At 71.4% G+C, this 57,671-nt stretch carries 50 protein-coding genes and 3 tRNA genes (1 of these 53 only partly in view); 22 read left to right on the top strand and 31 right to left on the bottom strand.

The genetic code is table 11. From position 1 onward, the window contains the following. Nucleotides 1-550: 550 nt before the first annotated feature. Nucleotides 551-2,755, top strand: coding sequence for a phospholipase A2 (locus tag ACH0A8_RS08500; protein ID WP_066653949.1), 2,205 nt, complete (start codon nucleotides 551-553; stop codon nucleotides 2,753-2,755). A 489-nt stretch (nucleotides 2,756-3,244) separates the two neighbouring features. Further along, entirely contained in the window at nucleotides 3,245-3,889 is a 645-nt protein-coding gene (locus ACH0A8_RS08495) for a hypothetical protein (RefSeq protein WP_144411285.1), read from the top strand. An 867-nt stretch (nucleotides 3,890-4,756) separates the two neighbouring features. On the opposite strand, the gene ACH0A8_RS08490 is transcribed toward ACH0A8_RS08495, so the two are convergent. Together ACH0A8_RS08490 and ACH0A8_RS08485 are read right to left on the bottom strand one after the other, a co-directional pair. Further along, a tRNA-Val gene (locus ACH0A8_RS08490) sits at nucleotides 4,757-4,832 on the bottom strand. A 221-nt stretch (nucleotides 4,833-5,053) separates the two neighbouring features. Continuing rightward, a complete protein-coding gene (locus tag ACH0A8_RS08485) occupies nucleotides 5,054-6,649 on the bottom strand; it encodes a long-chain-fatty-acid--CoA ligase (RefSeq protein WP_406906981.1) in 1,596 nt (531 codons plus the stop codon). Nucleotides 6,650-7,135: 486 nt separating this feature from the next. Here ACH0A8_RS08485 and ACH0A8_RS08480 point away from each other — a divergent pair, with 486 nt between their 5' ends. The 3 genes from ACH0A8_RS08480 to ACH0A8_RS08470 all read left to right on the top strand — a co-directional run bounded on the left by ACH0A8_RS08480 (nucleotide 7,136) and on the right by ACH0A8_RS08470 (nucleotide 8,095). After that, nucleotides 7,136-7,699, top strand: a complete 564-nt coding sequence (locus ACH0A8_RS08480) for a MarR family winged helix-turn-helix transcriptional regulator (RefSeq protein ID WP_066653947.1) — start codon at nucleotides 7,136-7,138, stop codon at nucleotides 7,697-7,699. Nucleotides 7,700-7,778: 79 nt separating this feature from the next. Next, nucleotides 7,779-7,928, top strand: a complete 150-nt coding sequence (locus ACH0A8_RS08475; protein WP_158407746.1) for a hypothetical protein — start codon at nucleotides 7,779-7,781, stop codon at nucleotides 7,926-7,928. Continuing rightward, nucleotides 7,925-8,095, top strand: a complete 171-nt coding sequence (locus ACH0A8_RS08470) for a hypothetical protein (RefSeq protein WP_158407745.1) — start codon at nucleotides 7,925-7,927, stop codon at nucleotides 8,093-8,095. Before ACH0A8_RS08475 ends, ACH0A8_RS08470 begins: the two co-directional genes overlap by 4 nt. On the opposite strand, the gene ACH0A8_RS08465 is transcribed toward ACH0A8_RS08470, so the two are convergent. After that, nucleotides 8,068-9,831, bottom strand: coding sequence for an AMP-binding protein (locus ACH0A8_RS08465; protein ID WP_406906980.1), 1,764 nt, complete (start codon nucleotides 9,829-9,831; stop codon nucleotides 8,068-8,070). The genes ACH0A8_RS08470 and ACH0A8_RS08465 overlap by 28 nt on opposite strands. A 74-nt stretch (nucleotides 9,832-9,905) precedes the next feature. Here ACH0A8_RS08465 and ACH0A8_RS08460 point away from each other — a divergent pair, with 74 nt between their 5' ends. The 8 genes from ACH0A8_RS08460 to ACH0A8_RS08425 all read left to right on the top strand — a co-directional run bounded on the left by ACH0A8_RS08460 (nucleotide 9,906) and on the right by ACH0A8_RS08425 (nucleotide 16,711). Next, entirely contained in the window at nucleotides 9,906-10,463 is a 558-nt protein-coding gene (locus ACH0A8_RS08460) for a hypothetical protein (RefSeq protein WP_406906979.1), read from the top strand. 64 nt (nucleotides 10,464-10,527) lie between these two features. Further along, complete coding sequence (locus ACH0A8_RS08455; protein WP_209682957.1) at nucleotides 10,528-11,523, top strand: aldo/keto reductase; 996 nt, start codon at nucleotides 10,528-10,530, stop codon at nucleotides 11,521-11,523. 92 nt (nucleotides 11,524-11,615) lie between these two features. Next, nucleotides 11,616-12,137, top strand: a complete 522-nt coding sequence (locus tag ACH0A8_RS08450) for a hypothetical protein (RefSeq protein ID WP_326496140.1) — start codon at nucleotides 11,616-11,618, stop codon at nucleotides 12,135-12,137. A gap of 89 nt (nucleotides 12,138-12,226) precedes the next feature. Continuing rightward, nucleotides 12,227-12,604 (top strand): holo-ACP synthase, encoded by a 378-nt coding sequence (locus ACH0A8_RS08445; RefSeq protein ID WP_081984813.1) that lies wholly within the window; start codon nucleotides 12,227-12,229, stop codon nucleotides 12,602-12,604. A 93-nt stretch (nucleotides 12,605-12,697) separates the two neighbouring features. Further along, nucleotides 12,698-12,985, top strand: coding sequence for an acyl carrier protein (locus ACH0A8_RS08440; protein ID WP_209682965.1), 288 nt, complete (start codon nucleotides 12,698-12,700; stop codon nucleotides 12,983-12,985). Further along, nucleotides 12,982-14,196, top strand: coding sequence for an acyl-CoA dehydrogenase family protein (locus ACH0A8_RS08435; RefSeq protein ID WP_271825415.1), 1,215 nt, complete (start codon nucleotides 12,982-12,984; stop codon nucleotides 14,194-14,196). The genes ACH0A8_RS08440 and ACH0A8_RS08435 overlap by 4 nt, the downstream gene beginning before the upstream one ends. Then, the gene (locus ACH0A8_RS08430) at nucleotides 14,193-15,134 is read left to right on the top strand and encodes an amino acid--[acyl-carrier-protein] ligase (RefSeq protein ID WP_209682971.1); all 942 of its coding nucleotides are present in this window, start codon (nucleotides 14,193-14,195) and stop codon (nucleotides 15,132-15,134) included. Before ACH0A8_RS08435 ends, ACH0A8_RS08430 begins: the two co-directional genes overlap by 4 nt. Further along, nucleotides 15,131-16,711: an alpha/beta hydrolase gene (locus ACH0A8_RS08425; protein WP_251154968.1), complete on the top strand. Its 1,581-nt coding sequence runs from the start codon at nucleotides 15,131-15,133 to the stop codon at nucleotides 16,709-16,711. Before ACH0A8_RS08430 ends, ACH0A8_RS08425 begins: the two co-directional genes overlap by 4 nt. Nucleotides 16,712-16,784: 73 nt before the next feature. On the opposite strand, the gene ACH0A8_RS08420 is transcribed toward ACH0A8_RS08425, so the two are convergent. Together ACH0A8_RS08420 and ACH0A8_RS08415 are read right to left on the bottom strand one after the other, a co-directional pair. Beyond that, nucleotides 16,785-17,657: an alpha/beta fold hydrolase gene (locus ACH0A8_RS08420; protein ID WP_406906978.1), complete on the bottom strand. Its 873-nt coding sequence runs from the start codon at nucleotides 17,655-17,657 to the stop codon at nucleotides 16,785-16,787. Nucleotides 17,658-17,689: 32 nt separating this feature from the next. Then, complete coding sequence (locus ACH0A8_RS08415; protein ID WP_066653934.1) at nucleotides 17,690-18,178, bottom strand: peroxiredoxin; 489 nt, start codon at nucleotides 18,176-18,178, stop codon at nucleotides 17,690-17,692. A gap of 237 nt (nucleotides 18,179-18,415) precedes the next feature. Between ACH0A8_RS08415 and aceE the strand changes: the two genes are divergently transcribed. From aceE to ACH0A8_RS08385, 6 genes are all read left to right on the top strand, one after another. Continuing rightward, nucleotides 18,416-21,160 (top strand): pyruvate dehydrogenase (acetyl-transferring), homodimeric type, encoded by a 2,745-nt coding sequence (gene aceE / locus ACH0A8_RS08410; RefSeq protein ID WP_209682980.1) that lies wholly within the window; start codon nucleotides 18,416-18,418, stop codon nucleotides 21,158-21,160. Nucleotides 21,161-21,194: 34 nt separating this feature from the next. Next, on the top strand, nucleotides 21,195-22,397 hold the full coding sequence (locus ACH0A8_RS08405; protein ID WP_200884165.1) for a CdaR family transcriptional regulator: 1,203 nt from the start codon (nucleotides 21,195-21,197) through the stop codon (nucleotides 22,395-22,397). Between the two features lie 89 nt (nucleotides 22,398-22,486). Continuing rightward, entirely contained in the window at nucleotides 22,487-23,479 is a 993-nt protein-coding gene (locus tag ACH0A8_RS08400; RefSeq protein WP_251154965.1) for an ACP S-malonyltransferase, read from the top strand. Further along, nucleotides 23,476-24,531, top strand: coding sequence for a beta-ketoacyl-ACP synthase III (locus ACH0A8_RS08395; protein ID WP_200884140.1), 1,056 nt, complete (start codon nucleotides 23,476-23,478; stop codon nucleotides 24,529-24,531). Before ACH0A8_RS08400 ends, ACH0A8_RS08395 begins: the two co-directional genes overlap by 4 nt. 91 nt (nucleotides 24,532-24,622) lie before the next feature. Next, complete coding sequence (locus ACH0A8_RS08390) at nucleotides 24,623-24,871, top strand: acyl carrier protein (RefSeq protein ID WP_058729431.1); 249 nt, start codon at nucleotides 24,623-24,625, stop codon at nucleotides 24,869-24,871. 181 nt (nucleotides 24,872-25,052) lie between these two features. After that, nucleotides 25,053-26,297 carry a beta-ketoacyl synthase gene (locus tag ACH0A8_RS08385; RefSeq protein WP_066653928.1) on the top strand — a complete coding sequence of 415 codons (1,245 nt, stop codon included), beginning with the start codon at nucleotides 25,053-25,055 and terminating at the stop codon, nucleotides 26,295-26,297. A gap of 315 nt (nucleotides 26,298-26,612) precedes the next feature. Here ACH0A8_RS08385 and ACH0A8_RS08380 read toward each other — a convergent pair whose 3' ends face one another. The 6 genes from ACH0A8_RS08380 to ACH0A8_RS08355 all read right to left on the bottom strand — a co-directional run bounded on the left by ACH0A8_RS08380 (nucleotide 26,613) and on the right by ACH0A8_RS08355 (nucleotide 31,604). Next, nucleotides 26,613-27,092, bottom strand: coding sequence for a DUF3145 domain-containing protein (locus ACH0A8_RS08380; RefSeq protein WP_081984811.1), 480 nt, complete (start codon nucleotides 27,090-27,092; stop codon nucleotides 26,613-26,615). 193 nt (nucleotides 27,093-27,285) lie between these two features. After that, nucleotides 27,286-28,104, bottom strand: a complete 819-nt coding sequence (locus ACH0A8_RS08375; RefSeq protein ID WP_209682983.1) for a DUF1684 domain-containing protein — start codon at nucleotides 28,102-28,104, stop codon at nucleotides 27,286-27,288. Next, nucleotides 28,101-29,222 carry an AI-2E family transporter gene (locus tag ACH0A8_RS08370; RefSeq protein ID WP_200884164.1) on the bottom strand — a complete coding sequence of 374 codons (1,122 nt, stop codon included), beginning with the start codon at nucleotides 29,220-29,222 and terminating at the stop codon, nucleotides 28,101-28,103. Before ACH0A8_RS08370 ends, ACH0A8_RS08375 begins: the two co-directional genes overlap by 4 nt. Nucleotides 29,223-29,229: 7 nt before the next feature. Beyond that, nucleotides 29,230-29,303, bottom strand: a tRNA-Ile gene (locus ACH0A8_RS08365). Between the two features lie 13 nt (nucleotides 29,304-29,316). Beyond that, nucleotides 29,317-30,537, bottom strand: coding sequence for a glycosyltransferase (locus ACH0A8_RS08360; RefSeq protein ID WP_285841192.1), 1,221 nt, complete (start codon nucleotides 30,535-30,537; stop codon nucleotides 29,317-29,319). 155 nt (nucleotides 30,538-30,692) lie between these two features. Further along, entirely contained in the window at nucleotides 30,693-31,604 is a 912-nt protein-coding gene (locus tag ACH0A8_RS08355; RefSeq protein WP_406906977.1) for a DMT family transporter, read from the bottom strand. A gap of 39 nt (nucleotides 31,605-31,643) precedes the next feature. Between ACH0A8_RS08355 and def the strand changes: the two genes are divergently transcribed. Beyond that, complete coding sequence (gene def, locus ACH0A8_RS08350) at nucleotides 31,644-32,219, top strand: peptide deformylase (RefSeq protein ID WP_066653925.1); 576 nt, start codon at nucleotides 31,644-31,646, stop codon at nucleotides 32,217-32,219. Nucleotides 32,220-32,281: 62 nt separating this feature from the next. Here the strand turns inward: def and ACH0A8_RS08345 are convergent, their stop codons facing one another. The 11 genes from ACH0A8_RS08345 to dusB all read right to left on the bottom strand — a co-directional run bounded on the left by ACH0A8_RS08345 (nucleotide 32,282) and on the right by dusB (nucleotide 46,452). After that, entirely contained in the window at nucleotides 32,282-32,812 is a 531-nt protein-coding gene (locus ACH0A8_RS08345) for a hypothetical protein (RefSeq protein WP_209682988.1), read from the bottom strand. A gap of 224 nt (nucleotides 32,813-33,036) precedes the next feature. After that, nucleotides 33,037-33,109 (bottom strand) — tRNA-Asn (locus ACH0A8_RS08340). A gap of 137 nt (nucleotides 33,110-33,246) precedes the next feature. Beyond that, the gene (locus ACH0A8_RS08335; RefSeq protein WP_209682991.1) at nucleotides 33,247-34,269 is read right to left on the bottom strand and encodes a D-isomer specific 2-hydroxyacid dehydrogenase family protein; all 1,023 of its coding nucleotides are present in this window, start codon (nucleotides 34,267-34,269) and stop codon (nucleotides 33,247-33,249) included. Continuing rightward, on the bottom strand, nucleotides 34,266-35,204 hold the full coding sequence (locus ACH0A8_RS08330; RefSeq protein WP_251154962.1) for an ATP-binding cassette domain-containing protein: 939 nt from the start codon (nucleotides 35,202-35,204) through the stop codon (nucleotides 34,266-34,268). The genes ACH0A8_RS08335 and ACH0A8_RS08330 overlap by 4 nt, the downstream gene beginning before the upstream one ends. 143 nt (nucleotides 35,205-35,347) lie before the next feature. Beyond that, nucleotides 35,348-37,033 carry an ABC transporter ATP-binding protein gene (locus ACH0A8_RS08325; RefSeq protein ID WP_251160100.1) on the bottom strand — a complete coding sequence of 562 codons (1,686 nt, stop codon included), beginning with the start codon at nucleotides 37,031-37,033 and terminating at the stop codon, nucleotides 35,348-35,350. After that, a complete protein-coding gene (locus tag ACH0A8_RS08320; protein ID WP_066653922.1) occupies nucleotides 37,030-38,025 on the bottom strand; it encodes an ABC transporter permease in 996 nt (331 codons plus the stop codon). The genes ACH0A8_RS08325 and ACH0A8_RS08320 overlap by 4 nt, the downstream gene beginning before the upstream one ends. Nucleotides 38,026-38,027: 2 nt before the next feature. Continuing rightward, nucleotides 38,028-39,134, bottom strand: a complete 1,107-nt coding sequence (locus ACH0A8_RS08315) for an ABC transporter permease (RefSeq protein WP_209682997.1) — start codon at nucleotides 39,132-39,134, stop codon at nucleotides 38,028-38,030. A gap of 84 nt (nucleotides 39,135-39,218) precedes the next feature. After that, nucleotides 39,219-40,835: an ABC transporter substrate-binding protein gene (locus tag ACH0A8_RS08310; RefSeq protein WP_066653919.1), complete on the bottom strand. Its 1,617-nt coding sequence runs from the start codon at nucleotides 40,833-40,835 to the stop codon at nucleotides 39,219-39,221. Nucleotides 40,836-41,788: 953 nt separating this feature from the next. Beyond that, nucleotides 41,789-43,714, bottom strand: coding sequence for a DNA primase (dnaG, locus tag ACH0A8_RS08305; RefSeq protein WP_209683000.1), 1,926 nt, complete (start codon nucleotides 43,712-43,714; stop codon nucleotides 41,789-41,791). Between the two features lie 279 nt (nucleotides 43,715-43,993). Next, the gene (locus tag ACH0A8_RS08300) at nucleotides 43,994-45,283 is read right to left on the bottom strand and encodes a deoxyguanosinetriphosphate triphosphohydrolase (RefSeq protein WP_311205316.1); all 1,290 of its coding nucleotides are present in this window, start codon (nucleotides 45,281-45,283) and stop codon (nucleotides 43,994-43,996) included. Continuing rightward, nucleotides 45,280-46,452 (bottom strand): tRNA dihydrouridine synthase DusB, encoded by a 1,173-nt coding sequence (dusB, locus tag ACH0A8_RS08295; protein ID WP_066653911.1) that lies wholly within the window; start codon nucleotides 46,450-46,452, stop codon nucleotides 45,280-45,282. The genes ACH0A8_RS08300 and dusB overlap by 4 nt, the downstream gene beginning before the upstream one ends. Nucleotides 46,453-46,499: 47 nt before the next feature. Here dusB and ACH0A8_RS08290 point away from each other — a divergent pair, with 47 nt between their 5' ends. After that, the gene (locus tag ACH0A8_RS08290; RefSeq protein ID WP_066653909.1) at nucleotides 46,500-46,982 is read left to right on the top strand and encodes an aminoacyl-tRNA deacylase; all 483 of its coding nucleotides are present in this window, start codon (nucleotides 46,500-46,502) and stop codon (nucleotides 46,980-46,982) included. Between the two features lie 8 nt (nucleotides 46,983-46,990). On the opposite strand, the gene ACH0A8_RS08285 is transcribed toward ACH0A8_RS08290, so the two are convergent. The 4 genes from ACH0A8_RS08285 to ACH0A8_RS08270 form a co-directional block, all read right to left on the bottom strand. Continuing rightward, entirely contained in the window at nucleotides 46,991-47,161 is a 171-nt protein-coding gene (locus ACH0A8_RS08285; protein ID WP_158407743.1) for a hypothetical protein, read from the bottom strand. After that, nucleotides 47,158-47,892 carry a DsbA family protein gene (locus tag ACH0A8_RS08280; protein ID WP_066653907.1) on the bottom strand — a complete coding sequence of 245 codons (735 nt, stop codon included), beginning with the start codon at nucleotides 47,890-47,892 and terminating at the stop codon, nucleotides 47,158-47,160. The genes ACH0A8_RS08285 and ACH0A8_RS08280 overlap by 4 nt, the downstream gene beginning before the upstream one ends. A 226-nt stretch (nucleotides 47,893-48,118) precedes the next feature. Then, nucleotides 48,119-49,504, bottom strand: coding sequence for a glycine--tRNA ligase (locus tag ACH0A8_RS08275; RefSeq protein WP_311205315.1), 1,386 nt, complete (start codon nucleotides 49,502-49,504; stop codon nucleotides 48,119-48,121). A gap of 113 nt (nucleotides 49,505-49,617) precedes the next feature. Further along, nucleotides 49,618-50,667 (bottom strand): aminotransferase class V-fold PLP-dependent enzyme, encoded by a 1,050-nt coding sequence (locus tag ACH0A8_RS08270; RefSeq protein ID WP_406906976.1) that lies wholly within the window; start codon nucleotides 50,665-50,667, stop codon nucleotides 49,618-49,620. 70 nt (nucleotides 50,668-50,737) lie between these two features. Here ACH0A8_RS08270 and ACH0A8_RS08265 point away from each other — a divergent pair, with 70 nt between their 5' ends. Continuing rightward, a complete protein-coding gene (locus ACH0A8_RS08265; protein WP_209683006.1) occupies nucleotides 50,738-51,649 on the top strand; it encodes a LysR family transcriptional regulator in 912 nt (303 codons plus the stop codon). Nucleotides 51,650-51,756: 107 nt separating this feature from the next. On the opposite strand, the gene ACH0A8_RS08260 is transcribed toward ACH0A8_RS08265, so the two are convergent. The 5 genes from ACH0A8_RS08260 to ACH0A8_RS08240 form a co-directional block, all read right to left on the bottom strand. After that, nucleotides 51,757-52,563, bottom strand: coding sequence for an isoprenyl transferase (locus ACH0A8_RS08260; protein WP_066653897.1), 807 nt, complete (start codon nucleotides 52,561-52,563; stop codon nucleotides 51,757-51,759). Continuing rightward, complete coding sequence (gene recO / locus ACH0A8_RS08255; RefSeq protein WP_066653894.1) at nucleotides 52,560-53,393, bottom strand: DNA repair protein RecO; 834 nt, start codon at nucleotides 53,391-53,393, stop codon at nucleotides 52,560-52,562. The genes ACH0A8_RS08260 and recO overlap by 4 nt, the downstream gene beginning before the upstream one ends. Nucleotides 53,394-53,895: 502 nt before the next feature. Next, nucleotides 53,896-55,665 carry a 2-isopropylmalate synthase gene (gene leuA, locus ACH0A8_RS08250; protein ID WP_406906975.1) on the bottom strand — a complete coding sequence of 590 codons (1,770 nt, stop codon included), beginning with the start codon at nucleotides 55,663-55,665 and terminating at the stop codon, nucleotides 53,896-53,898. A 199-nt stretch (nucleotides 55,666-55,864) separates the two neighbouring features. Further along, entirely contained in the window at nucleotides 55,865-57,265 is a 1,401-nt protein-coding gene (locus ACH0A8_RS08245; RefSeq protein WP_406906974.1) for an FtsX-like permease family protein, read from the bottom strand. Then, nucleotides 57,262-57,671 carry the 3' portion of an ABC transporter ATP-binding protein gene (locus ACH0A8_RS08240; protein WP_251154955.1) on the bottom strand. Its footprint extends 343 nt past the window's final position, so 410 of the gene's 753 nt are visible here — the last part of the coding sequence; its start codon lies beyond the right edge, outside the window — the gene reads right to left on this strand; it ends in the stop codon at nucleotides 57,262-57,264. Before ACH0A8_RS08240 ends, ACH0A8_RS08245 begins: the two co-directional genes overlap by 4 nt.

Here is a 57,671-nt window from a genome sequence, read left to right as displayed (position 1 = left end):
GCCGGCTGTGACCCGGACACGATGGGTCGTCACTCCTTGCGGGCTCGTGGGTCTTGAATCTGGAACCCACTGGTACCGGGTCAGGCCTTGCGATGGTGCGCGTCCTTGTGCCCTTGATCCGCGTCGTTCCGCGGTTCTGGCTGGTGTGGAGCATCGTAGCGTTCGCGTCGCTACGCCCTTGATGTGCCCTTCCTGCGCATCGTTTTAGGACCCAAAACGGACCCTGCGGCCCCCCGGCGCGTCGCGGCGTTGTGGCTGTTCACGCTGACTTGCGTGAGAATGCCCCACCCTCTCTTGCGTTCGATCAGCCCAGAGCTCCAACTGGACAGCTGTTCGGCGCTAGCCATTTGGCGCTAGCCGACTGGCTGGGATCATCAGCTCGCAGGTTGACATAGACTGAGAGAACGCTCAGCCCATTCCGGAACTATTACCTCTGAACTGGGATTTTTCTGGCGAGCCCCTCTTCGGGGGACCTGTGCCGGTATTCAGACTTCTTCTAGCCTTCGCGAACTGACGGCAACCCGTGCTGTCAGCTGACCTAGGGGGTCTCGTGCGCACGCTGCTGCACAGGCCGCGCCAGAGGAAGCGCAGCATCGCTGCCGCAACCCTGAGCGCGCTCGCAATCCTTGGCTCGCTGCTGGTCGCAACGCCAGCGCAAGCCCTCAACGACACCGGAACCGGCGGCGTATTCGTCCCGGCAACCGGACGCTTCCTCGACACGGGGAGAAACATCGGCGGCTTCGACACCCCGATGCCTGCCAAGGGCTGGCGCACCGTCCAGGTGACCGGCAAGAACGGCGTCCCGGACGACGGTTCCGTTGGAGCTGTATCCGTCGTTGCGACCGCGGCGAGCATCTCGCATCAGGGCATCCTCTACGGGCGCCCGAACGCAGCCGCGAAGACGACGCTCATGGGTATCTACGGTGGTGAGAGCGAGCAAAACACCTCGTTCTCCGCTGTCCTCGCGGTGAATCCCGACGGCACGATTCAGGTGCAGGCCGAGACCAGCATCCGGCTCATCCTCGACGTGCAGGGCTACTACACCGCCAGCGACGACGGTACTGCCGCCGGCGGCTTCGTCCCGCTGAACGGCTCGCGCATCGCTGACACCCGCTCCGGGCTCGGCTTCCCACAGCAGACCATCGGCGCCGGCGAGCGTGTCGACCTGCAGGTCTCCGGACGCGGCGGCATCCCGAAGGGTGCTTCCGGCGCGATCATCAACATGATCGCCGTCAACCGCACCGCCTCCGTCGGGTACCTCACCCCGTACGCCACGGGCGACACCCGTCCGTCGAACTCCTTCAACTACGCCGGCAACGTGCCGACCTCGATGCAGGCGCAGGTCAAGCTCTCCGCTGACGGCAAGATCACCATCTACAACAACAACAGCACCACCGACCTCGTCGTCGACACCCAGGGTTACTTCACCGCCGCTGGGAAGGGAGGCGCCGTCTTCACTCCCGGTGCTGGCCGTGCGTACGACACCCGCTCCAGCGGCAACACAGTCATGGGAAAGAACGAAACCCGTTCCATCCAGATCGCCGGCAAAGCAGGCGTCCCCGTCATGGGCTCTGGTATCAAGGCCGTTGTCCTCTCGCTCACCTCGCTGAAGTCGACCGCTGGTGCCGGCAATGCGACGGTGTGGGCAGACGGCACAACCCGCCCGAACACGACGTCGATCAATTTCGACGAGACTACGATCCGCACGAACACCATTACGGTACCGCTCGGCGCGAACGGCAAGGTCGCAATCAACAGTGTCGCTGACCCGACCGACTACGTTTTCGACGTCCAAGGCTGGTACAGCAATCCTCAAGCCCCTCGTCTGACTTGCGCCGCTCCGTTCGGGGCTGGAACATGGACCGCTACCACGGGAAGCGATGATATTGCGGCGTCTTGCACTGTAAGCGCGCCTGCTGCAGTCGAGGCTGGGCAAACGGTCGACGTGTACCTGAACGACCTTCCGCTCGAGTCTTATTCACTGAATGACACTACGACGTCCTCGTTCACCTTCACGACTCCACCCTTGTCTGGGCTAGTGAAGCTGCGTGCAGAACTGTCCAGCAGCACGGGGTTGGCGCCCTCCGTGGCCTACGAATTTGGGGTTGGTCAGTGGCAGAACGAGGCATTACAGCCAAGTCTTGCGAACGGGGCAGTGGTGAACCCGGAAGTGGTTTCCCTTTACCCGCTTCCCCAGTCAGGGCTCCTACCTGGCGATGCTGCGATCGCTTATGAGCTCCGCGACCTGACAACCGGCGTCACGCAGGCGACCACTACTGGTAACGTCCCGCTCGGCCTTTACGACCTTCCCCGAGGGCACTCCTACTCATGGAAGGCGAAAGTTTCGGCTGCCACCGCATGGGACGAACGAGGCGATATTCAGACCGCAGATTGGTCGTTCCGAGTCGCGAACGAGGGGGAGGACGTTCCTGACGCCACCGACCCCGAGCCGACCGCGAGTGGGGAGATGACCACTTTCGCTGCACCCAACGGTTGTAGCTATTCGCCCGACACGTGGGGTAAGGCGAAGTTCAGGCCCGCTTGCGACGCCCACGACATCTGCTATGGCAATAAGAAGAAGATTAACCGCCTGACCTGCGACGTCGCGTTCCTCGGTAACCTTACGTATGCTTGCAACAAGGCTTACCCCAAGGGTGCTACGCGAAACTCTTGTGCTGGTGTCGCTGGTGGCTACTACACCGCTGTTCGTGGCGCTGGCTGGGCCTTCTATAAGGGAAACGGACGTAATAACTGATGAGAATGCCAGGGGTAGTCGTTGCTGCAATCGTTCTTCTTGCGGTCGGTTTCGTTGCAACTGCAATCGGCTCTGTATGGACCATACTGAGTCCTCCCGGTGGGGGCGTTAACTTCGCTGCAGGATTGATTTACAACGGAGGAATGCTGGTCGGTCTAGCTGGCCTCGGTTTTGGAGTTGCCGCTGCTGTTACTGCACGTCGTAGGTGAGGTCGTAGGCGCTGATCCGGACGGCGACTAACGACAGGTACGCGTAGATCCTCGAGCATGCCCGATCTTTTCGTAAGTCCCCTCAATACAAGCACCCTCAGCCACTGGACTGAGGGTGCTTGCTTTGAGGGGTGTTCGGTGGACCTAGAGGCTCTTCTTCACTGGGGAAGACAGCGCGATGGCAAACCTGCTGCTGACCTGATCGACCAGAGGCCTACCGGCGCCCCGGACGGCGCGGTCGTGATGCCGATCGACGGCGGTCGATGCAAGACTCCCACGCATGACACTTCCTCTATGGCTGCAAATCGTCACCCTTGCCGTCCCCGTCGCCGTCGCCGTGATCTCCAGCATTCTGGCGTCGCGGGCCGCGGGCAGAGCGCAACACGCAGAGGCGGAGGCTGCACGTCTTAGAGCGCTTGAGGAGCGCACAGCGCAGAAAAAGTTCGAGCTGTATCAGCCCTTCCTCACAACGCTAAACGACCTTCTCACTCCGAATCGGAGCGCGGCCGCTCTGGCCGGTATGGAAGACGTCATTACGAACTTTCAGGGCTTCGTGACGGTTTGGGGTTCGGACGAAGTGATCGAGACATTTTACCGGTGGCGCACTTCAGCCAACTTGAATCCGCCGAACTTGGTGACGATGCGACTCATGGCTGATCTTCTCGTGGCAGTGCGTCGCGACATCGCTTGGCCTGATACCAAGGTGCCGACGCTTTACATGATCGGTCACCGAATCAAAGACATTCACGAACATCCCGAGATGGTAAAGGCGATGACACTGCCACTAGATCAGTTTTTGGCGAGCCAAGATTGGACGCCGCCGTTCACGGTCCCGACAGGCACGGCAGGAAGAAGCCAGCGGTCAGCAGCTAACCCCAAGCGTCTGACTGTTCACGAGTCCAGTAGTGGTCGGGACGAACAGTGAGCCGGCGCTGGCCAACGAAGGAGACGGGGCCTTGCGTCCAGCGGAACTGCACTCGCCAAGACGAACGAGCTGGCTCCGACGCTAACGCGGCGTACTCCTCTTCAGTAAGTGGCACCCTGTGGCCGACCTCACTCTTGGCATCCAAGACCGGAGCGAGGCTCGTCCAGGGCGTCCATCGGGCCTTGCCCTGTCGAGTTCGTACCTTGACGTGCCGCGCTGACCCTGCCCCGAGGTTACGGAAATACAGCGACCAGTAGGGCTTTCCGTACTCGGCCGACACATCGTTACGGATCACGTGCATAAGCGGCACTGGCTCTTTGAAGTAGTTGAACAGCAGCGCGAAGGTCGCAACCAAAGCCGCATAGATGGAGAGAACGAGGGAGAGCATGCCTAGATTCTGGAGGTTGTAGGGTCAACGCAAGGGGCGCCGCTCCGATGCATCATCTGTCGAACCTGACCTTAGCGCGGCTTGCACGGTGAAATTCGATAGGGCCGGGATTGGACCAAGGTCTAGCCAGTAGACCGCCTGTATGACGCGGCTCACCGTCATGGAACTCGATTGTCGACGTACTCGCCCGACTTACACTCCAAGTTCGGCGACTCTTCGCTACCCCTGGCTTGGCACAGCGTCGCTGCGAAGAGGCCATCAGCGTGCAGTCATTGGAGGGCACGATCGCGGCACAATCTCAGGCACCACTTCAAGCGGGCCGAGCGGCGTGCATGCTTCTCCCAGCGTCAACCGCGGCGCGCACACCTCAATCCCCCAGCTCCCAGGTTAGACACCGGCAGCTCACCGGCAGCTGCCCGGATTCTCCTCCCGTCGGCCACACATTATTTCCGCATGGTGGGGCCTGAACTGGGTTTTTCTGGTGGGCCCTGCCGGGATCGAACCGACGACATCCACGGTGTAAACGTGGCGCTCTACCAGCTGAGCTAAAGGCCCCTGGAGTCGATCCTAGACGCTCGGTGGGAACACCCTGTCCACGGTCCTGCGGTGATCGGGGCGGTGTTCCTCGTCGTGGCCACGGCTGACGAGCAACGCCGCCGCCGGGCGGCGCCCGGTCCACGCGCCCGCTGACGTCGGCGACGGTCGGCCGCGAGCACGATCGCGACCGGTCCGGAGCGCGAGCCGCGCTCCGGACCGACGACCCCGCCGCGGGGCGCTCAGCCGAACCGCTCGACGAGCTCCCGCTTGAGCACCTTCCCGCTCGGCCCCAGGGGCAGGGCGTCCACCACGTGCACGACCCGCGGGTACTTGTACACGGCGATCTCGTCGGCGACGAAGCGGATCAGCTCCTCCGAGGTCACCTCGGCGCCCTGACGGAGCACGACCGCCGCGGCGACCTCCTGCCCGTGCACCTCGTGCGGGATCCCGAACACGGCGGCCATCGTGACGTCCGGGTGGGCGGCGAGGACCTCCTCCACCTGCCGGGGGTACACGTTGTAGCCGTTGCGGATGATCATGTCCTTCGTGCGGTCGACGATGGTGAGGTACCCGTCGTCGTCCTTCCGCCCGAGGTCGCCCGTGCGGAACCACCCGTCGACGATCGCCTCGGCCGTGGCCTCGGGTCGGTTCAGGTAGCCGTTCATCAGGTTGTGGCCGCGGATCACCAGCTCGCCGATCTCGCCGCGCGGCAGCAGGACGGTGCGGTCCGTGACCTCGGGGTCGGCGATCTCGATGTCGACACCCCAGATCGGCGTCCCGATGGTGCCCGGGCGCGGGGTGGCCCCGACGTGGTTGAACGACGCCACCGGCGAGGTCTCGGTGAGCCCGTACCCCTCGTGGACCGGCGCGTCGAACACCTGCTGGAACCGTTCGAGCACGGCGAGCGGCAGCGATGCCCCGCCGGAGATCGCGTACCGCAGGTGCGGTCGGGCCTCGGACCGGGTCGCGGCGTCGAGCAGCGCGATGTACATCGTCGGGACGCCCATGAAGATCGCCGTGTCGTGCTCGACCATGGCCGCGAGTGCGGCGTCGCCGTCGAACCTCGGCAGCATGACGATCGTCGCGCCGGCGCGGAACCCGGTGTTCATGGTGCAGGTCTGCCCGAAGGTGTGGAAGAGCGGCAGCGCACCGAGCAGGACGTCACCCCGACGCATGTCGAAGGTCGTGAGCAGGCACGTGTTGACCTGTTCGAGCAGGGCGAAGTGGGAGCCCTCGGCGCCCTTGGGCTTCCCGGTCGTCCCGCTCGTGAACAGGATCGTGGCGGTGTCGAACGGGTGGCGCGGGACGTAGGTGTCGAGCGGTTCGCTCGTCGCGGCGACGGTCTCGAGTCGGTCCGGAGCTCCCTCGGCGTCCGCCGGGGCGAGCACGCTGAGCACGTCGACGCCGGCGGCTGCCGCCCCGGCGCCACCCTCGCCGAGCAGGGGGGCTGCGCAGACGAGCAGTCGGGCGTCGCTGTCGCGGAGCACGAACTCGATCTCCCCGCGCTTGAGCAGCGCGTGCACCGGCACGACCACCGCGCCGAGCGCGAGGACGGCGTAGTAGACGCGCGGGAAGTCGGCGACGTTCGGCACGAGCATCGCGACGCGGTCGCCCTCACGCACACCGCGCGCGCGGAGGCCGCCGGCGTAGGCGAGGGTCTGCTGCCACAGCTCGGCGTACGTGGTCCGCTGGTCCCCCACGACGACCGCGACGTCGTCCGGGAACCGCGCCGCGGACTCAGCGAGGATCGCGGCGACGGAGGCGGTGGCCTGGGTCGTCCGGGCGCCGTGTGCGGCGCCGGGTGCGGGGTGGCTGCTGGTGGTGGTGCTGGTCATGCCGGCCTTCCGTCTCCCGTGACGAGTTCTCCTCACGGAGCCTACGGCGCTCGGGCCTCCTCGGTCCGGACGCGCGATCTCCGGCGCGCCCCGGCGACCGCGTGTCTGGACGTCGGCTGCACGCACTGCGCGCAGCGGCTGTGGGCTTGCGCTCACAGCAGGATCGTGTTCAATCGAGACGTCGTGGTGCGGGTCAGGCACCACGGCACGGGCGGCCGGTCTGTGTTCGGGTCACGGATCGGCCGCCGCACCCGGTCCTCGTCCGCGCGTCGGGACGAGACCGCTGCGGGACGAGCCGCTCCGCGGCAGTGAGCCGGTGCGTGCCGGACGGGAGGCCCGCAGCCGACCCGCCTCGCGCCTCCCGTCCGCCGGGTGGTCCGCTCGAGACCGGTGTCGTGGGTCGCCGACCCTCGTCACGTACCCCGCTGCTCCCCGCGCGCCCGGACCGGCTCGGTACTGTCGGGCGGACGAGGTGAGGAGGCTGCGATGACCGAGGACGGCACGCACGGGACGTCCGGGTACTGGTACCCGGACCGGCCGGCGAGGACCGGTGTCGAACTGCTCACCGCGATGCGGCGCTACCGCGCCGCCGAGGTCGCGATGCGGGAGCGCAAGCGCCGGTCGATGGGGATGAACGCGACCGACATGGAGGCGGTCCGCTTCCTGCTGCGCGCCGCGGAGCAGGGCCGCGCGGTGCGGCCGGGCGACCTGACCGCGCACCTCGGGATCACGTCGGCGTCGACCACGGCCGTCGTCAAGCGACTCGTCGCCAGCGGGCACGCCGAGCGCCGGCCGGACCCGGCGGACGGCCGCGGCGCCCTGCTGGTCGCGACCGTGCACAGCGACGACGAGGTCCGGTCCGAACTCACCGACGTGCACGCCCGGATGATCGCCGCGGCGGACCGGCTGTCGCCGCAGACGGTGGTCGAGATGCAGGCGTTCTTCGCCGAGGTGATCGACGCGATGGGCGCCGACTCACCCGCGGACGAGGCCGACGGCGCCGCCCGCCCGGGTGCGATGGCCGATATGCGTACGCATCCACTTCGGTAGTTAGACAAACTAGAGAAATCGGAGCAAGCTGGCCCCAGTCGCCGATCGGCGGCGAGCCACAGCACGGGAAGGGCCGGCCATGAGCACCATCGACGCGACGCACTCGCAGTTCTCCGAGGTCCGGGAGGCAGCCCGTGGACGGGTCCTCGCCACCCTGGCGACCAGCCTCGGCATCGTCGCCGTGACCGTCGCCACCGCTGCCGTCACCGTCGTCACCCTCGGGGCGTGAGCACGGTGCGCACCGCGAACGACCTCCGCGAACTCCAGCGCCACCCCCACGAGTGGCACCGCCGCGGCCTGCGGCACCCCGACGAGATCGACGCCCTCGTGCACCACCGCACGCACGGCGACGTCCCGCCCGAGCCGACCTACGGCGACTTCTTCCGCGTCGCCTGAGCCCGTCCCACCGAACGGAGCTCCGGGAACTGGTCGTCCCGCCACTCCCCCTCGACCGACACACCGCCCGACGCCGCGGACTCCTCGCGCTCGCGGAGCTCGACCCGTCGGATCTTGCCCGAGATCGTCTTCGGCAGCTGCCCGAACTCGACCCGGCGGACCCGGGCGTACGCCGGGAGCGCGACCCGTGCGTGCTCGAGCACCGCACGAGCGGTCTCGGCCGTCGGCTCCCACCCGGCCGCGAGCGTGACGTAGGCCTTCACGACGTTCAGCCGTGCGTCGTCCGGTGCGGGGACGACGGCGCTCTCGGCCACGGCGTCGTGCTGCAGCAGGGCGCTCTCGACCTCGAACGGCGACACCTTGTAGTCGGAGGACTTGAAGACGTCGTCGGTCCGGCCGATGAAGGTCAACTGCCCGTCCGCGTCGCGGACCGCGATGTCGCCGGTGTGGAAGAAGCCGTCCCGCATCGCGTCGGCGGTGCGCTCCGGGTCGCCGAGGTACCCGGCCATCAGGTTCGTCGGCCGCTCGGTCAGGTCGAGGCAGACCTCGCCCTCGTCCCCGACGCGCCCGGACAGCGGGTCGAGCAGCGTCACGGCCACCCCGGGCAGCGGACGACCCATCGCCCCGGGTGTCACCGCCCCACCGGGCACGTTGCCGATGATCGCCGTCGTCTCGGTCTGGCCGTAGCCGTCGCGGATCGTCAGGCCCCAGGCCGCCTGGACACGGGCGATCACCTCGGGGTTGAGCGGCTCGCCCGCGGACACCACCTCGCGCAGCGCGCGCGGCCTCGGTCCGAGGTCGGACTGCAGGAGCATCCGCCAGGCCGTCGGCGGCGCGCAGAACGTGTCGACGCCGGCCTCGTCGAGCTGCGCGAGGAGCCCGGCCGGGTCGAAGCGCGGCGTGTCGTACACGAAGACGGTCGCCTCGGCGATCCACGGCGCGAAGAAGCAGCTCCAGGCGTGCTTGCCCCACCCGGGTGAACTGATGGCCAGGTGCACGTCGCCGGGCCGGAGTCCGAGCCAGTGCATCGTGCTGAGGTGGCCGACCGGGTACGACGCCTGCGTGTGCACGACCATCTTCGGCCGCGAGGTGGTGCCCGACGTGAAGTACACCAGGCAGGGGTCGTCGGTGCTCGTGGTGACCACGGGCCGCACCTCGTCCGCCGGCGCCGGGGTACCGAGGTCGTCCGGGTAGGACGTCCAGCCTTCGACCGCTCCCCCGACCACGATGCGCGACGGAGCACCCGTCACCCGGTCGAACTTCGGCGTCTCCCCGTGGTTCGTGACGACGTGCGCGACGCCGCCGCGGTCGATGCGGTCCTGCAGGTCGACGGTGTCGAGCATGGTCGAGGTCGGCAGGATGACCGCGCCGAGCTTCATCACCGCCAGCATCGTCTCCCACAGCTCGAGCTGGTTGCCGAGCATCAGGAGCACGTGGTCGCCCTTCCGGACCCCGAGCCGGTCCAGGCGGACCGCGAGCCGGTCGGAGCGGGCGGCCATCTCGGCGTACGTCGTGCGCGAGCCGCCGTCCTCGTCGACGATCCACAGCGCCACGCGGTCGTTGCCGCGGGCGACCACGTCGAACCAGTCGGTCGCCCAGTTGAAGGTCCGGCCGAGGTCGGGCCAGCGGAACGCACGTCGGGCGGCCTCGGCACGCTCGGTGTCGTGCTCGTCGAGGACCGCGAGCAGTTCGTCACGGGCGGCGCGGTACACGGCGGTCGGGTTCAGGGAGGACACCGGTCGATCATGCCCCACCGGGCACCCCGCGCGCTCGCAGCGGACGGTCGTCGGTCGCGGGTAGCGTCGTCCTCGTGGACGGTGTCGGTGTGGTGGACGAGTCCGGGCGGCTGCGGCTCCTCGGCAGCGCCGTGGCCGGCGCGGCCTTCGGCGTGGTGCTCGCGGTGCTCGTCGCGTCGTCCTGGCTCACGACCACGACGGCGCTGCTCGTCGGGGTCGGTGTGCCCGCGGGGATCGCCGGTGCGGCCATCGGCGTCCGGACGCAGCTGCGGGCCTGGCGAGCCGCCGGCGGCTACGAGCGATCGGCGGCCGTGCAGCGATGGGTCGCGGAACAGCGCGTGCCACCGGGGGTCACGGCCGACGAGTGGGTCCCGGCGCTGCAGGCGCAGGCCGACCGCGAGGGCGCCGGCTGGGGCAAGATCGTCCTCTGCGTGCTCTGGACCGCGATGACGCTCTCGATGGCGGACCAGCACGGCCCGCTCCTGACGGGGTTGCTCGTCGCGCTCTGGGTCGGGATCGGCGCGTGGTCCGCGCTCTGGGTCGTCCCCCGCGCCCGCGCAGCACGGGCACTGCTCCGTCGCGGGGTCGGGACCGAGCCGTACCCGACGGAGTCCCGACCGACCGAGTCCTGAGCCGGCCCTGCGCCCCGGGGACCGTCACGGGACGTCCGCGGCTGCCGTGACTACGCTCGTCCGCATGCAGAGTCGCACCCTCGGCCGCACCGGCCGCTCCGTGTCCGTCGTCGGCCTCGGCACCTGGCAGTTCGGCGGTGACTGGGGTCCCGTCAGCGAGCAGGACGCCGCCGCCGTGATGGACGCCTCGGTCGAGTCCGGCGTCACCCTCTTCGACACCGCCGACGTGTACGGCGACGGTCGCAGCGAGCAGCTCATCGGGGCATGGCGACAGGCCAACCCCGACGTGCCGCTCACCGTGACGACCAAGATGGGTCGACGCGCCGACCAGGTCCCCGCGAACTACGTCGCGGCCAACTTCCGCGAGTGGGTCGACCGCTCCCGGCGCAACCTCCGGCAGGACACCCTCGACCTCGTGCAGCTGCACTGCCCGCCGACCGCGGTCTTCGAGGACGACGCCGTGTACGACGCCCTCGACGCCCTCGTCGCCGACGGGTCGGTCGCCGCGTACGGCGTCTCCGTCGAGACCGCGGACCAGGCGCTCACCGCGATCGCCCGCCCGCACGTCGCGAGCGTGCAGGTCATCCTCAACGCGTTCCGGCTCAAGCCGCTGGACCGCGTGCTGCCGGCCGCACGGGAGGCAGGGGTCGGGATCCTCGCGCGCGTGCCGTTGGCATCGGGACTGCTCTCCGGGAAGTACACGACCGAGACCACGTTCAGCGAGGGCGACCACCGCAACTACAACCGTCACGGCGAGGCCTTCGACCAGGGCGAGACGTTCAGCGGCGTCGACTTCGCGGACGGCGTGCAGGCCGCCCGGGCGTTCGCGGCGGCGCTGCCCGAGGGCATCTCGGTCCCGCAGGCGGCGCTCGCGTGGATCGTCGCGCAGGACGGCGTCACCGCCGCCATCCCGGGCGCCAGGAACCCCGAGCAGGCCCGCTCGAACGCCGGAGCACCGGACCTGGTCGACGGCGGCGCGCTCGACCTCGGCGCCCTCGACAGCACGGTGCACGAGCTCTACGACCGGTGGTTCCGCGCCACCGTGCACGACCGGTGGTGAGCCGCCGGCCCGGCACGCGAACCGGCCGGGCCCCGCGGACGGGCGGTGCGCGGACGGCGCCCCGGAGCGTCGTCGTCACGCTCGTCGCGGCGGTGGCCGTCCTCCTGCTCGCCCTCTGCACGGCGCCGGCGGCGGGGACGACCCGCACCGCGCCTCCCTGGCCGGCACCGACCGACCTGCAGACGCGCGCCGAAGCGGCGGGCCTGCGGAACGTCTGGGGCGAACCGCTCGCCGAGCACGTGCACACGCACCTGACGATCCTGGACGGCTCGACACCGGTGACGGTCCCGGGCGACGTCGGGCACTCGTCGCGGGAGCGGTTCGCCGCCGAGCTCCACACCCACGACACCTCCGGCATCCTGCACGTCGAGTCGCCGACCCGGCAGACGTTCACACTCGGGCAGTTCTTCGACGAGTGGGACGTCTCGCTCGGCGCGGGGCACGTCGGCGGGCTGCACGGGGAGCTGACGACCTGGGTCGACGGACACCGGTACCTCGGCAACCCGCGGTCGATCGCGTTGACGAACCGTCGCGAGGTCGTGCTCGTCGTCACCACGATCGGCGAGGTGCCGCACCTGCCGGCGCCGTTCGACTGGCCGCCGCAGTACCGCTGACGGGGGTCGGCTCCGGGATCGGGGGCGGCTCGCGGCCACGCGGCGACGACGTGGTGCCACCGCGTGGCTGCGAGCCGTACGCTGCACCCGTGACGACGATCCGGACCGGTACCGACCTCGCGGCGGTCGAGGACGTCGTCGCGGGCATCGCCGCACACGGCGAGCGCTACCTGTCGCGGGTGTTCACCGACCGCGAGCGCGCCGACTGCGGTGACGACCCCGAGCGTCTGGCCGCCCGCTTCGCCGGCAAGGAGGCCGTGCTGAAGCTGCTGCGACCCGCGCCGGGCGACGCGGTCCCCCCGACGGACGTCGCGGTGGTGCTGGACGCCGCCGGCGCCCCGGTCGTCGAGCTCTCCGGCCGCGCCGCCGAGCTCGCCGCGGCGGTCGGCTGCGGACCGGTCGCGGTGTCGTTGTCACACGAACGGGGGCTGGCGCTGGCGACCGCCGTGGCGCTGTCCCGACGCTGACCGACCCGGTCCCGCGTTCCTTGCGGCGCACGTGCGGGATCACGCACGTGCACGGCGGTTTTCCGGGCCCGCATGCTCCCTATCGTTGCTCGCATGCACCAGGACCCGACCTCCGCACCCGCCCCCGTCGCCCTCGCCGCGCCCGGCGCCGAGCAGGCCGTCCGACGGGCCCTCGCCGACCACGGACACCTCACCGTCGACGCGTCCGACATCGCCTCGATCGCCGACCTGTACGCGCTCGGCCTGACCTCGCACGCCACCGTGAACGTGATGCTCGCGGTGGAGAACGAGCTCGACGTGGAGTTCCCCGACGCCGTGCTGCACCGCTCGACCTTCGCCACGATCGAGTCGATCGCGGCCGCCGCGGAGGCAGCAGCGTGAGCACCCCCGTCCTGGACGACCCGTCGGTCCCCGTCGGCCCGGACACGACCGGAGCGACCACGCCCGTCGACCGCTTCGCCCTCCGCGCCGCACTCGTCGCCGAGGTCGCCGCCCGGCACGCCGACGAGGTCGACCGCGACGCCCGTCCGCCCCGCGAGGCGATCGCGGCGATGAAGGAGCACGGCCTCCTGGCGGCCGCCGTCCCGACCGCACTCGGTGGCGAGGGAGCCACCCTCGCCGAGCTCTCGACGATCGCCACGGCCCTCGGGCGGGCGTGCGCCGCGACCGGGATGGTCTTCGCGATGCACCACGGACAGGCGATGGCGCTCTGGCGGCACGGCGGCGTCGGCCTCGGTGTCACCGCGATGACCGAGGCCGTCCTGGCCGGAGCGCTCGTGGCGTCCTCGACGACCGAGAAGGGCATCGGTGGCGACGCGCGCCGGAGCACCTGCGCCATCGAGGTCTCCACCGCTGGTCGCATCCACCTGCACAAGGAGGCGCCCGTCATCTCCTACGCGACCGAGGCCGACGCGGTGTTCGTCACCGCCCGTCGCGACCCCGACGCCGCGCCCTCGGACCAGCGTCTCGTCGTCTGCCTGCCCGAGGACACGACCCTCACGCAGACCTCGACCTGGGACACCCTCGGTCTCCGCGGCACCTGCAGCAACGGCTGGGTGCTCGACGCCGACACCCACGAGGACCGGGTGCTCCGCGACGACTACGCGACGATCTCGGCGCAGACGGGCCTGCCGGTCTCGCACGTGCTGTGGGCGTCGGTCTGGACCGGCATCGCCGCCGGCGCCGCCGAACGCGCCCGGCAGGCCGTGCGGAAGCAGGCGCGGGCCGCGGTCGGGACGACCCCGCCGGGAGCCCTCCGGCTCGCCGAGCTCCTGGTGGAGCTGCAGACCCTCGCGGACGCGGTCCGCCACGCCGCGGAGCGCTTCGACCGGTCCGCCGACGACGCGACGGTGCTCGGCTCCCCCGCGTACGCACTCGCCGCCAACGCCCTGAAGATCGCCGCATCGGAGCGGGTCGTCGACATCGTGACGACCGCGATGCGCATCGTCGGCATCGCCGGGTTCGCCGCGACCGGGCCGCTGAGCATCGCCCGACACCTCCGGGACGCCCACGGAGCCGCCGTCATGGTGAGCAACGACCGGCTCCTGCAGAACGACGCCGCACTGGCACTCATGAGCGGAGCACTCCTGTGACCATCACCGACCACACCACCACGTCCGACCTCGACGCCGCGCGCGCCGACCTGCGCGGACGTCTGCTCACCGACCGGGTCCTCGTCGACCTCGGCTCCCCCGGGCTCTACGGCCGCACCGGCGTCTTCGAGCGCGTGTACGGCGCGGTCGACGCCGCCGTCGTGCGGAGCCAGGCCGACCTCGACGCCGAGGTCCTGCGCTTCCCGCCGGTCGAGCCGCTCGCCGCGTTCGAGCGGACGGACTACATCGCGTCGTTCCCGGACCTCGCCGCGTCGATCTCCGGCTTCACCGGCGACGACCGGACGCACCGCGCACTGCTGGCCGCCCGGGGTCGCGGCGAGCGCTGGGAGTCGTTCCTCGAGCCCGCCGACCTCATGCTGACCCCGGCCGTCTGCCACCCGCTGTACGGGCTGATCGGCGACACGGTGCCGGCCGGTGGTCGGACGTTCGACATCGTCGGCGACTCGTTCCGCCGCGAGCCCTCGCTCGACCCGATGCGCCTGCAGGCCTTCCACATGCACGAGTTCGTGCACGTCGGCACCCCCGAGTCGGCGAAGGCGCACCGCGACGGCCGCACCCCGGGCATGCGCGCCCTGCTCGAGTCCTTCGGCCTGGCGATCGACGTCGTCCCGGCGAACGACCCGTTCTTCGGTCGTGTCGGCCAGATGCTCGCCCGGAACCAGGTCGAGCAGTCGCTGAAGTACGAGTTCGTCACCCCCGTGTACGGGCCCGAGCACGAGGCGACGGCGATCTCGTCGGCGAACCTGCACGAGGACCACTTCGGCACGTCGTTCGGTCTCCGCACCGCCGACGGCGAGGTGGCCCACAGCGCCTGCACCGCGTTCGGCCTCGAGCGCATCACGATCGCCCTGTTCGCCGCGCACGGCACCGACCCGGACCGCTGGACGACCGACGTCCGCGCCGCCCTGGCGCTGTGACCACCCACCACGGCTGGTCGGGGTCGCCCGCGCTGCGCCTCGCCGTGCAGCTCCCGCCGACCGCACGCGCCGGCGTGGTCCTCTGCCCGCCGCTCGGGCAGGAGGGCGTCATCGCCTACCGCACGCTGCGGCTGCTGGCGGACGGCCTGGAGGCCCGTGGCGTGGCCTCGGTGCGCTACGACCCGTCCGGACGTGGGGACTCCGCGGACGACGGCGACCCCGACGCGCAGGTGCGGTCCGCTCGCGCCGCCGCGGCGGTGCTGCGCCGGTCGGGGGTCGAGCGCATCGCGTTCGTGGGTCTCGCCTCGGCAGCCCTGGTCGCGGCCGCCGCCGTCGGTGACGACGACGCCCTGGTCGTCTGGGACGCCCCGGCGTCCGGACGTGCCTGGCTGCGACGGCAGCGGGCGCTCGCGACGATCACGATCGGCCCCGACCGGATCGTGGACGGGGTCGAGTCGCTCGTGGGCATCGACCTCGGACCCGCCGAGACCGCCGTCGTCGGCGCCCTGGCGTACGCGCCACGCTCCGCGACGACGGTCGCCGTCGTCCGCCCTGGTGCCGTCCCGCCGCGCGGACTCGGCCCGGTCGAGGTCCTCGAGGTGGACGGCACCGCCGAGCTCCTCGACGGCACGAGCATCGACGCCCGGATCCCGGCGGACGCCGTCGACGCCGTGGTCGGTCGGCTGGACGCCTGGGCACCCGCCACCGCTGCTCCGACGACCCCGCCCGCGCTCGACGAGGTGCTGGACGTCGACGACCGCGTGTCCGAGCGGGTGCTCCGCATCGGCCCGGACGGGCTCTTCGCCGTCGAGACCGTGTCCTCCGCCCAGGACGAGGACGCCCCGGTGGTGCTGCTCCACAACGGCGGCGCCGAGCACCGGACCGGCGCCGTCGACTACCAGGTCGCCCTCGCGCGGACGCTGGCCCGTGACGGCGCCCGCGTCGTGCGCGTCGACCGGCGGGGTACCGGGGAGAGCTCGGACGTGCGCGCCGACGAGGACGCCTTCCTGTTCGCGCAGGAGTGGGTCGACGACCAGCACGAGGTGGTCGCGGCGTTGCGGGTCCCCTCCGAGCGGCTCGCCATCGTCGGCATGTGCGCCGGTGCGTGGCTCGCCGGCCGCGCGGTCGACGAGCACCCGCGGCTCGTGGTGGAGATCAGTCCGAACGATTACCGCCGCACGCCCGCGGCTCCGGGCTCGTACGCCGGGTCCGCGCAGGCGGTGGCCGACGCGTCCCGGCTCCGTCGCGCGCTCCGCGCTCCCTACAACCGCCTCGTCCCGGCGCGGGTCCGCGACGCGATCGCCCGCCGCGGGGCGCTCGGCGGCGTCGTCGGCCACCTCGGCCCGATCGTCGAGCACGGCACTGACGTCGTCGTGGTCGCGGCGCCGGAGGACATCGAACGCTTCGAGCGGTACGGCGGCCGTCGCGCCGTCCGCCGCTGGGGTGCGAAGGTCTCGGTCGTGGAGGTCCCGGACGGCGACCACGCGCTGTTCTCGCCGGCGATGCGACGCGCGGTGGTGACCGAGGTGCGGTCCCGCATCGCGGAGACGTTCCCCGCCGGGGCAGTGGCGGGCTGAGCAGGGCCGCGCTCGCACGGCCGCGCTGGGGGCGCGGCGCCGTCGGACGACCGCTGCGGAACGGCCCGACCCGTCAGGCCGGTGCGGAGGTGAGTCCGAGGAACGCCGCCACGGCACCGGGGTGCTCGACGTGTGCGAAGTGCCCGCAGTCGTCGAGCACGGCCGTCCGGGCTCCCGGCACCAGGCCGCGCAGGTCGTCGAGGTCGGACACCCGGGCGAAGACGTCCCCGCGGCCGAGCACCGCAGTCACCGGGCAGCCGACCGAGCGCCAGCGGTCGACGTCGTAGCCGGCGGCGTCCCGGGCGGCAGCCGTGAAGCGCTCGGGCCGGAACTCGTCGACGAAGGCGTCGAGGACACTCGGGTCCAGTCGACGGACGTGCGCGAACACGGGTGCGGCGACGAGCGGCAGGAGTCCGACGCGGGCGGTGCCACGGAGGATCGCCCTCGCCCGACGACCCGTCACGAGGAGCCCGGCCCGCAGCAGCGTGAACGCGGGGAGCGACGCGAGCGCACGCCAGGGTCGGCCGGAGGCCCGCACGGTCGCGATCGTCGTGCCCGACACGAGCCCGAGCGACCCGACGCGCTCGGGAGCGACCACGGCGAGGTGGAGCGCGACGAACGCGCCCATCGAGTGCCCGACGACGTCGACCGACCCCACGGCGAGGGCGTCGAGGACCTCCAGCAGCACGCGGACGCCGTCGTCCACGGTGAACGGCCCCGCGGGCGCCGGCGAGGACCCCCACCCGGGCAGGTCGACGAGCACGAGACCCCGCGCGCCGACACCACCGGCGGCGGCCAGCAACGGCGTCCAGGTCGTCCACGACCCCGCCACGCCGTGGAGCAGCAGCACCGGGTCGGCACCGGGACGGTGGTGCACCACCACGGGCCCGCTGCTGGTGGGCACCGTGGTGCTCCGGAGCGACCACGCGGCGGCCGCGTCGGTCACCGGCCAGGGTGCGTAGGGGCTCGCGGGGACGGTCAGGCGACCGGGACCGGCGCGGTGCACGCGGCGAGACGGTCGAGCGCCTCGCGGTACTCGGCGACGTCGCGCTGCAGCCCGGGCTCGGTGATGATCGACGCCTTGATGCGACCGTGCACGTCGATGACGAACGTCGCGCGGGTCGCGAAGCCCTTCTTGTCGAGGAACACGCCGTACTCCTTCGACACCGCGCCGTGCGGCCAGAAGTCGGCGAGCAGCTCGAAGTCGTAGCCGTGCGTCTCGGCGAACGAGCGGAGCGTGGCCTTCGAGTCGACGGAGATGCCGATCAGCTCGACCCGCTGGTCCTCGAACATCGCGATGTTGTCCTGCAGGGTGCAGAGCTCGTTCGTGCAGCCGGACGAGAACGCCAGCGGGAAGAAGACGAGGGCGACCGGGCGGACGCCACGGAAGTCGCTGAGGCGGACGTGCTCGCCGAACTGGTTCGGGAGCTCGAAGTCCGGCGCGAGGGAGCCGATCTCCAGGGCCATCGGTGCGCTGCTTCTTCCTCGGGCGTGGGGTGTGCCCGTGTCGCGTGCGCACGTGCGGGTCGTCCGTGCACGATCGGCAATCGTACGCCGACCGCACCAGGACGCAAGTACCACCTGCACGACACCATCAGCGAAGGCGTCGGTCGTGGGGCCTAAGGTGGTGTGGGCTCCGACCGGTCGTGACCCGACCATCGGTGGCCCCCATGTCCACCACCACGAGAACGAACGAGGTCAAGGGTGACGGTGAACGACCAGGACCCGCGCAGCACCGCAGGGACCGACCAGGACCCGGAGGAGACCGCAGAGTGGCGTGAGTCGCTCGACGGACTCGTCGCGACGCACGGCCACCAGCGGGCCCGCGAGATCATGCAGAGCCTGCTGAAGCGCTCGAACGAGCTGCACCTCGGCGTGCCGATGGTCCCGACGACCGACTACGTCAACACGATCGCGCCCGAGGACGAGCCGGAGTTCCCCGGTGACGAGGAACTCGAGCGCCGCTACCGCCGGTGGATCCGGTGGAACGCCGCGATCACGGTGCACCGCGCCCAGCGCCCCGGCGTCGCGGTCGGTGGGCACATCTCGACGTACGCGTCGAGCGCCGCGATGTACGAGGTCGGCTACAACCACTTCTTCCGCGCGCAGGACCACCCGTCCGGCGGTGACCAGGTCTTCTTCCAGGGCCACGCCTCCCCCGGCATGTACGCCCGCGCCTACATGGAGGGCCGCCTCAGCGAGGACCAGCTCGACGGCTTCCGCCAGGAGAAGTCGCACGCGGGCGGTGGACTGTCGTCCTACCCGCACCCGCGCCTCATGCCGCACTTCTGGCAGTTCCCGACCGTGTCGATGGGCATCGGCCCGATCAACGCGATCTACCAGGCCCAGCAGGCCAAGTACCTGTCCAACCGCGGCATCAAGGACGCCTCCGACCAGCAGGTCTGGGCGTTCCTCGGCGACGGCGAGATGGACGAGGTCGAGTCGCGCGGGCAGCTGCAGGTCGCGGCGAACGACGGGCTCGACAACCTGAACTTCGTCATCAACTGCAACCTCCAGCGCCTCGACGGACCCGTCCGCGGCAACGGCAAGATCATCCAGGAGCTCGAGGCGTTCTTCCGCGGCGCGGGCTGGAACGTCATCAAGGTCGTCTGGGGCCGCGAGTGGGACGACCTGCTCGCCCGCGACACCGAGGGCGCGCTCCTCAACCTGATGAACGCGACGCCGGACGGCGACTACCAGACCTACAAGGCCGAGAACGGCGCCTACGTCCGCGAGAACTTCTTCGGGCGCGACCCGAAGGCGCTCGAGCTCGTCGAGGGCTACACGGACGACCAGATCTGGAACCTCAAGCGCGGCGGGCACGACTACCGCAAGGTCTACGCCGCGTTCAAGGCCGCGACCGAGCACAAGGGCCAGCCGACGGTCATCCTGGCGAAGACGGTCAAGGGCTACGGCCTCGGCCCGAGCTTCGAGGGGCGCAACGCGACCCACCAGATGAAGAAGCTCACGCTCGACAACCTCAAGCAGTTCCGCGACGAGATGCGCATCCCGATCTCCGACGCACAGCTCGACGAGGACCCCTACACCCCGCCGTACTACCACCCCGGTCACGACGACGAGGCGATCCAGTACATGCACGAGCGTCGCCGCGAGCTCGGCGGGTACGTGCCGGAGCGTCGGACGAAGTACACGCAGTTCACGCTGCCGGAGGAGTCGAAGTACCAGGTCGTGAAGAAGGGCTCCGGCAAGCAGGAGGTCGCCACGACGATGGCGTTCGCCCGCCTGCTGAAGGACCTGCTCCGCTCCCCGGACTTCGGCAACCGCGTGGTGCCGATCATCCCGGACGAGGCGCGCACGTTCGGCATGGACGCGTACTTCCCGACCGCGAAGATCTACAACCCGAACGGCCAGCACTACACGTCGGTCGACCGCGAGCTGCTCCTGGCCTACAAGGAGAGCCCGCAGGGCCAGATCATCCACGTCGGCATCAACGAGGCGGGCGCCCTCGCGGCCTTCACCGCCGTCGGGTCCTCGTACTCGACGCAGGGCGAACCGCTCATCCCGGTCTACGTCTTCTACTCGCAGTTCGGGTTCCAGCGCACCGGCGACGCGATCTGGGCCGCCGGTGACCAGATGGTCCGCGGCTTCATGATCGGTGCCACCGCAGGGCGCACCACGCTGACCGGCGAGGGCCTGCAGCACGCCGACGGTCACTCGCCGCTCCTCGCGGCGACGAACCCGGCGGTCGTGTCCTACGACCCGGCCTACGGCTACGAGATCGGGCACATCGTCCGGTCCGGCCTCGAGCGCATGTACGGGACGAACGAGGACGGTTCGCCGTCCCACGACGACCCGAACGTCATGTACTACCTGACGGTCTACAACGAGCCGCTCGTGCAGCCCGCCGAGCCCGAGGGCGTCGACGTCGAGGGCATCGTCAAGGGCATGTACCTGCTCAAGCCGAGCGAACACGACGGCCCGAAGGCCCAGCTGCTCGCGTCCGGGGTCGCGGTGCCGTGGATCCTCGAGGCGCAGCAGCTCCTCGCCGAGGACTGGGGCGTGTCCGCCGACGTCTGGAGCGTCACGAGCTGGGGCGAGCTCACCCGTGACGGTCTCGACGCCGAGCAGCAGGCGTTCCTCAACCCGAACGAGCAGCCGCGCACCCCGTACGTGACCGAGCGCCTGCTCGGCACCGAGGGGCCGGTCGTGGCGGTGAGCGACTTCATGCACGCCGTGCAGGAGCAGATCCGTCCGTTCGTCCCGACCGACTTCGCGACGCTCGGTGCCGACGGCTTCGGCTTCTCGGACACCCGTCCGGCGGCACGCCGCTTCTTCCACATCGACGGTCCGTCCGTCGTGGTGCGCACGCTGCAGCAGCTCGCGAAGCAGGGCAAGGTCGACCACGCCGTCGTCCAGCAGGCGATCGACAAGTACCGCCTGCACGACGTCAACGCCGGCACGACCGGCAGCGCGGGCGGAGAGGCCTGATCCGCTGGTGAGCACACCCCGCACCGACGCTGCCGTGGGCCAGGAGAGGGACCGCGAACGCGCGCTCTCCTGGCTCCGGCAGGTGTCGGGCGAACTCTCGACCGCCACGATCAAGCGGCTCGAGGACACCCTGCCCTGGTACAGCGAGATGCCCCCGGGGCGGCGGTCCGCCGTGGGCCTCGTCGCCCAGGCGGGGATCACCTCGTTCATCTCCTGGCTCGAGGGCACCGCGTCGACCCCCTGGATCGCCGCCGCCGACGTCTTCGGGTCCGCCCCGCGCGAGCTCCTGCGTTCGGTGAGCCTGCAGCAGACGCTGCAGCTCATCCGCGTCGTGGTGACCGTGGTCGAGGAGCGCGCGAAGGACGACGAGATGCTCCAGGAAGCGATCCTGAAGTACTCGCGGGACATCGCCTTCGCAGCGGCCGACGTCTACGCCCGCGCCGCCGAGGCCCGCGGCCTGTGGGACGCCCGGCTCGAGGCACTGGTCGTCGACTCGATCCTGTCGGGCGAGTACGACGACGAGCTGCCCTCCCGCATCGCAGCGCTCGGCTGGCACGGCCACGGCGAGGTCGCGGTGCTCGTCGGGAACGCACCGAAGCAGCTCGAGGTCGACCAGATCCGCCGCACCGCGCGCCACATGGACGCCGACGTGCTCATCGGCGTGCAGGGCTCTCGGCTCGTGGTCGTCATCGGGCGGGCCACCCCGCGTGACGACGTCCCCGAGGGCGAGGAGCCGGTGTCCTTCACCGCCATCGCCCAGGCCCTCGAACCGTCGTTCGGCGAGGGGCACCTGGTGCTCGGCAACGAGGTCCCCGGGGTCGTCGACGCCTCGACCAGCGCGAAGGGCGCCCTCGCCGGGTTCGCCGTCGCACGGGCGTGGCGCGGTGCTCCCCGTCCGGCACTCGCCGACGACCTGCTGCCGGAGCGGGCCCTGGCGGGTGACCCGCTCGCTCGGTCGGCACTGGTGCAGCGCATCTACGTCCCCCTCAAGGACCAGTCGACCGAGCTCCTGCAGACGCTCTGGTGCTACCTCGACACCGGCCGGTCGCTCGAGGCGACGGCGCGCGAGCTGTTCGTGCACCCGAACACCGTGCGCTACCGGCTCCGCCGCGTCGCCGACGTCATCGGGTGGGACGCCACCCACGCGCGTGACGCCCTGATCGTGCAGTCGGCGCTCATCCTCGGCGCGATGTCCGAGTCGAACGCCGGTCGACGGCGCCTGCCGCCGCGTCGCTGACCCGACGGTAGGGATCGCACAACGTCCCCGCCGGATCGCTGTCGGATGTCCACACGGGCCGACGGCGGCGCGGCGACGAGGATTGACCGGTGATCGTCGTCGTCGCGCCCGGACAGGGCTCCCAGACCCCCGGCTTCCTCGCCCCCTGGCTCGAGGACTCCGCCGTCCGTGACCGCGTCGGAGCGTGGTCCGAGGCGATCGGCGTCGACCTCGTCGAGCACGGCACGAACTCCGACGCGGACACCATCAAGGACACCGCCCTCGCGCAGCCGCTCATCGTGGCTGCCGGGCTCGTCACCGCCGACGCTCTGCTCGCCGACGGCCGTCGTGCCCTGGTCGGCGGCGTCGCCGGACACTCGGTCGGCGAGTTCACCGCCGCCGGTGTCGCCGGGATCCTCGAGCCGACCGACGCCGTCGCGCTGGTCGCCGAGCGCGGCCGGGCGATGGCGGACGCCGCAGCGCTGGAGCCGACGTCGATGGCCGCCGTGCTCGGCGGCGACGCCGACGCGGTCGCCGCAGCCCTCGAGCAGCACGGGCTCGTGCCGGCCAACCACAACGGCGGCGGCCAGACCGTCGTCGCCGGTCCCGCCGACGCCGTCGCAGCACTGGCCGCCGATCCGCCGGCTCGCGCCCGGGTCGTGCCGCTCGCCGTCGCCGGCGCCTTCCACACGCGGTACATGGCCCCCGCGGTCGACCGGGTCGGACCGGTCGCGGCCGGGGCGTCGGTGCAGGACCCGACGCTGCCGATCTGGACGAACGCCGACGGATCGCGCGTGGACGACGGCCGACGGTTCGTCGACCTGATGGTCCGCCAGATCGCGAACCCCGTGCACTGGGACGCCGTCATGGCGTCCTTCTCCGCCGCCGGTGTCACCGGCATCATCGAACTCGCGCCGGCGGGCGCGCTCGTCGGGCTGGCCAAGCGTGGCCTGCGCGGCACGCCCACCGTCGCCGTCAAGACCCCCGACGACCTGCCCGCCGCCGTCGAGCTCCTCGAGCAGGACGCGCGCGCAGCAGCCGTCCCGGACGATCAGCCGGTGGGCGAGCAGCCCGCAGGCGAGGAAGCAGACGCAACCGCATGACCGACGCCACCACGCCGTCCCCCGCAGCCGACGGGACCGACGCGCCCCGCGCCTCCCGTCCGGTGCTGCAGCAGCGTCGCGGCCACGAGTACACCCGCATCATGGCGTTCGGTGCCGCCCGCGGTGAGCACGTCGTGCCGAACGAGGACCTCGTCGGTCCGATCGACTCCTCCGACGAGTGGATCCGCCAGCGCACCGGCATCGTGACGCGCAAGCGTGCCGGCGCCGACGTCGAGGCGGTCGACCTGGCCGAGGCCGCGGCGCGCGAGGCCATCGAGAAGGCCGGCATCACGCCCGAGCAGGTCGGCGTCGTGCTCGTCAGCACCGTCACCCACACCGTGGCGACGCCGTCGATGGCGTCGTTGCTCGCGGAGCGCATCGGCGCGACGCCCGCGGCGGCCTACGACGTCAGCGCGGCCTGCGCCGGCTACGCGTACGGCATCGCCCAGGCCGACTCGTTCATCAAGTCCGGGCTCGCCGACCACGTGCTGGTCGTCGGGGCCGAGAAGCTCAGCGACGTCGTCGACCCGACCGACCGCTCGATCTCGTTCCTGCTCGGTGACGGTGCGGGTGCCGCGATCGTCGGCCCGAGCGACTTCCCCGGCATCGCCCCGACGATCTGGGGCTCGGACGGCTCGAAGTGGGACGCCATCGGCATGACGGCGACGTACAACGAGTGGGCCGCCGGAGCCCCGCGTCCCACGATGCGCCAGGCCGGTCAGACGGTGTTCCGCTGGGCCGTCTGGGAGATGGTCAAGGTCGCGCGGCAGGCGCTCGAGACCGCTGGCGTCCGTCCGGAGGACCTCGCCGCGTTCGTGCCGCACCAGGCGAACATCCGCATCATCGACGAGTTCGCCAAGCAGCTCGGCCTGCCCGAGACGGTGACGATCGCCCGCGACATCACCACCACCGGCAACACCTCCGCCGCGAGCATCCCGCTCGCCACGCACCGCCTGCTCGAGGAGCACCCCGAGCTCTCCGGCGGTCTCGCGCTGCAGATCGGCTTCGGTGCCGGTCTCGTGTTCGGCGCGCAGGTCGTCGTCCTCCCCTAGTCCCCCATCCCGGCTCGGCTCCGGGCACCCGTACCACTCGTGCCCTAGGCTGGTCCACGGTCAAACGACACCCCCCTCAAGGAGAACACCCATGGCCCTGTCCAACGAAGAAGTCCTCGCCGGCCTGGCCGAGCTGATCAACGACGAGACCGGCATCGCGACCGACACCGTCGCCGCCGACAAGTCGTTCACCGACGACCTCGACATCGACTCGATCTCGATGATGACCATCGTCGTGAACGCCGAGGAGAAGTTCGACGTGAAGATCCCGGACGAAGAGGTCAAGAACCTCAAGACCGTGGGCGACGCCGTCGACTACATCACGAAGGCCCAGGCCTGACGCGAGCTTCCTGAGCGCCGCGGACCGCGCACATCCCGCGGGCCGCGGCGCTCACCTCGTCCACCAGCGGTGGAGCTCCCACCGGCGCTCGACCACACCGGACGGGCGCCCACCGGCGCTCGACCACACGGACGGGCGTCCACCGGCGCTCGACCAGTCCACACGAAAGACACGTCGTTCCATGACCAAGAAGACCGTCGTCGTCACCGGGATCGGTGCGATCACACCCCTCGCCGCGACCGCCCCGGAGACCTGGGACGCGCTGCTCGCCGGCGGGTCCGGCATCACCCGCATCGAGGACGAGCGCTACTCGTCGCTCGAGATCCCCGTCGAGTTCGCCGGCCAGGCACGCCGCTTCCTCACGGACCAGCTCACGCGCCCGGAGACCAAGCGCCTCGACCCCTCCTCGCAGCTGTCGCTCGTCGCCGCTCGTGAGGCCTGGGCCGACGCCGGCATCGACCCCGAGACCGTCGTCCCCGAGCGCCTCGTCGTCGACTGGGCGACCGGCATCGGCGGCGTCAACACGCTCCTCGACGCCTGGGACACCCTGCGCGAGAAGGGTCCGCGTCGCGTCATGCCGATGACGGTCCCGATGCTCATGGCGAACGGCCCCGCCGCCGCCATCGAGATGGAGTTCGGCGCGCGCGGCGGTGCCCGCACGTACCTCTCCGCCTGCGCCTCGTCCACCGAGTCGCTGGCCGAGGCCTACCGCCACATCGCCGACGGCGACGCCGACATCGTCATCACCGGTGGCGCCGAGGCCGCACTGCACCCGCTGCCCCTCGCCGCGTTCGCCGCGATGCAGGCACTCTCGCGACGGAACGACTCCCCCGAGACGGCCTCGCGTCCGTACGACGTCACGCGCGACGGCTTCGTGCTCGGCGACGGCGCCGCAGCGCTCATCCTCGAGTCGAAGGAGCACGCGGAGGCCCGCGGCGCGACGATCTACGCCGAGGTCGCCGGTGCCGGGATCACCTCGGACGCCTTCCACATCACCGCGCCGGACCCCGAGGGCAGCGCCGCCGCCCGCGCGGTCATCACGGCGCTCGAGCACGCCGACGCCGCCCGCGAGGACGTCGTCCACGTCAACGCCCACGCCACCTCGACCCCGGTCGGCGACGTGGCCGAGTACCACGCGATGCGCCGCGTCTTCGGCGACCACCTCGACAACGTGGTCGTCTCGGCCACCAAGGCGTCGACGGGGCACCTGCTCGGCGGTGCCGGTGCGATCGAGGCCGCGTTCACGGTCATGGCGCTGCACCAGCGCGTCGCGCCGCCGACGATCAACCTGACCGAGCAGGACCCGGAGATCGTGATGGACGTCGCGACCGCGCCGCGCGAGCTGCCCGCAGGCGACCTGCTCGCGGTGAGCAACTCGTTCGGGTTCGGCGGGCACAACGCCGTGGTGGCGTTCCGCACGGCCTGATCCGTCGTCGCCGACCCGTCGTCGGCCTGGAGGCCCGTCCTGCGTCCGCAGGGCGGGCCTCCGTCCGTCACGGGCTGGGTCCCGCCCCTCGGCCGCCGGTGCCCGGGCCGTTCCGGTCCCACGACCTGCCGCTCATGTTCCGCGACGACGGCGTGTCCTGCGACCGGGACGTCCGCAGGCGGCACGTCGTGCGACCTGAACGAGGCCAAGGGCACAGCTCCTCGACGACAGGCGTGCCGCACGCGGGGACGACGGACGCCGCCGACTCCGGAGGGAGCGGGCGGCGTCCGAGTGGTGCGGAGGGCGCGGGCGGGGTCAGCCGACGCGGTGCAGCCAGACGACGGGGTTGCCCTCGGCGGCGTGCCGGAAGGGCTCGAGCTCGTCGTCCCAGGCCTGCCCGAGGGCGAGACGGAGTTCGCGGTGGAGTTCGAGGGCGTTGCTGCCGGCGACCTCCATGGCGTAGCGCACACGGTCCTCGGGGACGACCATGTTTCCGGACACGTCGGTCTGCGCGAAGAAGACGCCGAGGTCGGGCGTGTGCATCCACCGCCCGCCGTCGGACTGCGCGGTCGGTTCCTCGGTGACCTCGTAGCGCAGGTGCTCCCACCCGCGCAGGGCAGAGGCGATCGCCGCACCGGTGCCGACCTGGCCCGTCCACGTGAACTCCGTCCGGCGGGAGCCGTCGAGTGCGGGCTGGTCGAGCCACGAGAAGTTCACGGCGCGGCTCATCGCGCGACCGGCTGCCCATTCGACGTGCGGGCAGAGCGCGCGTGGTGAGGAGTGCACGTACAGCACCCCTGTCGTCGTTCCGTTCACGATTCCTCCGCTTCGTCAGGTGCGACTTCCCCATCGACCTGTGGTGCGGAGTCCCGGTAGCGGAACCATCGGTATCAGATTGTGACGTCCCTGCGGACACGCCCATTATGCAGCGTCCGCGCTGGGAACGCCACACCCGGCGCGCAGACCGCGCGGGCGGACCGGGCGGGACTCAGTGCAGGACGGCGCCCTGCTCGTCGACGGGGTGCCGCTCCCCCGCGGTGAGTGCGACCGGGAGGCGGTTCTCCTCCGGGGGCACCGGGCAGGCGTACTGGTACGAGAACGCGCAGGGCGGCAGGACGAGCCGGTCCCAGTCGAGCGCGACCTCGGCCGCGCCGTCGGGCTCGGGCAGGTACAGGAAGCGTCCCATCGAGTACGAGCTGCCCGGGTCGCTCTCGGGCAGGGCGCTGGTGGTGTCCTGCACGATGAGCTGCAACCGCGGCCGGCCGTGGTACGGCGCGGACCGCACCGCGGTGAGCCGCACGGGAACGTCGTCCACCGTGGTCTCGATCGTCCCGGCGACGGGCAGGGGGTCGCCGGCGGCGTCGGTGAGGTGACCGGGTGCCTCCTGACCGGACCAGGGTTCGTACCTGCCGGCCGTGACCCACCCGCCCGGCCGCGGGGCGAACCGGGCGATGCGTGCGAAGCGGGAGACCGCGTCGGAGGCCGGGTCCCAGACGCGCAGCGTGGAGCCGTGCACCGTGCCGGCGAGCCCGTCGGCGAAGGCGACGCTCGACGGCACGACGGCGGTGTCACCGGCGACCAGCACCGTACCGTCCACCGGGACGCCGTCGACCACGACGCCGTCCGCCGCCGCGGCGGTGACGGTGAGACCGCCGGGGACCGGCGCCCACTGCCCGGCGACCGGCCACACGGGCTGCGGGCGGTCGACGTGCTGCGCGTTCACCAGGGCGAGCGGGCCGCGCGCGCTGCGGGCCCAGGCATCGCGGGCCGCGACGTGCTCGGCCAGGTCCGGGTCGACCGTGCTCACGACTGCTCCTGGCGGGGGTAGATGACCTTCTGCACGATGATGATCACCGACGCGGCGACCGGCACGGCGACGAGCGCCCCGAGGACCCCGCCGATCGTGCCACCGGCGACCGCGGCGATGACCACCAGGGCGCCCGGCACCTGCACCGCGCGCGACATGATGCGCGGGGAGATGAGGTACGCCTCGACCTGCATGTAGACGAGGTAGTAGATCGCGGCCGCGAGCGCCGTGGCCGGCGAGGCGAACAGGCAGAGCAGGGAGATGACGACCGCCGCGGCGAGGGTGCCGACGAGCGGGATGAGCGACCCCAGGAACGCGAAGGTCGCCAGCAGCACGGGCAGCGGTGCACCGATGATGAGCAGGAACACGAGGCTGAGGATGCCGTTGATCAGCGCCTGGCTGATCTGTCCGACGACGTAGCGGCCGACGGCCTGGGTGATCTGCTCGCTGACGTCGACGAAGTTCTGCCGACGTGTCGCCGGCACGAAGCGGTAGGCCATCGACTTCAGGCCCCGCATCGACGCCAGGAAGTACAGCATCAGGATGATGACGATGATCGCGCCGGTCAGGCCGGACAGGATGCCGCTGCCGACCGCCAGGATCCCGCCACCGAGGCTGAGGAGGTTGCCCGGGTCCTCCACGAAGGACTGCAGCGACTCCAGCGCGTGGTTGACGTCGACGGCGCCGGCGAACTGCTGTGACAGGTCCTGGACCCACTCCTGCTGCGAGATGTCCTGGACGATCTCCGGGAAGTTCTGGACGAGGTTCGTCGCCTGCTGGATGAGGATCGGGACGACCGCGAACACGACGCCGGCGAAGGCGGACAGGACACCCACGACGACGATCGTGATCGCCGACCAGCGCGGGATGAACCGTTCGAGGAAGGACACCAGCGGGTCGATGCCCAGCGACAGGAAGAGCGCGACGCCGATGTAGACCAGGACCGTGCTGAGCTGCTGGACGATCACGCCGGCCAGCAGGGCGATGAGCACGCCCAGGGCTCCCATGAAGCCGATGCGGAACGCGTTCACGCGCACGCCGGTGCCGACGCGGGTCGCCTCGAACGTCACGTTCGGGGTCGGCGCGTGGTCGTCGGGGGTCTCACGTCGTCGCGGCAGGTGCACGTAGGGCGGGCGGGACTTGAACCCGCGATCGTTCGGTTATGAGCCGAGTGCCTTGACCAGCTTGGCTACCGCCCCTCGTCGGGGACCGTCAGGCCACCGACTCCCCACGATACAGCGACTCGAACGTCGCGAGCGTGCGGTTGATGTCGTGTGCCTCGATCATGGCCAGGCTGCGCTCCCGCATCGCCTGGTAGTCGTCGTCGGACGCCTGCAGCACCTGGGCGAGCTTCGCAGCGAGGTCCTGCACGTCGCCCGGCGTGAAGAGGTACCCGTTGCCGTCGATGAGGTGCGGCAGTGCCATCGAGTCCGCGGCGACCACCGGCAGCCCGGACGCCATCGCCTCGAGGGACGAGATGCTCTGCAGCTCGGCGGTCGACGGCATCGCGAAGACGGTGCCGTTCGTCAGCGCCTGGCGCTTCGCCTCGTCCGACACGAAGCCGGCGAAGCGCACCCGGTCCTCGAGTCCGAGTTCCTGCACGAGCGTCTTCAACTTCGGGATCATCTCGCCGCCACCGACGATGGTGAGCGTCGCGTGCAGCTCACTCGGCAGCAGTGGGAGCGCCCGGACGAGCACGTCGAGGTTCTTCTCCGGCGCGACCCGGCCGACGAACACGATGTCGTTCCCCGCGGGGCGACCACTGCGGGCGCTGTAGCGCGACGCGTCGATGCCGCACGAGATCGCGAGGACCTGCTGCCCGGCGATGGCCTCGCGGAGGTAGTCCGCGGCCAGCACCGTCGGCGTCGTGATGGCGTCGGCGAGCCGGTAGGTCTTGGCGGCGTCGTTCCACGCGATCTTCAGCGCGATCGGCAGCGTGCGACGGCCGAACGGGACGTACTCGAGCAGGTTCTCGGGCATGAAGTGGTTGGTGCCGACGATGCGGATGCCGCGCTCGTGGGCCTCCTGCACGATGCCGCGCCCGATGACGATGTGCGACTGGATGTGCAGCACGTCCGGCTGGACGGCGTCGAGGATCGGACCCGTCCACTTGCGGACGCTCCACGGCCACACGAAGCGGAGCCACGCGTGCCACGGCCACTTGTACGACTTCAGCCGGTGGACGGTGAGGACGACGCCGCGGTGCTCCTCGTCGAACGTGCCGTGGTGGGCGCTCGACGCCGGGGCCACGACGTGGACCTCGTGGCCGCGCTCCGCGAGCCCGACGGCGAGCTGCTCGGCGAAGGTCGCGGCGCCGTTGACGTCCGGCGGGAAGGTGTCGGCCGCGATCATGACGCGCAGCGGTCGGGACCCGCCCGTCGCACCCGTCGACTCGGCGGTGGCGGTGGTGGCGTCCTCTGACACGGCTGGCATCGTCCTCTCGTGGGCGGTTGCTGGTCGGGCCTCGACGGTACCGCACGGGCCCGAGCGCCCGCGTCAGCCGCGCGGACGACGCCGACGGCTGACAACGACGACCGACGCTGTCAGCGACCGCGGACAAGACCGCCGACACCGCGAGCCGACCGCGGTCAGTGCCGCGTCTCGGGGTGGTGCTTCGCGAGCAGGAACACGCCCGTGATGGCGATCACCGCAGCGACCAGGAAGCCGACCACCGCGATCCACGGCGCCCCGGCAGCCTCGCCGAGCACGATCACGCCGATGCCCACGGCGACGATCGGGTCGATGACGGTGAGGCCGGCGATCACCAGGTCGGCGGACCCGCTCGAGTACGCGTTCTGCACGAAGTACCCGCCGAGCACCGCGGCGACGATCACCCCGACGACGGCGATCGCGGTCAGCCAGTCGAACGTGCCGTGCAGGAACCGGTTCAGCACGACCTTGGCCAGCGTCGCGACGAAGCCGTAGAGCACCCCGGCCACGACGATGTAGTACATGGCGCTCGCCCGCTTCGCCGCGAAGCGGAACGACAGGAACACGGCCACCAGGACGATCGCCAGCACCACCAGGATCGTCACGAGCTGCTCGTGGGTGATCGCGCTCTCGCGGCCGACGACGGCGGCGATGCCGACGAAGATCCCGACACCGATGATGCAGGTCCAGACCGCCCGTCGCGCCTGCTGTCCGAGCGGCACCCCGGAGGACCGTGACGAGAACCACGTGGTGATGACGAGCGCGACGGCGCCGAGCGGCTGCACGACGATGAGCGGGGCGTTCGTGATGCTGATGAGCTGGAGCACGACGGCCAGACCGAGCATGAGCGTGCCGAGCACCCACCAGCCGCTGCCGAGCAGCCCGAGGACGTGCCGCACCGACAGCCCCTTCGACTGCCGACCGAGCCGGGCCTCGACGCGCTGCACCCCGCGGCTCTGGAACTGCGCTCCGAGCGACAGGAAGACCGCACCGACGAGCGCGACGGGGATCATCAGGGCCTGGAACGGGGTCAGGTTGACCGCGTCCGGGATCGGGAGGTCCGTCGTCACGCGACGAGGCTACCGGTCCTCGCCGGATAACCTGGGTGAATGCCCGTCCTCCCCATCCGCATCACCGGCGAACCCGTCCTCCACGAGCGCGCTGCCGAGGTCACCGCGTTCGACGACGACCTCCGCGCACTGGTGCAGGACATGTACGAGACGATGGACCTCGCCCCCGGGGTCGGTCTCGCGGGTCCGCAGGTCGGGGTCGGCAAGCGCCTGTTCGTGTACTCGTGGACCGACGACGACGAGGTCCTGCACCGCGGGGTCGCGATCAACCCGGTGCTCTGGACCACCCCGCCCGTGCCGGAGACGGTCGAGGAGCTCGACGAGGACGAGGAGTCCGAGGGCTGCCTCTCGATCCCGGGTGAGCGCTTCCCGCTGCGTCGGGCCGAGGGCGCCCTGCTCCGTGCGGTCGACGAGCACGGGGAGCCCTTCGAGGTCGAGGCCCACGGGTGGCTCGCCCGCGTCTTCCAGCACGAGTACGACCACCTGGACGGCTACCTCTACGCCGACCGGCTCGTGCACCCGTACGGCAAGCAGGTCGCGAAGGCGATCCGCAAGAGCAGCTGGGGCGGCCCGGGCAAGTCCTGGCTCCCCGGTCGCGACCACCCCGAGGGCTGACCGCGCGGTCGGCTCCGGCGCACGTCCCAGCGCGGCACCGGCGGTCGGCCGGGAGGCCCGGCTCAGCCCCGGTAGGCCGTCAGCGACTCCTGCAGGCGGTCCCGGTCGGGGTGACCGGGGCAGTACGCGACGAGTCCGGCCGCCAGCTCGGCCTGTTCCGGCGTCGAGACGCCGTCACGCCACGGCGACGCTCCGCGCTCCGCGCAGGTCGCCGCGAGCTCCTCGAGCGTGGCGGTACCGTCGGCCGCCCGGACCGCGGCCCGCTGCTGCGCCGACATCTCGGTGCCCGTGATGCGCTCGGCCCGGCATCCGGTGCGCTCGGCCTCCCACACGGCGGCGTACGTCGTGTACGTCTCCCCCGTGCCGTCGGCGTCGTCACCGGTCGTGTCGCTGCCCGCGCCGCTGCTGTCGTCCGCGGCGCCGCTGCACACGAACGCGAAGACGATCGGCGCGCTGCCCGTCGCGGAGACCTCGGACCGTGCTGCGGAGTCGAGCGAGTCCTCCGGCTCCGGTTGCCCGGCGGTGCACGCGGTGAGCGCCACCGCTCCGAGGACGACGAACGCCGCGGCGAGGGTCCGGCGCACGGTGATCACCTGTGAACGCTAACAGCTTGCGACCGGGCGGCGCCTGCGAGCCAGCCGGAAGCCGAACACCGGCCGCCGCCCAGCGCCGGCTCCGCGCGAGACTCGGCCGTGCGGACACGTTCGTGGTCCGGTGCCCGCGAACGTGTCCGCGGAGCCGAGTCTCGCGGTAGCGCCAAGGGCGCCGGACCCCGGGAACGCAAGAGGCCCCCACCCCGGAGGGTGAGGGCCTGTCGCTCCCCGAGTTGGACTCGAACCAACAACCTGCCGGTTAACAGCCGGCTGCTCTGCCAATTGAGCTATCGAGGATCACTGTCCGCTGGCGAATGCGGTGCGAACAACGGGTAACAGCATAGCAGCACCCCGAGCCCGCTCCGCGCATCGGCCGCGCATCCCGGGCGCGCCGCGTCGTCGAGGTCCCCGGCCGGGCCGGGCGCCGTCGGTGCTCAGTAGCCCGCGACGGGGTCCACGACGCCGACGAACCCGTCACCGGAGCCGGACAGGAACGCGGCGGTGTTCGCCCGGACGCGCTCGGCCAGCAGCGGCGCGACCATGTCCGGGGTGTCGGCCTGGTGCGGCGTGACGACCACACCCGGCTCGTCCCAGAGCGGGTGGCCGTCGGGCAAGGGCTCCGGGTCCGTCACGTCGAGGCCGGCGGCGGCGATCGTGCCCTCGCGCAGCGCCGCGACGAGCGCGTCGGTGTCGACCAGTCCCCCGCGTGCGATGTTCACGAGACGCGCCGAGGGCTTCATGAGTCCGAACCGGCGCGCGTCGAACAGCTTCGCCGTCCCCGAGGTCATGGCTGCCGCGACCACGACCACGTCGGCGTCGGGCAGCACCTCGTCCAGGGCGTCGGTCGTGACCGTGCGGTCGGCTCCCGGTACCGGGTCGTCCGAGCGGCGCACGACCGTCACGGAGACCTCGAACGGGGCGACGAGCCGGATGTACTCCAGGGCGATCCCGCCCGCGCCGATCACCACGACGTTCCGCCCGTAGAGCGACACGCCCTCCGGCTCGGTCGCCCAGGACGTCGCGCGGGCGCGCTTCTGCAGCACCCGGAGCGTCGCGAGCGTCAGCGCGAGGGCGTGCTCGGCGACGGGTTCCGCGTAGGCGCCCTTGGCCGACGTGAAGAGCACCCGGTCCCCGTGCTCCTGGATCAGGTGGGCGAAGGCGTCGACGCCCGCGAAGGGCAGCTGGACCCAGCCGACCGAGGCCCCCTGGTCCAACGCCGCCGCGAGCCCGTCGGGGTCACGGGCGTCGAGCCAGACGATCCCCCGCGTGTCCGCGCCGAGGTCGCCGACCGTGCCGCCGGCGGCCCGCACGGCGTCCGCGTGCAGGTCGGCCGCGGTCGGCAGGATCGCGACCGGTCCGGCCGTGGGTGCGTCGACGGGGAGCGGGGCGCCCGCGTCGGTGACGACCGCGCGGTGTCCGCGGCTGCTCGCCGTGTCGTGTGCGGTCGTGGTGCTCATGCGTTCTCCTGACGCTCGGTCCGGGGAGCGGTGCCCGCCCCGGCACCGACCGGACGACGGGGGGCGGACGAGCGCCGCGGGGCGGTGGTCGCGGTCGGACGACGCTTCACGGGGCGCGACGCGGTCGCGGCGAGCGTCTGCACGTAGGGGTCGACGGGGTTGTCGAGGACCTCGTCGAAGGTGCCGAGCCCGACCAGGCGGCTCTCGGCGAGCACACCGACGCGGTCCGCGAGCGCCCGGGCCTCGCGGAGGTCGCTCGACACCACGACGGCCGAGAACTGCCGACCGCGCTGCAGGTTCGTCAGGGCCTCGAGCACCGACTGACGGACCAGGACGTCGACGCCGCGTGCGGGTTCGTCGGCGACGAGGAGCTGCGGCTCGAGGATGAGCGCGCGTGCGAGGGCGACACGCTGCCGCTGCCCGCTCGACAGCTCCCACGTGTTCAGGCGCATGATGCCGAGGGGCAGGTGCACGGCGTCGACCAGTCGCGCGACCATGAGCCCGGCCTCCTTGCGGTCGAACCGCCGGTCGCGCAGGTAGATCGGTTCGGCGATCGCCTCGCCCACGGTCAGGTCGGGGCTCAGCCGGTCGGCGCCGTCCTGCGGCAGGTACCCGATGCGGCCGGTCAGCCGCTGCGCCTTCCGCGAGGACGGGCGGAGCCCGCGCACGTGCTGACCGAGCACGGTGAGCTCACCGCCGACGATCTGTCGCCGGTGCGCACCCTCGCCCTCGCCGGTCGCGCCGAGCTGCCCGGCGATCGCGGCGGCGAAGGTGCTCTTGCCGGAACCGGACTCACCGATGAGCGCGAGGATCTCGCCCTGGCGGACGGTCAGGCTGACCCCGTCGACCGCGCGGATCGGCTCCGATCCGCGGACGCCCCGGTACTCGATCGAGACGTCGTCTGCGACGACCGCCGGGCCGTTCACCGCGATCATGGGTCCCCTTCCGCGCCGCCCCCTGGCGGCGGTTGCGCGACGGACCGGTGTCGCGTCGTCGGTGGTTCGCCGGAGGTGACCGGCCGGGAGGCGCGGCGTGCGTCGACGACGCAACGCCGTGCCTCCCGGCCGGTCGCGTCGGGTCAGGACCCGGCGTTCTCCAGTGCCACCAGCGTACGCCGTCGCTCCGCCTGTTCCGCCGGGTCCGGCACGGGCAGCGACGCGAGCAGCCGCTGCGTGTAGGGGTGCTTCGGCGCACCGAGGACCTCGGCGGTGGTGCCCGTCTCCACCAGGTCGCCGCGGTACAGCACCGCGATGCGGTCCGACAGTGCGCCGACGACCGCGAGGTCGTGGCTGATGAACAGCGACGCGAACCCGAGGTCCTGCTGCAGCTCGAGGAAGAGCTCCAGCACGCGGGCCTGCACCGACACGTCGAGCGCGCTCGTCGGTTCGTCCGCGATGAGCAGCTTCGGCCGGAGTGCGATCGAACGCGCGAGCGAGGCGCGCTGCCGCTGGCCACCGGACAGCTCGTGCGGGTACCGGTCGCCGTAGGACGCCGGGAGCTGCACCATCTCGAGCAACTCGCCGACGCGCTTGCGGGCGGCTCGGGGGTTCCGCACCTCGCCGTGCACGACGAGCGGCTCGGCGACGCACTCGGCGATCGTGAGCAGCGGGTTGAACGAGGTCGCCGGGTCCTGGAACACGAACCCGATGTCCTTGCGGTGCCGCTTGAAGTCCCGCTCGCGGTACCCGAGCATCTCGGTGCCGAGGACCTCGAGCGACCCGCCGGTGACGCGGGTGAGCCCCGCGATGGCCCGACCGATCGTCGTCTTGCCGGAGCCCGACTCCCCCACCAGCCCGAGCACCTCGCCGGGACGGACGTCGAGGTCGACGCCCTTCACGGCCCTGAAGGCGGGCGAACCGAGGCGGCCCGGGTACTCGATCTCGAGCCCCTTCGCGCTGACGAGGGGCTCGACGTCGGTCGCGATCACCGCTCGGCGGGCCGTCCCGGTCGAGGCCTCCAGCCGGGGCACGGCGGCGAGCAGGCGCTTCGTGTAGTCGGCCTGCGGGTCCGCGAAGAGCTGCGCGACCGGTGCCTCCTCCACGACCTCGCCCTGGTACATGACGGCGACCCGGTCGGCCAGGTCGGCGACCACGCCCATGTTGTGCGTGATGATGACGATGGCGGCGCCGAACTCGTCGCGGCAGCGCCGGAGCAGGTCGAGGATCTCGGCCTGCACGGTGACGTCGAGCGCGGTGGTCGGCTCGTCGGCGATGATCACGCTCGGCTCGAGGGCCAGTGCACTCGCGATGACAACGCGCTGCTTCTGCCCGCCGGAGAACTGGTGCGGGTAGTGGTCGACCCGCGTCTCCGGGTCGGGGATGCCGACGCGTCGCAGGTAGTCGATCGCCTTCGCGCGGGCGTCCTTCTTCGAGACGCCGCCGTGCGCCCGGAGGCCCTCGGCGATCTGCCACCCCACCGTGAAGACCGGGTTGAGCGCGGTCGACGGCTCCTGGAAGACCATCGCACCGGCCGTGCCGCGGAGTTCGCGGAGCTTGGCCGACCCGACGCTGACCACGTCGGTGCCGTCGAGGTACACCGCACCACCGAGCGTCGCCGTCTCGGGCATCAGCCGCAGCATGCTGCGGGCCGTGACCGACTTGCCGGAGCCGGACTCGCCGACCAGCGCGAGGACCTCGCCCGGACGGACGTCGAGACTGACGCCCTTGACCGCGTCGACGGCACCGCCGTCGGTCGCGAAGGTGACGGTCAGGTCGTCGACGACCGCGACCGGTCGGTCCTGCTGGTCGTTCGCTGCGTCGGTCATGCCGTCGCCCCTTCCGTGCTGGCGGCCTGCTTCCGCGAGACCAGCTGCTTCAGCCTCCTCCGGGCGCGCAGGCGCGGGTCCGAGATGTCGTTGAGGCTCTCGCCGATGAAGGTCACGCCGAGCACGAGCACGACGATCGCGACGCCGGGGAACACACCGGTCCACCAGACGCCCGACGCGACGTCCGACAGCGCGCGGCTGAGGTCGTAGCCCCACTCCGCGCCGCTGGTCGGGCCGATGCCGAACCCGAGGAAGCCGAGGCCGGCCAGGGTGAGGATCGCGTCGGAGGCGTTCAGCGTCAGGATGAGCGGCAGGCTCCTGGTGCTGTTGCGCAGCACGTGGCGGGTCATGATGCGCCACGGGTTCGTGCCGATGACCCGCGCGGACTCGACGAACGCCTCGTTCTTCAGGCGCACCGCCTCGGCACGCACGACCCGGAAGTACTGCGGGACGTAGACGACGGTGATCGAGATCGCCGCCGCGACGATGCCGCCCGTGTAGCTCGAGTTGCCGCCGGAGATGACGATCGACACGACGATGGCGAGCAGCAGCGAGGGGAACGCGTAGATCGCGTCGGCGACGACGACGAGGACCCGGTCGAGCCAGCCGCCGACGTACCCCGACACCATGCCGAGGATGACCCCGATCGTGATCGACACGACGACCGCGACGATGACGACGAGCACCGCGGTGCGCGCGCCGAAGACGACGCGGCTGAACACGTCGAAGCCACCGACCGTGGTGCCCCAGACGTGCTCGGCGCTCGGCGGGGCGGTGCGCGGGAAGCCCTGGCCGTCGGCGCCCTGCAGCTGACCGAAGCCGTACGGGGCGATGAGCGGCGCGGCGAGGGCGACGATCAGGTACAGGGCGCAGATGACCACGCCGGTGATGAGCATGGCGCGCTGCCAGCCGGTGCTCCTGCGGAGCTGGACCACCACGGGCAGCCGCTTCCAGAGCGGCTCGTGGCGGTCGACGAGCGAGGTGTCGGCCATCGCTAGAACCTCACTCTCGGGTCGATCAGCGCCGCGACGACGTCGACGACGAAGTTCGTCACGGCGACGATCACGGCGAGCATCGCGACGATGCCCTGGACCGCGACGAAGTCGCGGGCCGACAGGTACTGGTTGAGCTGGAAACCGAGCCCGCGCCAGCCGAACGTGGTCTCGGTGAGCACCGACCCACCGAGCAGCATGGCGATCTGCAGACCCATCACGGTGATGATCGGGACCAGCGCCGGACGGAAGGCGTGCGTCCGGACGAGCCGGGCCTCCCGGACGCCGCGCGAGCGGGCCGCGTCGACGTACTCGGATCCGAGCGAGCCGATCATGTTGGCACGGACCAGACGCAGGAAGATGCCGGCGGTGAGCAGGCCGAGCGTCAGCGCGGGCAGGACGGCGTGCGACAGTACGTCGCCGATCACCTGCGCGTTGCCGGTGCGGAGTGCGTCGATGAGGTAGATGCCGGTGGCACCCGGGATGTTGTCGAGGATGAGCGACACCCGGGTGGAGGCGCGGTCACCGAGCGGCAGCCAGCCGAGCCAGACGGAGAAGACGAGCTTGAGGAGCAGACCGCCGAAGAACACCGGCGTCGCGTACGTCAGGATCGCGAGCGCTCGGAACAGCACGTCCGGCCACTTGTCGCGGACGTACGCCGCGAGCATGCCGAGCGGGATGCCGAGGACGAGGGCGACGATGAGCGCGTAGAAGACCAGCTCCGCGGTCGCGCCGCCGTACGTGACGATGACCTCGGTGATCGGACGGTTGTCGGTCGACGTCGTGCCGAAGTCCCCGCGCACGATGCCGCCGAGGTACTCGAGGTACTGGACGATGACCGGCCGGTCGTAGCCGGCGGCGTGCAGACGTTCCTGGAGCTGCGAGGGCGTCAGACGGCCACCGACCGAGGCGGTGATCGGGTTCCCGATGACGCGCATCAGGAAGAAGACGAGCGTCACCAGGATGAACACCGTCGGGAAGATGAGGAGGAAGCGGACCAGGATGTACCGACCGAGCCCGCCGCCCTGCCCACGGGCACGTCGCTGTGCCTGGGGCTTGGTGGGGTCGGTGGCCAGCTCCGGTGTCGCCTCGGGGGTGCTGAGGGTCACGGGGACGGGTGCCTTTCGGTGCCGTTCGGGACGTGGCCACGGGGGCGCTCCTCGTGGGAACGCCCCCGTGGGCCGACGCCGGTCTTACTTGGAGAGGGTGGCGTAGCGGAACTTGTACGAGGAGTCGAGGGTCAGGCCCTTGACGTCCTTGCCCGCGACCGCCACGGACTTGCCCTGCAGGAGCGGCAGCGTCGAGATCTGCGTGGCCTCGCGCTCCTGCGCCTGCTCGATGAGCTGCGCGCGCTTGTCCTTGTCGGACTCCTGCTGCTCCTCGGAGATCAGCTTCTGGATCTCCGGGTCGTCGTAGTGGTTCTGCACGAAGTTGTCCTTCGTGAAGAACGGCGACAGGTAGTTGTCGGCGTCCGAGAAGTCCGGGAACCACCCGAGCTGGTACACCGGGTAGGAGTCCTTCGTCCGCTCCTGCGCGTAGGTCGTGTAGACCGTCGACTGGATCTTCACGGAGAACAGGCCCGAGTTCTCGAGCTGCGTCTTGAGCTCGGCGTACTCGTCGTCCGACGTCGAACCGTAGTGGTCGGGCGCGTACTGGATGTCGAGCTGCACCTTGCCGGTGACACCGGCCTTCGACAGCGTCTCCTTCGCCTTGTCGACGTCGGGGCCGCCCTTGCCGTTGCCGTAGAGCTCCTCGAACGGCTTCGCGGCACCGGTCAGGCCGTCCGGCACCATCGAGTAGACCGGCGAGTACGTGTTGTTGTAGACGTCCTTCGCGATCTTCTCGCGGTCGACGACGTCGGCCACGGCCTGGCGCACGGCGAGGGCCTTCGCCTCGTCCGCGTCGGACTGGCTCGCGCCGAACGGCTGCGTGTTGAAGTTGAAGACCAGGTAGCGGATCTCGCCACCGGGGCCGTCGGTGACCTTGACGGAGTCGTCCTTGCGCAGGTCGGCGATGTCGGTCGGCGTCAGCGAGCGGTACGCCACGTCGACGTCGCCCTTCTGCACGGCGAGCTTCAGGTCGGTCTCCTTGGTGTAGTAGCTGGCGGTGACCTCCTTGGTCTTCGCCTTGCCGAGGAGCCCGTCGTACTCGGGGTTCGCCGAGTACTGGATGGTGTCGTTCTCCTTGTACGAGGTGATCTCGTACTGCCCGGCGAACGCCTTGCCCTTGACGATGTCCGCCGCCGGGGTGAGCTCGTCCGCCGAGAAGACCTGCTCGTCGACGATCGGGCCTGCGGGGCTCGAGAGCACCTGCGGCCAGGTCTGGTCGGCGTGGTCGAGGTTGAAGACGACCGTGGTGTCGTCCGGGGTCTCGATGCTCTTGAGGTTGGCGAGCAGCGACTGCGGACCGTTCTCGTTGTTGATCTTCAGCTCGCGCTCGAACGAGAACTTGACGTCACTCGAGGTGAGGTCGTTGCCGTTCGCGAACTTCAGCCCGCTCTTGAGCTTCACCGTGTAGGTCGTGTCGTTCGTGAACTCGCCGCTCTCGGCGATGTCCGGCTTGACGTCGGGGCTGCCGACGGGGGTGTTCATCAGGAACGGGAACACCTGGTTCTGCACGGCGAAGGAGCCGTTGTCGTAGGACCCGGCCGGATCGAGGGACGTGACCTTGTCCGTCGTGCCGATGCTCAGGCCGTTGAGGTCGGTGTCGGAGACGCTGCTGCTCGCGCAGCCCGTCAGCACCAGCGCCGTCGCTGCTGCCCCGGCGCCGAGCGCGATGCCGCGCCTGCCCCACTTGGATACGGATGCCATGTCCGCTCTCTCTCTCGGTGATGGTTCGCAAGGGGTCCCGCGGAGGGCGGTGGATCGACTGTGAGGCCCGCCGGGAACGCTCATTGGTACCACCCTGACACGGAAGTCCACGATTCGAGGGACATTTGTTTACACCCTTGTAATGCACGACCGCGTCGCGTGGCGCATGATGCGCGCGTCACCGAGCGGCGTGTCGCGCACGAAAGTTGCGTGGTGCAACGGGGACGGGGGCGGCCGCTGCCTGCCACCGGGCGGGCGGGCGGCTGCCTGCGGCCGGCTGCCCGCTGCCCGCTGCCGGCTGCCCGCTGCCGAGCGGGCGAGATCCGTCACGCTCGACCTCCCCGGCCGACACATCCCACCCACCCGACGTCACGCGCGCGGCACGTCCTGCCCGCTCTGCGCCGGTCGGTGGTGCTCGCCTCCTGGTGGCACGACTTGCCGCTCAGTTCGGGCCGCGGCGGCGGGTCGTGCGACCAGGACGACCGCACACGGCACGTCGTGCGACCGGAACGGCCAGTGCGAGTGGCCGGGCCACGGCGGGACACCGAGCGGGCGGAGTACGTCACCCTCGGCGTCTCCGGGCACCGATCCCCACCCGCTCGACGTCATCCACGCGGCGATACCTGCCCGCTGCGGCGGCGGCGACGGCGGCGGCGGCGACGGCGACGGCGACGGCGGATGGTGCTCGCGCCCTGGTCGCGTGACCTGCCGCTCAGTTCGGGTCGCGGCGGCGAGTCCTGCGACCAGATCGACCGCACGCGGCAGGTCGCGCGACCCTGGGGTCCAGCACGAGTGGCCGCGTGACCCTGGGGTCCAGCACGAGTGGTCGCGCGACCCTGGGGTCCAGCACGAGTCGCCGCGCGACCGTGCGGGCCAGCACGAGTGGTCGCGCGACCGAGCGGGCCAGCACGAGTGGCCGGGCGACGACGCGCTGCCGCCCCTCGCGGGACGGCTCAGCCCTGCGCTGCCGCCTCGGCGTCGGCGCGGAGGCGCATCCGCTGCGCGTCGATGTCGACGAGCTGGCGCTGGATCTCGGCGCGCCGGTCGGACTGCTCGTGCGGGTCGGCCCGCTGCAACTGCCCGAGCAGCGAGGCCTTGCGGGCGAGCAGGTCCCGCTCGACCAGTGCCACGACGATGCTCCGGGCGTAGAGCGCCAGGTCCTCGTCGGTGCGAGCCGGGATCGGCGCGAGTGCGAGCTCCTGCACGAGACCGCGGAACGGCGCCGGCACGTCCTGCAGCAACCGGTCGAGCCAGTCCCCCGCACCGATCGAGTCGACGTTGGCGACCACGGCGTCCCGCACGACCGACAGCATCGGCGCCGAGAACGTCGCGCCGGCCGCGAGCCAGATGAGCGGTGCGCCCACGTACCCGGGCTGCTGCACCATCGCCATCACGGCGTCGCGCTCCATCCGGGTGATCGGGTCGTTCGGCAGCAGCCGCAGACCGGCCACGGGCTCCTCGGGCGGGGCGACCAGCTCGCCACCGGGACCGGCCTGACCGACCGGCACCGGGCCTCCCGTCCGGTCGGTGCGCGCTGCGGACGCGCGCTGACGCGCCGAGTCGACCGCCCGCCGGACGTCCGGGATGTCCATGCCGAGCCACCCGGCGAGTTCGCGGACGTACCCCTGCGTGAGGGAGCGGTCGCGGATCCCGGCGAGGACCGGCGCGGCGGCCCGCAGTGCGCTGACCCGCCCCTCGACGGTCTCGAGGTCGTGGCCGTCGAGCGTCCGACGGATCATGAACTCGAACATCGGGCGCTTCGCGCTGACGAGCCGGCGGATCGCGTCGTCGCCTCGCGCGAGTCGGAGGTCGCACGGGTCGAGCCCGCCGGGAGCCACCGCGACGTAGGTCTGCGCGGCGAAGCGCTGCTCCTCGGCGAACGCCCGCGAGGCGGCACGCTGCCCGGCCTCGTCGGGGTCGAACGTGAAGACCACCTCGCCGTTGGCGTTCGGGTCGGCACCGCTGACGTCGCCGAGCATCGGCCGGAGGACCTTGATGTGGTCGACACCGAACGAGGTGCCGCACGTCGCGACGGCGGTCGTCACACCGGCGAGGTGGCACGCCATGACGTCGGTGTAGCCCTCGACGATCACGACCTGCTTGCCCTTGGAGATGTCCTTCCGGGCGAGGTCGAGCCCGTAGAGGACCTGGCTCTTGTGGTAGATCGGCGTCTCGGGGGTGTTGAGGTACTTCGGGCCCTTGTCGTCGTCGAGCAGCCGACGCGCGCCGAAGCCGATCGTCGCACCGGTCACGTCACGGATCGGCCACACGAGGCGTCCGCGGAACCGGTCGTACGGCGAGCGGTCACCCTGTCCGGCGAGTCCCGCCGCGAGGATCTCGTCCATCGAGAACCCACGGCCCCGCAGGTGCTCACGCGTGGCGTCGTACGACTGCGGCGCGAAGCCCACGCCGAAGTGCTGCGCTGCCGCGGGGTCGAAGCCGCGCTCCCCGAGGAAGCGTCGCGCGGGCTCGGCAGCCGCCGAGGTGAGCTGCGACTGGTAGAACTCGAGCGCTGCCTCGTTCGCGGCGATCAGCCGCGCGCGCTGGTTGTAGTCGGTGCGCGGGCCGTCGCCCTCTTCGTAGTGGAGCGTGAAGCCGATCTTCGCGGCCATGCGCTCGACCGCTTCCTGGAACGTCGTGTGGTCCATCTTGATGATGAACTCGAAGACGTCGCCGTCCTCGCCGCACCCGAAGCAGTGGTACCGGCCGACCTGCGGCCGCACGTGGAACGACGGGGAGCGCTCGTCGTGGAACGGGCAGAGACCCTTCAGCGAGCCGACGCCCGCCGACTTCAGCGTGACGTGGTCGCCGACGACGTCGGCGATGTTGACACGCGAGCGGACCTCGTCGATGTCGTTCCGCGCGATCCTGCCAGCCACCCCTCGATCCTAGTTCGTGCGGCCGGTGCCGGAGGACGGTCCGTGTCCGCCTGTGGAGAGCACGACGGCCGGGAGGCGCGGTGCACGATCAGCACGCGCCCCACCTCGGTCGGTGCGCACGTCGACACGCGCGGCGGCCGGGCAGGAGCCACTCCGGTCCCAGCGAGACGGCGCCGTCCGCCCGGGACGGTGCCGGGTCGACGAACCGGACCCAGATCCGACGGCGTCTCGCCCTCACGGCGGCGTCCCGTCCACACGGCGGCGTCTCGCGCGCCGGCGTCAGACCGCGATGTGCGTCGTCTCCCGGTCCCCCACCACGAGTCGCTTGTGCCACGCCAGCGCCCCCTGGTCCGTCAGGCTCGCGACCTGGTCGACCACGGCCCGCAGCCGCCCGGCGTCGTCGGACGCCGAACGCCAGTCCGCCGCGAAGCCCGGCTCGAGGTCCGCACTGCCCGTCGCCGCCAGGGCGTCGAGCAACTCGGTGAGCACGCGACGCTGGTCCTCGTACACGGGCTGCCGATTGCCCTGCGTCATGACGAACGCCGCGACGATGCCCTTCAGCACCGCGATCTCGCCGATGATCTCCGGCGGGGTGACGACCGAGGCCGCGAACCGCACGAGGGACCCGGACGCGTAGGACTCGCGAGTCGCCGCCGTCGCCGTCCGCGCGAACCGTCCGATGAGCTGCGAGGTGAGGTTCTTGAGCCGCGCCATGTCCCGCCGCGACCCGTCGTACGACGTCATCCACAGCGGCAGCGACCGGAGCCGGTCGAAGGCCTCGAGCAGTTCGTCACGGCTGAGGTCCGACCCGACCCAGGCGTGCATCGCGGTGACGATGTCGTTCTCGCCGACCCGGTCGCCCAGGGCCGCGACGTCGATGAAGCCCGCGACGACGGCGTCCTCGAAGTCGTGCACCGAGTAGGCGATGTCGTCGGACAGGTCCATGACCTGCGCCTCGATGCACCGCTGCCGACGCGGAGCACCGCGCCGGAGCCACGCGAAGGCGTCGTGGTCGTCGTCGTAGAACCCGAACTTGGTGCGCCCCGACGATGCCTCGGCGACGCCCTGCGCCGCCGGCCACGGGTACTTGCAGCTCGCGTCGAGCGAGGCCCGGGTGAGGTTGAGCCCGTACGGACGCTCGTCGTCCGGCCCGTCGCCGTAGACCTTCGGCTCGAGGCGGGTCAGCAACCGCAGCGTCTGGGCGTTGCCCTCGAAGCCGCCGATGTCCGCCGCCCAGGCGTTGACGGCGGTCTCGCCGTTGTGCCCGAACGGCGGGTGCCCGATGTCGTGCGCCAGGCACGCGGTGTCGACGACGTCGGGGTCGAGCCCGAGGGAGTCGGCGAGCTCGCGCCCGACCTGCGCGACCTCGAGCGAGTGCGTCAGGCGGTTGCGGGCGAAGTCGAGTCCGGTGGTCGGGCTGAGCACCTGGGTCTTCGCGGCGAGGCGTCGGAGCGCGCTCGAGTGCAGCAGGCGGGCGCGGTCCCGGGCGAAGTCGGAGCGACGGTTGCCGTGGGTCTCGGGCAGCCAGCGCTCCGCGTCGGCCGGCCCGTACGAAGCGGTGGCGCTCATCCGCCGCTGTGGTGCAGCTCGGCGGCGGCGAGCACCTTGCGGAACTCGGCGTCCACGTCGCGCGACTCGAGCCAGCGGTCCGGCAGCGCCGTGCGCTTCGGGTGGCCGGCGCGGCCTCGCGGGCCCTCGACGTCGGCACCGGGGTACGGCGCGGACCAGTCGAGCTGCCCGAGCAGGTCGTCGATCTCCTGCAGGCTCGAGGCCATGGAGAGCGCCGAGCGGACGTCGCCGCCGATCGGGTACCCCTTGAAGTACCAGGAGACGTGCTTCCGGGCGTCGCGGCACCCGTGGTCCTCGGACCCGAAGAACTCGACGAGCAGCTCGGTGTGTCGACGGAAGGCGGTCGCGACGTCGCCGAGCGAGGGCATCGCGCGCACGTCCTCACCGCGGAACGCCGCCGCCAGGTCGCCGAACAGCCACGGCCGACCCAGGCAGCCGCGGCCGACCACGACACCGTCGCAGCCGGTCTCGTCGACCATGCGCAGGGCGTCGGCGGCGGACCAGATGTCGCCGTTGCCGAGCACCGGGATGTCGGTGATCGTCTCCTTCAGCGTGGCGATCGCGGACCAGTCCGCCTGCCCCGAGTAGTGCTCGTTCGCGGTGCGGGCGTGCAGCGAGATCGCGGCGACACCGGCGTCGCGGGCGATGCGTGCCGCGTCGAGGTAGGTCAGGTGGTCGGCGTCGATGCCCTTGCGCATCTTCACCGTGACCGGGACGTCGCCGGCGGCCTTGACCGTCTTCTCGACGAGGTCCTTGAAGAGGTCGGTCTTCCACGGCAGGGCCGCTCCCCCGCCCTTCCGCGTGACCTTCGGCACCGGACACCCGAAGTTGAGGTCGATGTGGTCGGCGCGGTCCTCGCCCACCAGGATCGTCGCCGCCTCGGCCACGGTGTTCGGCTCGACGCCGTACAGCTGGATGGACCGCGGCGTCTCCGACTCGTGGTGCTGGATGAGCTGCATCGACACCGGAGTCCGTTCGACCAGCGCCCGCGAGGTGATCATCTCGCAGACGTACAGTCCGGCGCCGTACTCGCGGCAGAGCCGGCGGTAGGCCATGTTCGTGATGCCCGCCATCGGCGCGAGCACGACCGGCGCCTCGACCTCGATGGGGCCGATGCGCAGGGGCTTCGCCGTGCGGGGCGCCGTGGTGGGCGCGTCGGTGATCGTCATACGTGCTCCATTCTCCCACGCGTGTCCGCGCCGGTAGCGTTCTCCACATGACCGACTCCGCGATCGCCCGGTTCGACGCCGACGCCGCCGCCCGAGGGCTCGCGGTGGACGTCGTCCAGCGCCCCGCCGCCGACTCCCTCGAGGGTGCCGCCGCCCTGCTCGGCATCGACCCGAGCGACATCGTGAAGACGCTCGTCGTCAAGCGTCACGACGGTGGCTTCCTGCTCGCGCTGGTGCCGGGCGGCCGCAGCATCGCCTGGAAGAAGCTCCGCACCGTCGTCGGCGTCAACAAGCTGTCGATGCCCGACGCAGCGACCGCGCTCGAGGCCTCGGGCTACGAGCGCGGCACGATCACGCCGATCGGCGCGACCGGCGACCTGCCGGTGTACGCCGACGAACGCGTCCTGGGCCGCCGCATCGCGCTCGGTGCCGGCCGGCACGGCGCGAGTGCCTTCGTCGACGGCGACGCGCTCGTCGCCGCCTACGACGCGACCGTCGCCGACATCACCGATGAGGAGCCCGTCCGCTAGCGGACGGCTCAGTCGGGGACCTCGGTCCAGTCGCCCTCGGCACCGGGGACGAAGCAACTGTCACCCTCGCAGACCGGCGCACCGCCGGGCGTGACGAGCGTGAGCAGGGCGGGTCGCGCCTCCCGGTCGTCGGCCTGGAGGCCCGGCTCGACCGGGCCGGTCGTCGTCACGCCGGTCACCGGGTCGCCTCCGCGTCCGCGGTCGCGTCGTCCGCGGCACGCTGCTGCTGCGCCGCGAGCTCCTCGGGCGTCACGTCGCGGAGCGCGACGACCTGGCGGAGCACCTGCTCGAACGCCGCCGGGTCCTGTGCGCCGGAGACGCCGTACTTGCCGTCGATGACGAAGAACGGGACGCCGTTGATCCCGAACGCCTGCGCCTGGGCCTGGTCGGCCCGGACGGCGGCGAGCTGGGCGTCGTCGCGCAGGGTCGCCAGGACCTCGTCGCGGTCCAGACCGATCGAGGCGCCGAGGTCGGCCAGGGACTCGTCCTGTCCGACGTGCTCGCCGCGCTCGAAGTACGCGGTGAAGAGGCGCTCGACCATCTCGAGCTGCTTGCCGTGCTGCTTCGCCAGGTGGATGACCTGGTGCGCCTTGACGGTGTTCGTGTGGCGCAGTGCGTCGTAGTCGTAGTGCAGCCCGACGGACGAGGCGATGCCGGCGACCTGGTCGATCATCTGCTGTGCCTGCTGCACCGGCAGGCCCTTGTGCTGCGAGAGGAACTCGGCCTCGGTGCCCTCGAAGTCGACCGGGGTGTCCGGGCTCAGCTCGAACGAGTGGTACTCGACCTCGACCGGCTGGGCCTCGGGCGAGGAGGCGAACGCGGCGACGCCGGCCTCGAACTTCCGCTTGCCGATGTAGCACCAGGGGCATGCGATGTCCGACCAGACATCGACCTTCACAGACTCGTTCACACGAGGTGCAAGCCCGGCCCCTGCCCGCGCATTCCCGCGGTCACGACCCGCTCCTCGCGCACCGTGTCTCGTGCGCCGTGTCTCGTGCGCCGTGCACAACGAGAGGCACCCCGAACAACGCGATTCCGTGGTTCGGGGTGCTTTCGGTTGTGCAGCGGCAGGTCGCACCGGCGATCGCTGACCGCGGCAGCGGCAGCGGCAGGTGCTGCCGCAGCAGCCGCGCGCGCTACGCGCCGAGGAGGCGCTGCGCCAGGTAGCCCTGCAGCTGGTCGAGCGAGACGCGCTCCTGCGACATGGTGTCGCGCTCACGCACCGTGACCGCCTTGTCGTCGAGCGTGTCGAAGTCGACCGTGATGCAGAACGGCGTGCCGATCTCGTCGTGGCGACGGTAGCGACGACCGATCGCGCCGGCGTCGTCGAAGTCGACGTTCCAGTGCTTCCGCAGGTCGTCGGCGAGCCCGCGCGCCACCGGCGACAGCTGCTCGTTGCGGGACAGCGGGAGCACCGCGGCCTTGACCGGCGCCAGCCGCGGGTCGAGGCGCAGGACGGTGCGCTTGTCGACGCCGCCCTTCGCGTTCGGGGCCTCGTCCTCGTGGTACGCGTCGAGCAGGAACGCCATGAGCGCACGGGTGAGCCCGAACGACGGCTCGATGACGTAGGGCACGTACTTCTCGTTCGCGGCCTGGTCGAAGAAGCGCAGGTCCTTGCCCGACGACTCGATGTGGTTGTTCAGGTCGAAGTCGGTGCGGTTCGCGACGCCCATGAGCTCGCCCCACTCGGAGCCGGCGAACCCGAAGCGGTACTCGATGTCCGCGGTGGCGTCCGAGTAGTGCGCGCGCTCGCCGTCGGGCACGTCGAAGCGTCGCAGGTTCTCGGGGTCGATGCCGAGGTCGGTGAAGAACGCCACCGCGTCGGCGATCCACTGCTCGTAGTGGGTGTCGACGTCGGCCGGCGGCACGAAGTACTCGATCTCCATCTGCTCGAACTCGCGCGTGCGGAAGATGAAGTTGCCGGGCGTGATCTCGTTGCGGAACGCCTTGCCGACCTGGCCGATGCCGAACGGGGGCTTCATGCGGCTCGTCGTGACGACCTGCGCGAAGTCGACGAAGATGCCCTGCGCCGTCTCCGGGCGGAGGAAGTTCAGCCCTTCCTCGGACTCGACCGGGCCGAGGTAGGTCTTGAGCATGCCGGAGAACTCGCGCGGCTCGGTCCACTCACCGCGGGTGCCGCAGTTCGGGCACGGCACCTCGGCCATGCCGCCCTCGGGCACTCGACCCTTCTTCGCCTCGAACGCCTCGAGCAGGTGGTCTTCGCGGAACCGGTGGTGGCAGTGCAGGCACTCGACGAGCGGGTCGGTGAAGGTGGCGACGTGACCCGAGGCCTCCCACACCTTGCGGGGCAGGATCACGGCGGAGTCGAGGCCGACCATGTCGCCGCGGCCGCGGACGAACCGCTGCCACCACTGGCGCTTGATGTTCTCCTTCAGCTCGACGCCGAGGGGCCCGTAGTCCCACGCGGAGCGGGATCCGCCGTAGATCTCCCCCGACTGGAAGACGAAGCCACGGCCCTTGGCCAGGGCGATGACGCTGTCGAGACGGGAGGACGGTGCCAAGAGGACTCCTGATTTCGCCGGACTGGGTGCCCGGTGCGGGAACGGTACCGGGCAAGCGTACCGGCCCCGCGGCGACCGACGGACGCCGGTCGCGCACCCGTGGACGGCCCGGCTCACCCCGCGGGACGGAACCCCTCCACCGCGCCCAGCACCGCGACGACCCGGTCGACGTCGGCGTCGTCGTTCCACAGGTGGAAGGCCAGGCGCAGCCGGCCCGCCCGTCCGCTCGCCGTGACCCCCGCCGCGGTCAGGGCGCGGAGGGCCGACCCGTCCGGGTCGGGGAAGGTCGTGATCGCCTGACCGGACCGGGGCGTCTCGAGCGCGTCGGCGAGCCGGTCCGTGCGACCGGTCGCGTGCCTCCAGGCCGAACCGGCGTCGACGGACGCGAGGTGTCGCAGGGCGGCGACCGCCCCCGGCCACGCCTGCCATGCCGGGGACACGTCGAAACGGCGGGCGTCGTCGGCGAGCTGCATGGTCGGGCCGTAGCACGAGGACCAGACGTCCGCTCCCGCGTACCAGCCGGCCTGCACGGGGCGGACGCGCTCCAGCGCCGCATCGGAGAACGTCGCGAAGGCGACGCCGCGCGGTGCGCACAACCACTTGTAGGCGTGCGTGACCGTGACGTCGAACGGCGCGGCGGACACCGGCAGGACGCCCGCGGCCTGGGTGAGGTCGCAGAGGGTGAGGGCACCGGCGGCGCGCGCCACGTCGAGGACCGGGGCGGGGTCGGTCACCACGCCGGTGGCGGACTGCACGGCGGACCAGGCGACGAGCGCGGTGCCCGGGCGGACGGCGTCGGCGAGTCGCTCGAGCGGGACACTGCGGACCGTGACGCCGCGGTGCGCCTGCACGAGGAACGGGAAGACGATCGACGAGAAGTCGCCGTCGGGGACGACGACCTCGGCACCGTCCGGCAGTGACGCAGCGACGAGTGCCACCATCGCCGAGGTCTGCGACCCCGTCGCCACCCGTGCGGCGTCCACGCCGACGATGCCCGCGAAGAGCGCACGGCCCTCCTCGACCAGGGCGCCGTACGTCGCGGGCGAGGTCGCGGCGCGCGACCACGCGTCGAGGTCCGCCCGCTGTGCGGCCAGGGTGCCGAGCGTGGGGAGCCCGGCGGTGCAGGCGGCGAGGTAGCCCGATCCGTCGACGAAGGAGTCCATACCCCCAGGCTCCGACGGCCGGCGCCATCACGCCAGGGCAGGCTTCTTCGGGGACCCATAACATCGTGTTGTGGAGTCCATCGAACCGCAGCTGCTCCGGGTCCTGCTCGCCGTGCGTGACGGCGGGTCGATCAGCCGTGCGGCCGCGGCGCTCGGCTACAGCCAGCCCGCCGTCAGCCAGTTGCTCACACGCGCCGAACAGCGGCTCGGGCACGACCTCGTGCTCCGCGGCGGCCGCGGCGCGACCCTGACGGAGTCCGGGCGCGTCCTCGCCGACCACGCCCTGCACGTCGAGGCGGCCCTGGCCGCAGCACGCGAGGACCTCGACGCGGTCGGCGGTCTCGCCCGCGGGCGGGTGCGGCTCGCCGGCTTCCCGAGCGCGTCGTCGACCCTCGTGCCCCCGGTGCTCGCGGCGCTGGCGACGGACAGCCCCGGGGTGGTGACGTCGTACGTCGAGGCCGAGCCGCCCGAGGCCGTCGAACTGCTCCGGCGCGGCGAGGTCGACGTCGCCCTGACCTTCTCGCACGCACTGCAGGACGACGCCGCGAACGATCCGACCCTGACCACGCGCGTGCTCGGGCGCGATCCGCTCGCGCTCGTCACCGCCGCGGATGCGGTGCCGACCGGGGACCGGGCAGCCGACCTCGCCGCGTTCCGGGAAGCCCGGTGGATCGGCGGTTGTCCGCGGTGCCGCGGGCACCTGCTCGCGTCGTGCGCGGCGTCCGGGTTCACGCCGGAGATCGTGCTCGAGACCGACAACGCCGCGGCGGTCGTCGGGCTGGTCGCGGCCGGACTCGGCGTCGCGCTGCTGCCCCGGCTGGCGCTGTCGACCACCGTCGTGCCGTCCGGTGTGGCGGTCACGCCGGCCGACGACGCGCTGGCACGACGGGTCGAGGTCGTGGTCGCCCGCGGCGCGGACCGCGTGCCGAGCGTGCGGGCGGCGCTGGAGGCGGTCCGTGGGGTGGCGCACCTGCTCACGTGAGGCGCGGCGCGCTGTCCGTGGCACGGGTCTCGCGTCGGCACCGACGGCCGCCCGGCCGGCCACGGGTCGGACGGGAGGCCCGTGGCGGCGCCGCCACGGGCCTCCCGTCAGGCGGTCGGTGCGTCCACCGCGCCGCCGTAGCGTCGGTCGCGGCGCGCGTACTCCTCGATCGCTCCCCACAGGTCGGTGCGGCGGAAGTCCGGCCAGAGCTGGTCGAGGAACACCATCTCCGCGTACGCGGACTGCCACAGCATGAAGTTCGACGTCCGCTGCTCGCCCGAGCTCCGCAGGAACAGGTCCACGTCGGGCAGCTCGGGCACGTAGAGCCGCTTCGCCAGGGCCTTCTCCGTCACCTGGCTCGGCTTCATCCGACCGGCGGCGACGTCCTCGGCCATGCCCCGGACCGCGTCGACGATCTCGTTCCGCCCGCCGTAGTTGACGCACATCGTGAGGGTGCAGACGTCGTTGTCGGCGGTCATCCGCTCCGCGGTCTGCAGCTCGTCGACGACGCTCCGCCAGAGCCGGGGTCGCCGGCCCGCCCACCGCACCCGGACACCCCACGCGTGCAGCTGGTCGCGACGGCGGTGGATGACCTCGCGGTTGAAGCCCATCAGGAAGCGGACCTCGTCCGGCGACCGCTTCCAGTTCTCGGTCGAGAACGCGTACGCCGACACGTGCTTGACGCCGATCTGGATCGCGCCGGCGACGACGTCGAGCAGCGAGGCCTCGCCGGCCTTGTGCCCCTCGACCCGCGTCAGGCCGCGCTGGTTCGCCCAGCGGCCGTTGCCGTCCATGACGATCGCCACGTGCTCCGGGACGAACTGCGCCGGGATCGCCGGCGGCTGCTCCCCCGTCCAGTCGACGGGTCGCAGTCCCTCGGACACGGCTTCGGACGCGGACCGGCGTGGGCTCATGCAGGTGTTCCTTCGTGATCGGACGTGACGGGCACGGCGGGCGCCGGGGTGGCGGCCACGGCTGCCGGAACCCCACCGGGGGTCGGTGCGACCGGAGCGGGGTGTTCACTGCGGTCCACGTGGGGCAGTGACCGGAGCGATCGTTCCAGGTGCCACTGGGCGTAGGCCGCCACCACGCCGGAGGCCCGCGACCGCGTCCGCTCGTCGGAGGCGTCGACGGTCGACCAGTCCCCGGCGAGCAGTGCCCCGAGCAGGCCGAGCGTGTCGGTGTCGAGCCGGGGCGTCCCGGGCGGCGCTGCACGGTCCGCCACCACCCCGCCGAGCTGCACGACGAAGGCGGTGTGCGGCCCGGGCTCCCCCGTCACCGCACAGTCACCGAACGACGGCGCCCACCCCGCGATGCTCATCGCCCGGAGCAGGTACGAGTCGAGCGTGGCGCTGACGACGTGCTCGTGCCTGGACAGTGAGCGCAGGGCACCGACGAGCAGCAGGTACTGCTGGAGCCCGGCGTCCGCCTCGCTCAACCGGTCCGCCGTCTCGACCATGGCGCTGGCCGCCGTGTAGGCGCCGTAGTCGGTGACGATCTGGGCGCCGTACGAGCCGAGGCTCTCGGCCTGGGTGACGATGTCGAGCGACCGACCCTCGTAGAACTGCGCGTCGACGACCATGAACGGCTCGAGTCGCGACCCGAACTTCGACGCCGTGCGCCGTACCCCCTTGGCCACCGCCCGGATCTTGCCGTGCTGCCGGCTCAGCATGGTGACGATGCGGTCGGCCTCGCCGAGCTTGTGGGTGCGCAGCACGACGCACTCGTCCCGGTACAGCGGCATTGCCCCAGTATCCCCCGCGGCGCCGACAGCGGGTGCCGGCGGCGCGGCCGGCGCGGAGCGCGGTCTCAAGAGCGGCGAGCGCGGAGCGGCGAGCGCCGAGCGAGCGGGACGCGCCGCGCGCGTTCTCCCGAGAGGGCAGATCCCGTCGCCGGACGACGCCGAGCGTGACCGAATCCGCCCGCTCGACGCACCGCCGTCGCCGGACGACGCCGAGCGTGACCGAATCCGCCCGCTCGAGGCACCGCCGTCGACGGACGACGCCGAGCGTGACGGGATCCACCGGCTCGCGGCACCGCCGATGCCGCGCGACGACCGGTCGTCGGCGTCCTGTCCGGTCGGCGCCGAGCGGGCACGACACACCGCGTGAGTTCCGTCCGGCGGGCAGATCCCGTCGACGGACGACGCCGAGCGTGACGGGATCCACCCGCTCGACGTCGCGTCCACAGACGGGAGGCGCGGTGCGGGACGGACCCGCACCGCGCCTCCCGAGAGCGCTGGCGTCCTACGCCGTGACCAGCTCCGGCGTCCCGGTCGCGGCTCCGGCGCGTACGGCCCGGTTCACCGCGGAGACGATCGCCTTGAGCGAGGCGGTCGCGATGTCGGCGTCGATCCCGACGCCCCACAGCCGGGTGCCGTCCACGTCGAGCTCGACGTAGGCGGCGGCCTTCGCGTCACCCGAGGCGCTCATCGTGTGCTCGGAGTAGTCGTACAGCGTGACCGCGACGCCCTGCTCCCGCATGACGGTGAGGAACGCGTCGACCGGACCGGTGCCGACTGCATCGGCGGCGACGGACCCCTCGTCGACACGCATCGCGACGTGGAGCTCCGTGGTGCCGTCGAAGTCGCTCGACGTCGCCGTCTTCGTGATCTCGTACCGGCCCCACTTGTCCGACTCGTCCTCGGCGGGCAGGTACTCGTCGCGGAACAGGTCCCAGATCCGGTCGGACGAGAACTCGCCGCCCTCGGTGTCGGTGCGCTGCTGCACCACGCCGGAGAACTCGATCTGCAGCTTGCGGGGCAGGTCGATCGCGTGGTCGGTCTTGAGCAGGTACGCGACGCCGCCCTTGCCGGACTGCGAGTTGACGCGGATGACGGCCTCGTACGAGCGGCCGATGTCCTTCGGGTCGACGGGCAGGTACGGCACCGCCCAGGCGATGTCGTCGACGGACTTCCCCGCGGCGGAGGCCTTGGCCTGCATCGCCTCGAAGCCCTTGTTGATGGCGTCCTGGTGCGAACCGCTGAACGCCGTGTAGACCAGGTCGCCGGCCCAGGGCTGCCGCTCGGGCACCGGCAGCTGGTTGCAGTACTCGACGGTGCGCTTGACCTGGTCGATGTCCGAGAAGTCGACCTCGGGGTCGATGCCCTGCGTGAACAGGTTCATGCCGAGGGCGACGAGGTCCACGTTGCCGGTGCGCTCGCCGTTGCCGAACAAGCACCCCTCGATGCGGTCCGCCCCGGCCATGTAGCCGAGCTCGGCGGCGGCGACGGCGGTGCCGCGGTCGTTGTGCGGGTGCAGCGACAGGATGACGTCCTCGCGGTGGTCGAGGTTGCGCGACATCCACTCGATCGAGTCGGCGTAGACGTTGGGCGTGGCCATCTCGACCGTCGCCGGGAGGTTGATGATCACCTTGCGGTGGGAGGTCGGCTCGAAGACCTCCAGCACGGCGTTGCAGATCTGCGCCGCGACCTCGAGCTCGGTGCCCGTGTAGGACTCCGGCGAGTACTCGTAGAACACCTGCGTGCCGTGCTGCAACCGGGCCTCGGCCGCCTTGCACATCCGGGCGCCCGCGACGGCGATGTCGACGACGCCCTGCACGTCGGTGCGGAAGACGACCTCGCGCTGGACGATGGACGTCGAGTTGTAGAGGTGCACGATGGCCTGCTTCGCCCCGTCGATCGCCTCGTACGTGCGGTCGATGAGGTGCTCACGCGCCTGGGTCAGCACCTGGATCGTGACGTCGTCCGGGATCGCGCCGTCCTCGATGAGGGACCGGACGAAGTCGAAGTCGGTCTGCGATGCGCTCGGGAAGCCGACCTCGATCTCCTTGTAGCCCATCCGGACGAGCAGGTCGAACATGGCCCGCTTGCGCTCGGAGTCCATCGGGTCGATCAGGGCCTGGTTGCCGTCGCGGAGGTCCACCGCGCACCACCGAGGCGCCCGGTCGATGCGCTTCGTCGGCCAGGTGCGGTCGGGCAGGTCGACGCGGATCTGCTCGTGGAAGGGAACGTACTTGTGGATCGGCATCCCGGAGGGGCGCTGGGTGTTCTGCATGGTCGTCGCTTTCGTCGTCTCGCCGGCATCGGCGCTGTGGGGGGCCACGACGGACTCCGCGACGAGGTGGGCCGTGTGTCAGGCCTCGTCGCGGCAGCGAAGGAGGAGGAGCGCCGAGTACATCGCTGCCACCGTAGCACTGGTACACCAGCGCGGTGCAAGTGGATGACGTCCCGGACGCTCCTCCCGACCCGTGCGGTCAGTCGACGGCGAGCGCCTCGGTCGGTGACACCCGCATGGCCCGCCGGACCGGTGCGACCGTGGCGACGACCGCGAGCACGAGGGCCCCCACCACCACGACCGCGACGGTCAGCGGCGGCAGCACGGGCGTGACGACCGTCCCGAGCGAGCCGAGCATCGTCTGCCCGCCGACCCAGCCGTACAGGGTGCCGAGGACGAGTCCGGTGACGACCGCGGCGACGACCATCTGCACGGCCTCGGTCACGATCATGCGTCGGACCTGCGCTCCGGTCAGCCCGAGGACGCGCAGCAGGCCGAGCTCACGACGACGCTGGAGCACGCCGAGCGCGAGGGCGTTCACGACGCCGACCGCGGCGATCACCGCGGAGAACCCGACGATCACGCTCACGACGGCGTTCAGCTGCACGAAGAAGTCCCGCTGCGCCTGGACCGCGTCCGCCGGCAGGGAACCGTCGCCCATCGCCGCCATCTGGGTCTCGACCACGTGCTGCATGATCCCGAGCGCGACCGCGAAGGTGACGAGCAGGGTCACGCCGATGACGAGCCCGATGGTGGCCCGTGACGACCGGCCCGGAGCCCGCATCGCGTTGCGACCGGCGAGCAGGACGACCGGGTCACGGGACCCGATCCGACCGATGAACTGCAGGACCGGGGGCATCACGATCGTCGCGCCGACCGCGACCCCGGCGAAGGAGACGAACCCGCCGAGGGCCGCCGGCAGGACGGCCGCGGGCGTGGCGGGGCTGAGGACCAGACCGAGCACCATCAGCAGCGCACCGACCGTCATGAGCAGGACCGCCCAGACCGTCCGCGCCCGGCCCGACCGGACGTCGGCGTGGCTCGGCTCGACGGTCGATGACAGCGCCTGCAGCGGCGTGACCGTCAGCACCCGGCGGGACCCGGCCGCGAACGCGCCCCAGGTCGCCAGGACCACGGCGACGAGCGGCAGCACGAGTTCCCACGGGACGAGCGTGTAGGTGGTGTCGGGGATAAAGCCGGTGCTCCGCAGGACCGCGACGAAGCACGCGGACAGCCCGGTGCCGACGACGGTGCCCACCGCGCCGCCGACGGCACCGACGACGAGGCCGGTGCGGGTCGTCCGGGCACGCAGGGTGGCGCCCGTCGCCCCGATCAACCGCTGGAGGGCGATCGTGCGGGTCTGCCCCGCGATGATCGTGGCGCAGGTGTTCGCCGTCACGATCGCACCGACGTAGAGGGCGATGCCGAGGAAGAGCCACCCGACGACGGACAGGATCGCCCGGACGGGTGCGAGGTCGTCGAGACCCGCGGCAGCCATCGCCTGGGTCACGATGCCGGGAGCGATGACGAGGGCGGACCCGAACGTCGTGCCGAGGGCTGCGACGAGGACCGTCGGGGCGAACGTGCGCAGGCCGGTCACGCGGCTGCCTCCATCCCGAGCATCGTCGCCGAGATCTCGGCGGCGGTCATCGACGGGCGGTCGTCCACGATCCGCCCGTCGGCGAGGAAGAGGATGCGGTCCGCGTTCGCGGCGGCCGTCGGGTCGTGCGTGACCATGACGACGCTCTGCCCCCACTCCTGCACGGCGCCGCGGAGGATCGCGAGGACGTCACGCCCGGTGCGTGAGTCGAGGGCGCCCGTCGGCTCGTCCGCGACCACCACGGCGGGACGCGACGCGAGCGCACGCGCGATCGCGACGCGCTGCTGCTGTCCGCCGGAGAGTTGGTGCGGCCGGTGGGTCAGACGGTCACCCAGGCCGAGCAGGTCGACGAGCCGGTCGATCCACGCCGACTCGTCCCGGCTCGGCTGGTGCCCACCGAGCAGGA

The organism is Curtobacterium sp. 179-B 9B NHS (assembly GCF_045370965.1).
Classification (GTDB): Bacteria; Actinomycetota; Actinomycetes; order Actinomycetales; family Microbacteriaceae; genus Curtobacterium.
This window is presented reverse-complemented; position numbering and strand designations above follow the sequence as displayed.

Excerpts from the sequence above, each read along its gene's own strand:
- ACH0A8_RS08495 (WP_144411285.1), top strand. The coding sequence starts at position 3,245 with ATGACACTTCCTCTATGGCTGCAAATCGTCACCCTTGCCGTCCCCGTC.
- ACH0A8_RS08485 (WP_406906981.1), bottom strand. The coding sequence starts at position 6,649 with ATGACCAGCACCACCACCAGCAGCCACCCCGCACCCGGCGCCGCACAC.
- ACH0A8_RS08480 (WP_066653947.1), top strand. The coding sequence starts at position 7,136 with ATGACCGAGGACGGCACGCACGGGACGTCCGGGTACTGGTACCCGGAC.
- ACH0A8_RS08475 (WP_158407746.1), top strand. The coding sequence starts at position 7,779 with ATGAGCACCATCGACGCGACGCACTCGCAGTTCTCCGAGGTCCGGGAG.
- ACH0A8_RS08455 (WP_209682957.1), top strand. The coding sequence starts at position 10,528 with ATGCAGAGTCGCACCCTCGGCCGCACCGGCCGCTCCGTGTCCGTCGTC.
- ACH0A8_RS08440 (WP_209682965.1), top strand. The coding sequence starts at position 12,698 with ATGCACCAGGACCCGACCTCCGCACCCGCCCCCGTCGCCCTCGCCGCG.
- ACH0A8_RS08415 (WP_066653934.1), bottom strand. The coding sequence starts at position 18,178 with ATGGCCCTGGAGATCGGCTCCCTCGCGCCGGACTTCGAGCTCCCGAAC.
- ACH0A8_RS08395 (WP_200884140.1), top strand. The coding sequence starts at position 23,476 with ATGACCGACGCCACCACGCCGTCCCCCGCAGCCGACGGGACCGACGCG.
- ACH0A8_RS08390 (WP_058729431.1), top strand. The coding sequence starts at position 24,623 with ATGGCCCTGTCCAACGAAGAAGTCCTCGCCGGCCTGGCCGAGCTGATC.
- ACH0A8_RS08385 (WP_066653928.1), top strand. The coding sequence starts at position 25,053 with ATGACCAAGAAGACCGTCGTCGTCACCGGGATCGGTGCGATCACACCC.
- ACH0A8_RS08360 (WP_285841192.1), bottom strand. The coding sequence starts at position 30,537 with ATGCCAGCCGTGTCAGAGGACGCCACCACCGCCACCGCCGAGTCGACG.
- def (WP_066653925.1), top strand. The coding sequence starts at position 31,644 with ATGCCCGTCCTCCCCATCCGCATCACCGGCGAACCCGTCCTCCACGAG.
- ACH0A8_RS08335 (WP_209682991.1), bottom strand. The coding sequence starts at position 34,269 with ATGAGCACCACGACCGCACACGACACGGCGAGCAGCCGCGGACACCGC.
- ACH0A8_RS08330 (WP_251154962.1), bottom strand. The coding sequence starts at position 35,204 with ATGATCGCGGTGAACGGCCCGGCGGTCGTCGCAGACGACGTCTCGATC.
- ACH0A8_RS08325 (WP_251160100.1), bottom strand. The coding sequence starts at position 37,033 with ATGACCGACGCAGCGAACGACCAGCAGGACCGACCGGTCGCGGTCGTC.
- ACH0A8_RS08320 (WP_066653922.1), bottom strand. The coding sequence starts at position 38,025 with ATGGCCGACACCTCGCTCGTCGACCGCCACGAGCCGCTCTGGAAGCGG.
- ACH0A8_RS08310 (WP_066653919.1), bottom strand. The coding sequence starts at position 40,835 with ATGGCATCCGTATCCAAGTGGGGCAGGCGCGGCATCGCGCTCGGCGCC.
- ACH0A8_RS08300 (WP_311205316.1), bottom strand. The coding sequence starts at position 45,283 with ATGAGCGCCACCGCTTCGTACGGGCCGGCCGACGCGGAGCGCTGGCTG.
- dusB (WP_066653911.1), bottom strand. The coding sequence starts at position 46,452 with ATGACGATCACCGACGCGCCCACCACGGCGCCCCGCACGGCGAAGCCC.
- ACH0A8_RS08290 (WP_066653909.1), top strand. The coding sequence starts at position 46,500 with ATGACCGACTCCGCGATCGCCCGGTTCGACGCCGACGCCGCCGCCCGA.
- ACH0A8_RS08270 (WP_406906976.1), bottom strand. The coding sequence starts at position 50,667 with ATGGACTCCTTCGTCGACGGATCGGGCTACCTCGCCGCCTGCACCGCC.
- ACH0A8_RS08260 (WP_066653897.1), bottom strand. The coding sequence starts at position 52,563 with ATGAGCCCACGCCGGTCCGCGTCCGAAGCCGTGTCCGAGGGACTGCGA.
- recO (WP_066653894.1), bottom strand. The coding sequence starts at position 53,393 with ATGCCGCTGTACCGGGACGAGTGCGTCGTGCTGCGCACCCACAAGCTC.
- leuA (WP_406906975.1), bottom strand. The coding sequence starts at position 55,665 with ATGCAGAACACCCAGCGCCCCTCCGGGATGCCGATCCACAAGTACGTT.